Annotated in this window: 55 protein-coding genes (1 of these 55 only partly in view); 22 read left to right on the forward strand and 33 right to left on the reverse strand. The window is 65.9% G+C overall.

What is annotated here, in order from left to right; genetic code table 11:
- From IB243_RS08705 to IB243_RS08745, 9 genes are all read right to left on the reverse strand, one after another.
- A partial coding sequence (locus IB243_RS08705) for a GTP-binding protein (RefSeq protein WP_255509277.1) occupies positions 1–160 on the reverse strand: 160 nt, incomplete at its 3' end.
- Positions 161–381: 221 nt separating this feature from the next.
- Complete coding sequence (gene fusA / locus IB243_RS08710) at positions 382–2,484, reverse strand: elongation factor G (RefSeq protein ID WP_010467140.1); 2,103 nt, start codon at positions 2,482–2,484, stop codon at positions 382–384.
- 150 nt (positions 2,485–2,634) lie between these two features.
- Positions 2,635–3,108 (reverse strand): 30S ribosomal protein S7, encoded by a 474-nt coding sequence (gene rpsG / locus IB243_RS08715; RefSeq protein WP_005798541.1) that lies wholly within the window; start codon positions 3,106–3,108, stop codon positions 2,635–2,637.
- A gap of 164 nt (positions 3,109–3,272) precedes the next feature.
- A complete protein-coding gene (rpsL, locus tag IB243_RS08720; RefSeq protein ID WP_007851137.1) occupies positions 3,273–3,650 on the reverse strand; it encodes a 30S ribosomal protein S12 in 378 nt (125 codons plus the stop codon).
- A gap of 293 nt (positions 3,651–3,943) precedes the next feature.
- The gene (locus IB243_RS08725; protein WP_057228433.1) at positions 3,944–5,113 is read right to left on the reverse strand and encodes a D-alanyl-D-alanine carboxypeptidase family protein; all 1,170 of its coding nucleotides are present in this window, start codon (positions 5,111–5,113) and stop codon (positions 3,944–3,946) included.
- 104 nt (positions 5,114–5,217) lie between these two features.
- The gene (locus IB243_RS08730) at positions 5,218–5,871 is read right to left on the reverse strand and encodes an alpha/beta fold hydrolase (protein ID WP_192426385.1); all 654 of its coding nucleotides are present in this window, start codon (positions 5,869–5,871) and stop codon (positions 5,218–5,220) included.
- Positions 5,872–5,969: 98 nt separating this feature from the next.
- Positions 5,970–6,329, reverse strand: a complete 360-nt coding sequence (locus tag IB243_RS08735) for a ferredoxin (protein ID WP_010467130.1) — start codon at positions 6,327–6,329, stop codon at positions 5,970–5,972.
- A gap of 44 nt (positions 6,330–6,373) precedes the next feature.
- Positions 6,374–7,471 carry a VanZ family protein gene (locus IB243_RS08740; RefSeq protein WP_192426387.1) on the reverse strand — a complete coding sequence of 366 codons (1,098 nt, stop codon included), beginning with the start codon at positions 7,469–7,471 and terminating at the stop codon, positions 6,374–6,376.
- A 189-nt stretch (positions 7,472–7,660) separates the two neighbouring features.
- The gene (locus IB243_RS08745) at positions 7,661–8,089 is read right to left on the reverse strand and encodes a CopD family protein (RefSeq protein ID WP_010467126.1); all 429 of its coding nucleotides are present in this window, start codon (positions 8,087–8,089) and stop codon (positions 7,661–7,663) included.
- Between the two features lie 288 nt (positions 8,090–8,377).
- Here IB243_RS08745 and hemB point away from each other — a divergent pair, with 288 nt between their 5' ends.
- Entirely contained in the window at positions 8,378–9,385 is a 1,008-nt protein-coding gene (gene hemB, locus IB243_RS08750) for a porphobilinogen synthase (RefSeq protein WP_192426389.1), read from the forward strand.
- Positions 9,386–9,446: 61 nt separating this feature from the next.
- On the forward strand, positions 9,447–10,580 hold the full coding sequence (locus tag IB243_RS08755; RefSeq protein WP_192426390.1) for a magnesium transporter CorA family protein: 1,134 nt from the start codon (positions 9,447–9,449) through the stop codon (positions 10,578–10,580).
- Positions 10,581–10,768: 188 nt separating this feature from the next.
- On the opposite strand, the gene IB243_RS08760 is transcribed toward IB243_RS08755, so the two are convergent.
- The 3 genes from IB243_RS08760 to IB243_RS08770 all read right to left on the reverse strand — a co-directional run bounded on the left by IB243_RS08760 (position 10,769) and on the right by IB243_RS08770 (position 13,302).
- Positions 10,769–11,389: a chalcone isomerase family protein gene (locus IB243_RS08760; RefSeq protein ID WP_192426391.1), complete on the reverse strand. Its 621-nt coding sequence runs from the start codon at positions 11,387–11,389 to the stop codon at positions 10,769–10,771.
- A gap of 135 nt (positions 11,390–11,524) precedes the next feature.
- Positions 11,525–12,376: an amidohydrolase family protein gene (locus tag IB243_RS08765; protein ID WP_192427364.1), complete on the reverse strand. Its 852-nt coding sequence runs from the start codon at positions 12,374–12,376 to the stop codon at positions 11,525–11,527.
- A gap of 233 nt (positions 12,377–12,609) precedes the next feature.
- A complete protein-coding gene (locus IB243_RS08770; RefSeq protein WP_010467112.1) occupies positions 12,610–13,302 on the reverse strand; it encodes a dienelactone hydrolase family protein in 693 nt (230 codons plus the stop codon).
- Positions 13,303–13,520: 218 nt separating this feature from the next.
- Here IB243_RS08770 and IB243_RS08775 point away from each other — a divergent pair, with 218 nt between their 5' ends.
- From IB243_RS08775 to creC, 3 genes are all read left to right on the forward strand, one after another.
- Positions 13,521–14,156, forward strand: coding sequence for a MarC family protein (locus IB243_RS08775; protein ID WP_010467109.1), 636 nt, complete (start codon positions 13,521–13,523; stop codon positions 14,154–14,156).
- A 98-nt stretch (positions 14,157–14,254) separates the two neighbouring features.
- Positions 14,255–14,947: a winged helix-turn-helix domain-containing protein gene (locus IB243_RS08780; protein WP_010467108.1), complete on the forward strand. Its 693-nt coding sequence runs from the start codon at positions 14,255–14,257 to the stop codon at positions 14,945–14,947.
- Between the two features lie 145 nt (positions 14,948–15,092).
- On the forward strand, positions 15,093–16,571 hold the full coding sequence (gene creC, locus IB243_RS08785; protein ID WP_192426392.1) for a two-component system sensor histidine kinase CreC: 1,479 nt from the start codon (positions 15,093–15,095) through the stop codon (positions 16,569–16,571).
- Here creC and IB243_RS08790 read toward each other — a convergent pair.
- Positions 16,568–17,038 carry a phosphopantetheine adenylyltransferase gene (locus tag IB243_RS08790; protein WP_225584857.1) on the reverse strand — a complete coding sequence of 157 codons (471 nt, stop codon included), beginning with the start codon at positions 17,036–17,038 and terminating at the stop codon, positions 16,568–16,570. The two genes, creC and IB243_RS08790, sit on opposite strands and share 4 nt — an antisense overlap.
- 85 nt (positions 17,039–17,123) lie before the next feature.
- Between IB243_RS08790 and creD the strand changes: the two genes are divergently transcribed.
- Complete coding sequence (creD, locus tag IB243_RS08795; protein WP_192426393.1) at positions 17,124–18,572, forward strand: cell envelope integrity protein CreD; 1,449 nt, start codon at positions 17,124–17,126, stop codon at positions 18,570–18,572.
- On the forward strand, positions 18,569–18,889 hold the full coding sequence (locus IB243_RS08800; protein WP_225584858.1) for a hypothetical protein: 321 nt from the start codon (positions 18,569–18,571) through the stop codon (positions 18,887–18,889). Before creD ends, IB243_RS08800 begins: the two co-directional genes overlap by 4 nt.
- 101 nt (positions 18,890–18,990) lie before the next feature.
- Here the strand turns inward: IB243_RS08800 and IB243_RS08805 are convergent, their stop codons facing one another.
- The 4 genes from IB243_RS08805 to IB243_RS08820 all read right to left on the reverse strand — a co-directional run bounded on the left by IB243_RS08805 (position 18,991) and on the right by IB243_RS08820 (position 21,845).
- Complete coding sequence (locus IB243_RS08805) at positions 18,991–20,037, reverse strand: sensor domain-containing diguanylate cyclase (protein ID WP_192426394.1); 1,047 nt, start codon at positions 20,035–20,037, stop codon at positions 18,991–18,993.
- Between the two features lie 170 nt (positions 20,038–20,207).
- The gene (locus IB243_RS08810; protein WP_192426395.1) at positions 20,208–20,723 is read right to left on the reverse strand and encodes a hemerythrin domain-containing protein; all 516 of its coding nucleotides are present in this window, start codon (positions 20,721–20,723) and stop codon (positions 20,208–20,210) included.
- A 198-nt stretch (positions 20,724–20,921) separates the two neighbouring features.
- Positions 20,922–21,503 carry a hypothetical protein gene (locus tag IB243_RS08815; RefSeq protein ID WP_192426396.1) on the reverse strand — a complete coding sequence of 194 codons (582 nt, stop codon included), beginning with the start codon at positions 21,501–21,503 and terminating at the stop codon, positions 20,922–20,924.
- A 123-nt stretch (positions 21,504–21,626) separates the two neighbouring features.
- Positions 21,627–21,845 (reverse strand): CsbD family protein, encoded by a 219-nt coding sequence (locus IB243_RS08820; RefSeq protein ID WP_010467098.1) that lies wholly within the window; start codon positions 21,843–21,845, stop codon positions 21,627–21,629.
- A gap of 423 nt (positions 21,846–22,268) precedes the next feature.
- Here IB243_RS08820 and IB243_RS08825 point away from each other — a divergent pair, with 423 nt between their 5' ends.
- From IB243_RS08825 to IB243_RS08835, 3 genes are all read left to right on the forward strand, one after another.
- Positions 22,269–24,293: a DUF1800 family protein gene (locus tag IB243_RS08825; RefSeq protein WP_192426397.1), complete on the forward strand. Its 2,025-nt coding sequence runs from the start codon at positions 22,269–22,271 to the stop codon at positions 24,291–24,293.
- A gap of 11 nt (positions 24,294–24,304) precedes the next feature.
- Entirely contained in the window at positions 24,305–25,750 is a 1,446-nt protein-coding gene (locus IB243_RS08830) for a DUF1501 domain-containing protein (protein ID WP_010467095.1), read from the forward strand.
- 118 nt (positions 25,751–25,868) lie between these two features.
- Entirely contained in the window at positions 25,869–27,272 is a 1,404-nt protein-coding gene (locus tag IB243_RS08835; RefSeq protein ID WP_192426399.1) for an NAD(P)/FAD-dependent oxidoreductase, read from the forward strand.
- Positions 27,273–27,348: 76 nt separating this feature from the next.
- Here IB243_RS08835 and IB243_RS08840 read toward each other — a convergent pair whose 3' ends face one another.
- The 5 genes from IB243_RS08840 to IB243_RS08860 all read right to left on the reverse strand — a co-directional run bounded on the left by IB243_RS08840 (position 27,349) and on the right by IB243_RS08860 (position 32,188).
- Positions 27,349–28,131 (reverse strand): hypothetical protein, encoded by a 783-nt coding sequence (locus IB243_RS08840; protein ID WP_192426400.1) that lies wholly within the window; start codon positions 28,129–28,131, stop codon positions 27,349–27,351.
- 254 nt (positions 28,132–28,385) lie between these two features.
- Positions 28,386–29,093 (reverse strand): ABC-type transport auxiliary lipoprotein family protein, encoded by a 708-nt coding sequence (locus tag IB243_RS08845; RefSeq protein WP_192426401.1) that lies wholly within the window; start codon positions 29,091–29,093, stop codon positions 28,386–28,388.
- A gap of 9 nt (positions 29,094–29,102) precedes the next feature.
- Positions 29,103–30,068 carry an MlaD family protein gene (locus IB243_RS08850; protein WP_192426402.1) on the reverse strand — a complete coding sequence of 322 codons (966 nt, stop codon included), beginning with the start codon at positions 30,066–30,068 and terminating at the stop codon, positions 29,103–29,105.
- Positions 30,068–30,943, reverse strand: a complete 876-nt coding sequence (locus IB243_RS08855) for an ABC transporter ATP-binding protein (RefSeq protein ID WP_192426403.1) — start codon at positions 30,941–30,943, stop codon at positions 30,068–30,070. The genes IB243_RS08850 and IB243_RS08855 overlap by 1 nt, the downstream gene beginning before the upstream one ends.
- A gap of 120 nt (positions 30,944–31,063) precedes the next feature.
- Positions 31,064–32,188: an ABC transporter permease gene (locus IB243_RS08860; RefSeq protein WP_192426404.1), complete on the reverse strand. Its 1,125-nt coding sequence runs from the start codon at positions 32,186–32,188 to the stop codon at positions 31,064–31,066.
- Positions 32,189–32,633: 445 nt separating this feature from the next.
- On the opposite strand from IB243_RS08860, the gene IB243_RS08865 reads away from it, so the two are divergent.
- On the forward strand, positions 32,634–34,313 hold the full coding sequence (locus IB243_RS08865) for a GMC family oxidoreductase (protein ID WP_192426405.1): 1,680 nt from the start codon (positions 32,634–32,636) through the stop codon (positions 34,311–34,313).
- A 20-nt stretch (positions 34,314–34,333) separates the two neighbouring features.
- The gene (locus IB243_RS08870; protein ID WP_010467079.1) at positions 34,334–34,684 is read left to right on the forward strand and encodes an antibiotic biosynthesis monooxygenase; all 351 of its coding nucleotides are present in this window, start codon (positions 34,334–34,336) and stop codon (positions 34,682–34,684) included.
- Between the two features lie 46 nt (positions 34,685–34,730).
- On the opposite strand, the gene IB243_RS08875 is transcribed toward IB243_RS08870, so the two are convergent.
- Both IB243_RS08875 and IB243_RS08880 read right to left on the reverse strand, forming a co-directional pair.
- Positions 34,731–35,066, reverse strand: coding sequence for a hypothetical protein (locus IB243_RS08875; protein WP_192426406.1), 336 nt, complete (start codon positions 35,064–35,066; stop codon positions 34,731–34,733).
- A gap of 171 nt (positions 35,067–35,237) precedes the next feature.
- Entirely contained in the window at positions 35,238–36,605 is a 1,368-nt protein-coding gene (locus tag IB243_RS08880; protein WP_192426407.1) for an ammonium transporter, read from the reverse strand.
- A 366-nt stretch (positions 36,606–36,971) separates the two neighbouring features.
- On the opposite strand from IB243_RS08880, the gene IB243_RS08885 reads away from it, so the two are divergent.
- From IB243_RS08885 to IB243_RS08905, 5 genes are all read left to right on the forward strand, one after another.
- Entirely contained in the window at positions 36,972–37,730 is a 759-nt protein-coding gene (locus IB243_RS08885) for a TSUP family transporter (protein ID WP_010467075.1), read from the forward strand.
- Between the two features lie 255 nt (positions 37,731–37,985).
- A complete protein-coding gene (locus IB243_RS08890) occupies positions 37,986–38,750 on the forward strand; it encodes an ABC transporter substrate-binding protein (protein WP_010467071.1) in 765 nt (254 codons plus the stop codon).
- 124 nt (positions 38,751–38,874) lie between these two features.
- Entirely contained in the window at positions 38,875–39,657 is a 783-nt protein-coding gene (locus IB243_RS08895; protein ID WP_057271017.1) for an amino acid ABC transporter permease, read from the forward strand.
- Positions 39,654–40,406 carry an amino acid ABC transporter ATP-binding protein gene (locus tag IB243_RS08900; RefSeq protein WP_192426409.1) on the forward strand — a complete coding sequence of 251 codons (753 nt, stop codon included), beginning with the start codon at positions 39,654–39,656 and terminating at the stop codon, positions 40,404–40,406. Before IB243_RS08895 ends, IB243_RS08900 begins: the two co-directional genes overlap by 4 nt.
- Before the next feature lie 83 nt (positions 40,407–40,489).
- Positions 40,490–41,386: a DMT family transporter gene (locus tag IB243_RS08905; RefSeq protein WP_192426411.1), complete on the forward strand. Its 897-nt coding sequence runs from the start codon at positions 40,490–40,492 to the stop codon at positions 41,384–41,386.
- Positions 41,387–41,487: 101 nt separating this feature from the next.
- On the opposite strand, the gene mrdA is transcribed toward IB243_RS08905, so the two are convergent.
- From mrdA to IB243_RS08925, 4 genes are all read right to left on the reverse strand, one after another.
- Positions 41,488–43,428 carry a penicillin-binding protein 2 gene (gene mrdA, locus IB243_RS08910; protein WP_192426413.1) on the reverse strand — a complete coding sequence of 647 codons (1,941 nt, stop codon included), beginning with the start codon at positions 43,426–43,428 and terminating at the stop codon, positions 41,488–41,490.
- Between the two features lie 98 nt (positions 43,429–43,526).
- The gene (gene mreD / locus IB243_RS08915; protein WP_192426415.1) at positions 43,527–44,045 is read right to left on the reverse strand and encodes a rod shape-determining protein MreD; all 519 of its coding nucleotides are present in this window, start codon (positions 44,043–44,045) and stop codon (positions 43,527–43,529) included.
- Between the two features lie 76 nt (positions 44,046–44,121).
- Positions 44,122–45,045, reverse strand: coding sequence for a rod shape-determining protein MreC (gene mreC, locus IB243_RS08920; RefSeq protein ID WP_010467059.1), 924 nt, complete (start codon positions 45,043–45,045; stop codon positions 44,122–44,124).
- Between the two features lie 129 nt (positions 45,046–45,174).
- Entirely contained in the window at positions 45,175–46,218 is a 1,044-nt protein-coding gene (locus IB243_RS08925; protein ID WP_010467056.1) for a rod shape-determining protein, read from the reverse strand.
- A gap of 217 nt (positions 46,219–46,435) precedes the next feature.
- Here IB243_RS08925 and gatC point away from each other — a divergent pair, with 217 nt between their 5' ends.
- From gatC to gatB, 3 genes are read left to right on the forward strand one after another with little or no spacing between them, the layout of a single operon-like run.
- The gene (gatC, locus tag IB243_RS08930) at positions 46,436–46,735 is read left to right on the forward strand and encodes an Asp-tRNA(Asn)/Glu-tRNA(Gln) amidotransferase subunit GatC (RefSeq protein WP_010467054.1); all 300 of its coding nucleotides are present in this window, start codon (positions 46,436–46,438) and stop codon (positions 46,733–46,735) included.
- 7 nt (positions 46,736–46,742) lie between these two features.
- Positions 46,743–48,245: an Asp-tRNA(Asn)/Glu-tRNA(Gln) amidotransferase subunit GatA gene (gene gatA / locus IB243_RS08935; protein WP_192426417.1), complete on the forward strand. Its 1,503-nt coding sequence runs from the start codon at positions 46,743–46,745 to the stop codon at positions 48,243–48,245.
- 1 nt (position 48,246) lies between these two features.
- Positions 48,247–49,701 (forward strand): Asp-tRNA(Asn)/Glu-tRNA(Gln) amidotransferase subunit GatB, encoded by a 1,455-nt coding sequence (gene gatB, locus IB243_RS08940; protein WP_192426418.1) that lies wholly within the window; start codon positions 48,247–48,249, stop codon positions 49,699–49,701.
- Positions 49,702–49,835: 134 nt separating this feature from the next.
- On the opposite strand, the gene IB243_RS08945 is transcribed toward gatB, so the two are convergent.
- Positions 49,836–50,543, reverse strand: coding sequence for a DUF4124 domain-containing protein (locus IB243_RS08945; protein WP_192426420.1), 708 nt, complete (start codon positions 50,541–50,543; stop codon positions 49,836–49,838).
- 5 nt (positions 50,544–50,548) lie between these two features.
- Positions 50,549–51,247, reverse strand: a complete 699-nt coding sequence (gene pyrE, locus IB243_RS08950) for an orotate phosphoribosyltransferase (RefSeq protein ID WP_010467047.1) — start codon at positions 51,245–51,247, stop codon at positions 50,549–50,551.
- A 10-nt stretch (positions 51,248–51,257) separates the two neighbouring features.
- Between pyrE and IB243_RS08955 the strand changes: the two genes are divergently transcribed.
- Together IB243_RS08955 and IB243_RS08960 are read left to right on the forward strand one after the other, a co-directional pair.
- Positions 51,258–52,061 carry an exodeoxyribonuclease III gene (locus IB243_RS08955; protein WP_192426422.1) on the forward strand — a complete coding sequence of 268 codons (804 nt, stop codon included), beginning with the start codon at positions 51,258–51,260 and terminating at the stop codon, positions 52,059–52,061.
- A gap of 22 nt (positions 52,062–52,083) precedes the next feature.
- Positions 52,084–53,991, forward strand: a complete 1,908-nt coding sequence (locus tag IB243_RS08960) for a GspE/PulE family protein (protein WP_192426424.1) — start codon at positions 52,084–52,086, stop codon at positions 53,989–53,991.
- 144 nt (positions 53,992–54,135) lie between these two features.
- Here IB243_RS08960 and IB243_RS08965 read toward each other — a convergent pair whose 3' ends face one another.
- The 3 genes in view from IB243_RS08965 to gstA are tightly spaced (at most 36 nt apart) and all read right to left on the reverse strand, a layout consistent with a single transcriptional unit that may run on beyond the window.
- Positions 54,136–54,513, reverse strand: coding sequence for a nuclear transport factor 2 family protein (locus IB243_RS08965; protein WP_192426426.1), 378 nt, complete (start codon positions 54,511–54,513; stop codon positions 54,136–54,138).
- Positions 54,510–54,737, reverse strand: coding sequence for a 4-oxalocrotonate tautomerase family protein (locus IB243_RS08970; RefSeq protein WP_192426428.1), 228 nt, complete (start codon positions 54,735–54,737; stop codon positions 54,510–54,512). The genes IB243_RS08965 and IB243_RS08970 overlap by 4 nt, the downstream gene beginning before the upstream one ends.
- Positions 54,738–54,773: 36 nt before the next feature.
- Positions 54,774–55,263, reverse strand: partial view of a glutathione transferase GstA gene (gene gstA, locus IB243_RS08975; RefSeq protein WP_057271026.1) — the 3' portion only. It continues 119 nt past the right edge of the window; the window shows 490 of its 609 coding nt (coding positions 120–609); its start codon lies beyond the right edge, outside the window; the stop codon is at positions 54,774–54,776.

A 55,263-nucleotide genomic window follows, 5' to 3' on the forward strand; every position in this document is an offset into this window, starting at 1 on the left:
GCGCTGCATCGATCTGGTCGTATGCCTTGGCTTCGCCGCCGAACTTGGAGGACAGCACGGTAGCAATCGCTGCCGTCAGCGTGGTCTTGCCGTGGTCCACGTGGCCGATCGTGCCCACGTTGACGTGGGGCTTGGTCCGTTCGAATTTACCTTTTGCCATTTTGAATCTCCAAAGAGCAATGCCTGTGTTGGGGTTTAACGTCTGCACCCGATTGCTGGTTCGTCCCGCACAGGGCAACAGGACGGCACCGGGTCGCAGATTGCAAGAATATTGCTACTGTTTTAATAGCTATTTGTGCTTGACAGGCAAGCGCCAACGGCTATTTTTAATCAAAAATCAAGGATGAAGGCCTGCCAGGGCAGGCCTTCATCCAAAGCACATCACTTGGCGCGTGCAGCCATGATGGCTTCCGACACGTTGCGAGGCGCTTCGCTGTAGTGCTTGAATTCCATCGAGTACGTGGCGCGACCTTGCGTTGCGGAACGCAGCGTGGTCGAGTAGCCGAACATTTCCGACAGAGGCACTTCGGCGCGGATGGCCTTGCCACCGCCAGGAATGTCTTCCATGCCTTGCACCATGCCGCGGCGCGAGGACAGGTCGCCCATCACGTTGCCGGCGTAGTCTTCAGGCGTTTCCACTTCCACGGCCATCATGGGTTCCAGAATGACCGGGCCAGCCTTGCGGCAGCCTTCCTTGAAGCCGAAGATGGCAGCCATCTTGAACGCCAGTTCGTTCGAGTCCACATCGTGGTACGAACCGAAGTGCAGCGTGACCTTGACGTCCACCACGGGGTAGCCAGCCAGCACGCCTTGCGTGACGGCTTCGTTGATGCCCTTTTCGACCGCGGGGATGAATTCACGAGGAACCACACCACCCTTGATCGCGTCGACGAACTCGATGCCCTTGCCGGCTTCGTTGGGTTCGATCTTGAGCACGACATGACCGTACTGGCCCTTACCGCCAGACTGGCGCACGAACTTGCCTTCGGCTTCTTCCACCGTCTTGCGGATGGTTTCGCGGTAGGCGACCTGGGGCTTGCCCACGTTGGCTTCCACGCCGAATTCACGCTTCATGCGATCGACGATGATTTCCAGATGCAGCTCGCCCATACCGGCGATCAGCGTCTGGCCCGATTCTTCATCGGTCTTCACGCGGAAGGATGGATCTTCAGCGGCCAGGCGTTGCAGGGCGATGCCCATCTTTTCTTGGTCGGCCTTGGTCTTGGGCTCCACAGCCTGCGTGATCACAGGCTCAGGGAACACCATGCGCTCCAGAATGATCTGGGAGTCGATGTCGCTCAGTGTTTCGCCAGTCGTCACGTCCTTCAGGCCCACGCAGGCAGCGATGTCGCCAGCGCGAATTTCTTCGACTTCCTGGCGCTCATTCGCGTGCATCTGCACGATACGGCCAATGCGCTCCTTCTTGCCCTTGATGGGGTTGTAGACGGTGTCGCCCTTGGTCAGCACGCCCGAGTACACGCGCACGAAGGTCAGCTGACCCACGAACGGGTCGGTCATCAGCTTGAACGCCAGTGCCGAGAACTTTTCGCCGTCGTCCGCCTTGCGGGTCACGGGGTTTTCGTCTTCATCCGTACCCGTCACATCCGCGATGTCCGTGGGTGCTGGCAGGTAGTCGATGACGGCGTCCAGCATGCGCTGCACACCCTTGTTCTTGAACGCAGTGCCGCACAGCATCGGGTGGATTTCCGTGGCGATGGTGCGGGTACGCAGACCGAACTTGATCTCGTCTTCGGAGAGGTCACCCTCTTCGAGGTACTTGTTCATCAGCTCTTCAGAGGCTTCAGCAGCAGCTTCCACCATCTTTTCGCGCCATTCCTTGGCCGATTCGAGCAGCTCAGCAGGAATTTCTTCGTAGCTGAACTTCATGCCCTGGGATGCTTCGTCCCAGATGATGGCCTTCATCTTCAGCAGATCGACCACGCCGGTGAACTTGTCTTCCGCGCCAATCGGGATCACCACGGGCACGGGGTTGGCCTTCAGGCGCAGCTTCATCTGGTCATAGACCTTGAAGAAGTTGGCACCCGTACGGTCCATCTTGTTCACGAATGCCAGACGTGGCACCTTGTATTTGTTGGCTTGGCGCCAGACGGTTTCCGACTGGGGCTGCACGCCGCCCACGGCGCAGTACACCATGCAGGCGCCGTCGAGCACGCGCATGGAACGCTCCACTTCAATCGTGAAGTCCACGTGGCCGGGGGTGTCGATGATGTTGAAACGGTGCTCAGGGTAGGAGTTGTCCATACCCTTCCAGAAGCAGGTCGTGGCAGCCGAGGTGATCGTGATGCCGCGCTCTTGCTCTTGCTCCATCCAGTCCATGGTGGCAGCGCCATCGTGCACTTCACCAATCTTATGGCTCACGCCCGTGTAGAACAGGATACGTTCGGTGGTCGTGGTCTTGCCAGCGTCAATGTGGGCCGAGATACCGATATTGCGGTAGCGCTCGATGGGAGTCTTGCGAGCCATGGTGGATCCTTGGATGGGTCGTGTTATTCGGGGGACGGGGCCGCCATTGTGGCGCTGCAGCCCGTCAATTTTGTGACCGCCTCAATCGCCACAAGGCTGCAGGCAAAAATGCCGGCAGCCTTGCGCTTGACGACGAAGCGATGCGTCGATTTAGAAGCGGAAGTGGCTGAATGCCTTGTTGGCTTCGGCCATGCGGTGAACTTCGTCACGCTTCTTCATGGCACCACCACGGCCTTCGGTCGCTTCGAGCAGCTCGTTGGCCAGGCGTTGGGCCATCGACTTCTCGCCACGCTTGCGGGCCGCTTCCTTAATCCAGCGCATGGACAGGGCCAGACGACGGACAGGACGCACTTCCACGGGCACCTGGTAGTTGGCACCGCCCACACGGCGGGACTTCACTTCGACCATGGGCTTCACGTTGTTGATGGCAACGGTGAAGGCTTCCAGCGGGTCCTTGTCAGGGTGCTTCTTCTCGATCAGTTCCAGGGCACCGTAAATGATGCGCTCTGCAACAGCTTTCTTGCCGCCTTCCATGATCACGTTCATGAATTTGGACAGCTCTACATTGCCGAACTTAGGATCCGGCAGGATTTCACGTTTGGGGACTTCGCGACGACGTGGCATTTTTTCACCTCATATTGCTTCAGTTGGCATCTTTTCAGACACCGCGAGATTCATTCAGAACCCCACTTACTCGACCCACACGGAACACACCGCGCTTGGGGTCACTTCGTTTGACTGCGCCTGCCTGGCGAATCAAACACCGATGGAGACACAACCGCCAGGGCTTATTTGGCCTTTGGCTTCTTGGCACCGTACTTGGAGCGCGATTGCTTGCGGTCTTTCACGCCTTGCAAATCGAGCGAACCGCGCACGATGTGGTAACGCACACCGGGCAAGTCCTTGACACGACCGCCGCGAACCAGCACGACGCTGTGTTCTTGCAGGTTGTGGCCTTCGCCGCCGATGTAGGAAATGACTTCGAAACCGTTGGTCAGGCGAACCTTGGCGACCTTCCGCAGAGCGGAGTTAGGCTTCTTAGGCGTCGTGGTGTACACACGTGTGCACACACCGCGGCGCTGGGGAGAGTTTTCCATCGCAGGGCTCTTGGACTTGATCTTTTCGACCTCGCGCCCCTGACGGACTAGTTGATTGATGGTTGGCATGAATACGTCCCTAAACGTAAAAAACGAAAACGTGAAACCCTTCGGAATTTCCGAAAAGCCTTCTAATGTAGCAGCAAGGGTGTAAAGAGGCAAGCCGCAGCGGCTTTCTCAAAAAACCACGCCACACGGATGGCCTGAACCTGCCATTGCCGACGGCCGTCGAAAGCGCGCGGCAAATGTGAGGGCAGCCGTGCAAGGGCCGCCCCGCCGCACTGGCTGCGTCCCCCTTCCCGAATGGTGCAGCCATTCGAGAGGAGGGGTGAAGGCGCGAAAGCGCCTCAGGGGGTTGCACCCTATTTAATCCAAAGCCGGATCGCGTCCCAGGCACGCCCCAGGATGCCCGCCTGCTCCACACCTTCCAGCGCCACCAGGGGCACTTCGGCCAGAGCCTGCTCGCCCAGGACCACCTTCAGGGTGCCCACGGACTGGCCCTTGGTGAATGGAGCGACCAGCGGATCAGGGCGCGCGATCTGGGTGGTGATCTTGCCGGCGCTGCCCGCAGGCACCGCCACCACGATGGCATCCTCGCGCCCGATCTTGAGGGTGTTTTCCGTGCCCTTCCAGACGGCGGGCGTGGCCACGGGTTTGCCGGCGTCGAACAGCTTGACGGCTTCAAACGCGGTATAGCCCCAGTTCAGCAGCTTCTGGCTTTCGTTCGCGCGCGCGTTTTCGCTGGCGGCGCCGAGCACGATGGACAACAGGCGGCGCTGGCCCACGCCCGGGAACTCACGCTTGGACGTGGCCACCAGGCAGTAGCCGGCGGCCGCAGTGTGGCCGGTCTTGAGGCCATCCACCGTCGGGTCGCGGAACAGCAGCGAGTTGCGGTTGCTGCCGTTCGACGCGGGGGTGCCCGGGTAGCTGTACTGCTTGGTGGAGTAGTAGTGCATGTACTCCGGGAAGTCCTTCATCAGGCGCACGGCCAGCACGGAGAGGTCGCGCGCCGTGGTGGTGTGGCCGGGTTCGGTCAGGCCTTCGGGGTTCTTGTAGCTCGTGCCTTTCATGCCCAGGGCCTGGGCCTGGTCGTTCATGAGCTTGACGAAGTTCTCGGCCGTGCCGCCCACGCCTTCGGCCAGGGCCATGGTCGCGTCGTTGCCCGACTGGACGATCATGCCCTTGATGAGGTCTTCCACGGGGACTTGCATCTTGGGGTCGATGAACATGCGCGAACCGGGCATCTTCCAGGCGCGCACGCTCACGGGCAGCTTCTGGTCCAGCGCGATTTTCTTGGCGCGCAGGGCGTCGAACACCAGGTAGCCCGTCATGAGCTTAGTCAGCGAGGCCTGCTCCACGGGGGCGTCGATGTCCTTGGCTGCCAGCACCTGATTGGCCGTGACGTCCACCAGCAGATACGTGCGCGCAGCAATTTCAGGGGGCTGGGGCGCCTGGGCAAGGGCTCCGAAGGCGGCTGGCGCCACGGCAGCAAAGACGGCCAGGGATCGCAGCGCGGACAAGATTCGTTTCATGGGCAATAAGGGGCTGGAGAGGCTCAAAAAAGGGAGGAAGAGAGGGAGGGGACGGGCCCTGCGCACGGCGCGAGCGGCCGGCGAACCGGCATGGACCGGGGCGCTCAGCTCCTCGATTGCAGGTGGCGCACCACCAGATTTTTCAAAAGCGGCAATTGTCCGTGAAAGAAATGTCCCCCTGCGGGAATGACTGTGACAGGCAGTATCTGGGGCCGCGCCCAGTCCATCACGGCGGCCAGCGGCACGGTGTCGTCGTGCTCGCCGTGCACAACCAGGGTGCGCAGATGCGCGTCGGGCGGCACGGGGGCAACGGTGAAACGGCTGGCGGCCGTGCCCACCAGCACTGCGTGGTCTACGCGGCCCTGCGGCCAGAGGGTGGCCAGCGCGTGGCTGGTGACAAACGCGCCAAACGAGAATCCCGCCAGCGCAATGCGCTGGCCTGCGGCGGCGGGCGCCACCTGCTCCACCACGGCCAGCAGGTCCTGCAACTCGCCCTGGCCTTCGTCGTGTACACCTTCGGTGCCACCCACACCGCGGAAATTGAAGCGCACGGCCGTCCAGCCACATTGCACAAAGGCGCGCGCCAGCGTCTGCACGACCTTGTTGTCCATGGTGCCGCCAAACAGCGGGTGGGGGTGCGCAATGATGGCCACGCCACGGGGCGCAGCAGCACCATCAGCCAGCGTGGCAGCGTCACGCACGGCCTCGATGGCGCCTGCGGGGCCGGACAGGGTCAGGCGTTCGGTCTGGGCATTCACGGATTTACTACCAAATTGATAGCTGCTTGCGCTTGATAGATAAGCGCTAGCAGCCAAAATCATTCAAAAATGGATCGACGAGACGGATGGAGGCGCATTCAGCGGCCAAGTTCCGCCGGCGTGACCAGGCGCTCCACCACCTGGCCGTTCTTGAGGTGCGATTCGACGATCTCGTCGATGTCGGCGGTATCCACATAGGTGTACCAGGTGCCCTCGGGGTAGACCACCGCGACAGGGCCAGCCGCGCACCGGTCCAGGCAACCGGCCTTGTTCACGCGCACCTTGCCGGCCCCCGCCAGGCCTGCCGCCTTGACCTGGGCCTTGCAGCGGTCGAAACCCGCCTGGGCGTTGTGGTGGGCGCAGCTGTCCTCACCGTTGGTGCGTTCGTTCAGGCAGAAGAAGATGTGGCGCTGGTAGTAGCCGGGCGCTGCGGCCGGTGCGGGGGTGGTGTCGCTCATCCCTGCATTTTACGAACCCACGCCGCGAGAGAGGGGAAGGCGGCTCAGGGAGCGCCCTCTCTCCTCGACACACGCAGCAGCACATAAAGCAGCGTGGCATAGGGCCACAGCCACCCCAGCCACTGGCCCAGGCCGTAAAAGCGGATGAACCGGCCCTGCTCCCAGATCTGCAGCGTCTGCGCAAAATAGGCGCTGGTGGGCGCCTGGTTGAGCAGCGCCAGATGCCAGACCAGGGCCACCAGCAGCACGGCGGCGCAGGCGCGCCGGGGCAGGGCCAGCAGCAGCACCGCCAGCGCCAGCGCGCCCCACACGCCCACACGTGTGGGCAGGCCCATCCATTCCCAGGCATGCACGGGGCCCCAGCTCAGGGCCGCCGACAGCGCAGTGAGCGTGACCCCCACGGCGACGACACCCAGGGCAAACAGCGCGCGCCGGCCCACGGAGCGGATCACGCAGTAGCCCAGCAGGCACGGGGCCAGCAGGCCCAGCGTCACGCACAGCAGCTCTCCGCTGGGGGAAAGGGGGTCGAACACGGCCTCGCGCAGCGGCAGCCAGTCCAGAAAAGGAGTGTCTTCCAGCACCTCGATGAGCGCTGCCTCCAGCCGTTCCAGCACCTGCCCCAGCCCGAACGGCACGGCCGCCGGGAACAGCAGCGCCAGGGGCCACAGGGCCAGCAGCACGATGGCGCCGCTTGCGTCCTGCACAAACCAGCGCCCTCTGAAATCGCTCCAGCGGTCGATGGCGCCCAGACGCTCCAGCAGCGCGGCGCTCAGCGCCCCCGCCAGGGTGCCCGCCGCGTTGAGCAGCAAGTCCAGATTGGAGGGCACGCGCCGGGGCAGGTAGATCTGCAGGAACTCCATGGCCAGCGACAGCAGCATGCCCACCAGCGCGGCCAGCAGCACGGCGCCACGCCCCCAGCCCGAGCGCAACATGGCCAGCACCAGCAAAAAACCCAGCGGCGCATAACCCACGACATTGGTGGCGATGTCAAAGCCCGTCCAGTACGGCGGGGGCAACGGTGCCAACAGGAACACCAGGGGGTCAATGCCCTGGGCGCGCCAGCCGTCAAACGGAAACAGACTGGCAAAGACGATAAGCGCCGTGTAGATCAGCGCCAGGGGCCAGGCGGAGGTCTTGGGCACCGACACCGCTTTCAGGCTATGGGTTGTTCAGTGCGCACTGCGGCCCGCAGCGCATGCAACGGGCGCAGCACAAGCGCAGGACGCCAAGCAAGGGCCGCCCCGCAGCGAGGGCGTCGTCCCCCCTGCCCGCAGTGCGCAGCGCGGCGAGAGCGGGGGGAAGGCGCACAGCGCCTCAGGGGGCGTTCCATGTCAGAACGGCTTGACCACCACCAGCACCACCGCAACCAGCAGCAGCACCACGGGCACCTCGTTGAACCAGCGGAACCACGCATGGCTCCTGCGGCTGGTGCCGTTGGCCAGCTTGCGCAGCAGCACGCCGCAGGCGTGGTGGTAGCCGATCACCAGCAGCACCACCGCCAGCTTGGCGTGCATCCAGCCATTGCCAGGGCCCCGGCCGATGCCATAGCCCATCCACAGCCACGCGCCCAGCGCCAGCGCAGGCACAGCCAGCAGCGTGGTAAAGCGCAGAAGCTTCCTGGCCATGAGCAGCAGGCGGTCACGCTCGGCGGCCGAGCCCGGCGCCACCATCGCCAGGTTGACGAAGATGCGCGGCAGGTAGAAAAGGCCAGCAAACCAGCTGGCCACGAAGACGATGTGAAAGGCTTTGACCCAGAGCATGGAGGCAGTTTAAGGGCCCGTGCAGGCCGCCCAGGGCCGCGCCAAAAAAAAGCCCGGCAAATCCGCCGGGCCGGGAAAGCCTGTTTTGCATCGCTGCAACCCGAGGCCCCGCTCAGGGAGGGAAAGCGGGGGGCGGCAAGCCGCCCGGCGCCAATTTAGCACCGGGCAAGGGGTGTTACAAGCGGCATTTTCAATGCACGGCACCGGCGTTTGCCAACTGGCGCTCAGCCATGCCGAAGCCCCTTCGGCGGAAGGCAGGCAGCGCCACAGGGGATTCATAATCTCGCGATGCATCTCCAAAGCCCTGCCCCCTTCCCCCAGAACCGCCCGCGCCGCCTGCGCCGCGATGCGTTTACCCGCAACCTGGTGCGCGAAAACGCCGTCACGCCACACGACCTGATCTACCCCGTGTTCGTGCACGAGGGCCAAGGCCGCAGCGAGGCCGTGACCTCCATGCCCGGCGTGGACCGCCTGAGCCTGGATCTGCTGCTGGCGGTGGCCGAGGACTGCGTGAAGCTGGGCATTCCGGTGCTGGCGCTGTTCCCGGCGATTGACCCGTCGCTCAAGACGCCCAACGGCAAGGAGGCGCTGAACCCCGACGGCCTGATCCCGCGCGTGGTGCGGGCGCTCAAGAAGGAATTCCCCGCCCTGGGCGTGATGACCGATGTGGCGCTCGACCCTTACACCAGCCACGGCCAGGACGGCGTGCTGGATGAGACCGGCTACATCATCAATGACGAGACGGTGGAGATCCTCACCGGCCAGGCACTCACGCATGCCGAGGCGGGCGTGGACATCGTCGCGCCCAGCGACATGATGGATGGCCGCATTGGCGCGATCCGCGAGGCGCTGGAGGTGCAGGGCCATATCCACACCCGCATCATGGCCTACAGCGCCAAGTACGCGAGCGCCTTCTACGGCCCCTTCCGCGACGCCGTGGGCACGCGCGGCGCCCTAGGCAAGGCCGACAAGAACGTCTACCAGATGGACCCCGGCAACAGCGACGAGGCCCTGCGCGAGGTGGCCATCGACATCGCCGAAGGTGCCGACATGGTGATGGTCAAGCCCGGCATGCCCTACCTGGACATCGTGCGCCGCGTGAAGGACGAGTTCCACGTGCCCACGTTCGCCTACCAGGTCAGCGGCGAGTACGCCATGATCAAGGCCGCTGCGGCCAACGGCTGGCTCGATCACGACGCCGTGATGATGGAAAGCCTGCTGGCTTTCAAGCGCGCAGGCGCCGATGGTGTGCTGACCTACTTTGCGCGCGATGCTGCGCGTTTGCTCCGAAAATAATAGCAATTAGCGCTTTATAGACAAGCGCTAGAGGCATTTTTTATTGCCAAACCGGGGGCACATGCGTATTTTTCACATCCACAGCGGCGGCGTGCAGGAGCTCACCGAGCTGCCCACGCAGATGCCCGCCCAGGGTTTTGTCTGGATCGCCTGCGCGCGCCCGGCCTTCCAGGCTCGGCTGGCCGAGATCCAGGCGAGCCTGCAGACCCTGGTGGGGCTGCAGCTGGTGGACCTGCACGTGTCCGACCTGCTCAACGCACAACTGCCCTCGCACTACGACTACACCTCGCAATACGACCTGCTGGTGTTCCGCCGCCTGGCCACCTTGAACGGCGACGCCCCGGACGCCCCCGGCGCGGCGGGCGCCGGTGCGCCCCCAACGCTCAAACGCAGCGGCCCGCCTGTGCTGCGCCGCATCGACACCAGCCCGGTGGGTTTTGCCGTGTTCGACCAGCTGCTGCTGACCGTGCACCCCGCAGACTGCGCGGTGCGCGACGCCTATGCAACACGCCTGCTGGCCTCGCTGCCCACCAGTCCCAGCGAGGGCCGCAGCAGCCCTGTGCCCGGCGCCCGCGTGCCCACCAGCCCGGCCGACCTGATGCTGCGCGTGGTCAACCTGATGGTGGATGGCTACCTGGACCTGCGCCGCGAACTCACGCGCCAGCTCGACCACTGGCAAAACGAACTGCTCAAGCCCCGCGCACGCTACGTGAACTGGACATCGCTGCTCGAAGCCCGCCTGTCGCTGCACATGCTGGACGAGATCTGCGAAGACCAGCGCACCGCCGTGCAGGACTGGATCGACGCGCTGGAAACCTGGGCCCTGCCCGAGACCCCGCTCGGCCTGCGCGAGCTGGACCTGCTCAAGGTGCGCAGCCGCGATGTGCTGGAGCACATCGAACGTGTGGTGCACCACGTGCGCCGGCTGGAGCAAAGCACCGAAACCGCCGTGCAGATGCACTTCAGCGTGCAGAGCAACCGCACCAACGACATCATGCGCACGCTGACCGCACTGACGGCGGTGTTCCTGCCGCTCAACCTGATTGCGGGCATCTTCGGCATGAACTTCGAGTTTCTGCCCCTCATCCACAAGGCCGACGGCTTCTGGTGGGCGTTGGGCTCGATGGTCTTCATCGCCCTGGCCCTGGTGGCCCTGTTCTGGCGCAAACGCTACCTGGCGCGCACGGGCACCTGAGCACAGGCGGCCTCTCCGGCGCCCGCTCAGAGGCTGAGAGTTTTTGAGCCGAGCCCGAAAGGCGCGCGAAAACGCCTCGGATCTAGGCGCAAAGCACAGCCATAGCTCGGGCTATGGCGAGCATTTGCAACGACGAGCCGGGGCTTTTTGGCGTGCAAGGCGGGCATGGATAAAAGACTCTCAGCCTCTCAGGTCGGGCCGGACGCCAGCAGCGCTTCCTTGAGAGACGCGTCCACCGGCGACGGGCCCAGCCAGATGCGCAGCACCATGCCGAAATACTCGGCATCGCCCACCGGCGCGCCCTGCGGCTGGCCCTGGATGAAGAATGTGGTGCCCTTGCCCGGCACATACTCCATCGCAAAGGTGTCGCCCGACGCCAGCTTGGCACGGCCCGAGAATATCTCGACCAGGCGGTTGCTCGACGGGGTATGGCGCCGGATCTGGTCCGGCGTGGCGTTGCTGGACAGGCCCTTGATGAACGACAGCCCCAGGTCTGTGCCCGGAATGTCGCGTTGCGCCACAAACTGCAGGCGCATGGGGCCCGTGGTGGCCAGCACCTCCTCGGCCGTGCGGACCTTGCGCGGCAGGTACAGCGCCATGTCATAGACCTTGAACACAGCGCGGTAGCGGGTGCCCGAGCCCTGCAGCACCAGCGGCGTGCCTTGCACGGTTTGCGCGGGTTCGAACGGGGTGGCGGCACCGGCTGGCGCCACGAACCCCAGGCTGGCGGCGGCCAAAGCCCATGAACAGGCCACGCGCGCTGCAGGGCGATGGCGACGGGGGAAAGAAAAGGTGGTGGTGGTTTTCAAGGGCTTGTTTCCGGACTGCGGGGTGGCAAGCAAGAGCCCCCAGGCCGCCCTTCCCGCCCGGAAATCATAGGGCCTGGCCCCACGCGGCGACGGACGTGTTGGCGTCAGCGCCGCTACCGGGCCACCATAGCGCCGCTATCTGCGCGGTGCCGGCACCCCAAACAGCGCGGCCCCGTTGTCCCAGGCAATCCGCCGCGCCACATCGACGGGCAAACCGCCGAGCCACTGCCGGTAGCCTTGCATGAGGCCCTCATAGTGCTGCCAGCGCTGGTTCACCCAGGTGTCCGAACCCACCACAAACCGCGCGGGGTACTTGAGCAGCAGCGCGCGCCACGCGGGGCACAGCTGGTTGTCGTCGCACACCAGGCCCGGCCGGTACGACAGCTCGCCCACCAGCCCGGGGTAGCGCCCCATCAGTGCATCCACGCGCTCTACCGACGCACCGCCAATGCCTGTGTGCGCCCAGATCAAGCGCAGCTTGCGGCCCTGGGACGGCGTATTGGCCATCAGCAGGTCGATGGCCGCGTCGTCCACATGGGCCAGCACCACCAGGTCGCGCTCCTCGGCCAGCACCATGAGCTTTTTGGCCACCGGGCCATCGGCGTTGGCACTGTCGTACAGGTGGAACTCGCCAATGCCCCGGTACGGCCCGGCCGCCGTGCCGCGCGCCAGCTCGGCCTGCACCATGGTGTAGATGCTCTCGTCCGCGAACCAGCCTGAATAGTCCGCACGGTTGCGGTACAGCCGCACAAACGGCACCACGGTGACGCCTGCCTTGCGCGTCTGTGGCAACTCCGCCAGCGTGAGCGAGCCGGTGTTCGGCCGCGAATTGGCCACGATGGCGCGCACGCCGCTGGCCTTCATGCGCGCCAGCACATCGGCGGGCGGATGGGGGCCGGTTTTTCCATCCCAGGCTTCCTCGTTGTAGTGCAGGTGGGCGTCGAACAGCGGGCCGGTGTAGTCGGCGGCGCGGGCCTGAAAACCCAACGCTATCAAAACAATAGCTGTCAGCGATTTACAGGCAAGCGGTAGCAGCAAAAATCGCTTCAAAACCTGGATACGCGTCGTACTCGCCATGCCAACCTCCAAACATTGAGCAGTCATCGCGACACCCGGCGCCCGCGGAGGGCGCGGTCAGGCGAGTGACGCCAAGCAAGGGCCGCCCCGCAGCGAGGGCGTCGTCCCCCGGGGGGAGGGCGCCGCAGGCGACTCCGGGGGGCTCAAGCAATCAGATGCTTGTCAAAGAACGCCAGCGTGCGGTCCCGCGCCGTCATCGCCGAGGGCTCGTCGTAGCTGCCACGCTGGTCGCAGTTGAAGCCGTGGTCGGCTTCATAGATGTGCACTTCGACGTCGGGGTGGGCCCGGGCAAAGGCCTGCACGCCATCCAGCGGGATGTAGTGGTCGCGCTGGCCGAAGTGCGCCAGCACCGGCACCTGCGGATGGCGCGCTGCCTCCTCGGGCGTGGTCATGCCGCCACCGTAGTACGGCACAGCGGCCGACAGGCCCTGCAGCTGGCAGGCCGCGCGCCACGTCAGCAGGCCGCCCCAGCAAAAGCCCACGATGCCCACCTTGCGGCCACTTTGCGCCGCCGCATGGTCAATGGCGGCCTGGATGTCGGGCATCACGCCCGGCGCGGGCAGCGCCTCCACGGCGGCCTTGAGCGCCATGCCGGCCTTCATGTCGTCGCCCGAATAGCCCATGTCCACGTCCTGCTGGACGCGGTGAAAGGTCGACGGCGCCACGGCCAGGTAGCCACGTGCCGCGAAGCGGTCGGCCACGGCGCGGATGTGCGAGTTCACGCCAAAGATCTCCTGCAGCACCACCACGGCGCCACGGGGCGCCCCATCAGGCTGCGCCACCCAGGCCGGAAACGTAAAACCATCGCTTGATTTCAGATCGACAAACTGACCCATGCTGCTGCTCCTTGAAGGGGTGTTGCAAGACGGCGCCCAGCGCACTCGCAAAAGGGACTGGGATGCCTGGAACCTGTTCCAATGCTGCATTCTTGCAGGAGACCGCATTTCATGGACAAGATTGCGTTATTCACGGGCCCCCGCCCAGGCCTTGGCGCCGCCACGGCCGCCGCACACTCCACCACCCTGTCGCTGCCTGGCGAATCCGGAGGCCATTGATGGATCTCAAACCCCTCATCACCCTGCTGGCCATCGTGAATCCGCTGGCCATCGTCCCCTTCTTCATCCACTACACGCAGGGGTTTTCGTACCCGCAGCGGCGCCGCACCATCCAGGTGGCCAGCTTCAGCGTGTTCTGCGTGATTGCAGCCTGCGCGCTGCTGGGCCTGCAGATCCTCGATTTCTTCAACATCTCGCTGCAGAGCTTCCAGGTAGGCGGCGGCATGCTGCTGCTTATCAGCGCGATGAACATGCTCAACGCCCAGCCCGCCGAGGCCAAGCCCAGCACCAACGAATATGAGGAAGGGGCCGAGAAAGCCGCCGCTGGCAGCAGCATTGCCGTGGTGCCGCTCACCATCCCGCTGCTCACGGGCCCAGCCAGCATGTCCACGGTGGTGATTTACGCCGACCGCGCCCAGGGCATCTGGCAAACCCTGGCGCTGGTGGGCTACGGCGTCGTCATCGCCCTGGCCACCGCCGTGTGTTTCGCCCTGGCCGACCCGATTGCGCGCGTGCTGGGCAAGACCGGCATCAATGTGATGACCCGGCTGATGGGTCTGATCCTGGCGGCGCTGGCGGTGGAAGTGATGGCCGATGGACTCGGCAAGCTCTTCCCCATCCTGATTGCTCGGTGACATGTTTCCCCCTGAGTCGCCTTTGGCGGCGTCCCTCGCCTGGGCCGTGCCAGTTTCAGGCGTTGCGGATGGCGCGCAGCACAACGGATGACTGAGACATGTCCGCACGGCTTTTGCTTCTGGAAGACGACCCCGCCATCGCCCGCACCGTGGCCTATGCACTGGAGCGCGACGGACTGCTGGTGACGCACAGCCTGCTGGTGCACGATGCGCGCCAGCAGATGCTTTCGCACCGCTTTGACCTCCTGGTGCTGGACGTGGGCCTGCCCGATGGCAGCGGGCTCGATTTGCTGCGCGATGTGCGCAATGCTGCGCAGACCGCAGCCATCCCCGTGCTGATGCTCAGTGCCCACGGCGAGGAGATCGACCGCGTGCTGGGCCTGGAGCTGGGCGCCGATGACTACCTGACCAAACCCTTCAGCCCGCGCGAACTGGCGGCGCGTGTGAAGGCGCTGCTGCGCCGGGCGGGCAACGGCCACACGGCAGCACCCGCCGCTTCGGCCGCCACGCTCTTCCATGACGACGAGGCAGGACAACGCATCAGCCTGCGCGGCCAGCCCCTGCCGCTGACCCGGCGCGAATACCGCCTGCTGGCCCACCTGCTGCGCGGCGCAGGCCGCATCCACTCGCGCGACGCGCTGCTGGCCGCTGCCTGGGGCGACGACAGCGAGAGCACCGACCGCACGGTGGACACCCACATCAAGACCCTGCGCGCCAAGCTGCGCGAGGTGGACCCGGCGCGCGACTACATCAGCACGCACCGTGGCATGGGCTACTGCCTTGATGTGTGATGCCGATGTCTGAAGCCCCCCTGAGTCGCTGCGCGCCTTCCCCCGGAGGGGGACGCCACCCGTGGCCCGGCGGAGCCGGTTCCACGGTGGCGCTGGCTTGCGCCGCGCCTGTTTCGGCGCGTGTGAGCGTGGCAAAGGGCTAGCTATGCGCCTGGGGATTCGGCTGCTGTTCGCGTTCTTTTTGATCAACGGCATCGCCGCATTCTTCGTGCTGCGCGTTTTCATGGCCGAGATCAAGCCCAGCGTGCGCGAGGTGATGGAGGACATGATGGTGGACACGGCCAACATCCTGGCCGAGCTGGCCAGCGACGACCTGGCGGCCGGGCGCCTGGCGACGGGGGCCGACAACAGCAGCCACAGCCCGTTTGCGCAGCATGTGCGCCGCTATGCCACGCGGCCCATCGACGCAGCGATCTGGGGGTTTTCCAAGCAGTCGCTGGACTACCGCATCTACGTGACCGACACCACGGGGCGTGTGCTGTTCGACTCCGAAAACCGCGCCATCGGCGCCGACTACTCGCAGTGGCGCGATGTGGCCCGCACGCTGCGGGGCGAGTACGGCGCGCGCTCCACGCGCGATGTGGAGGACGACGACACCAGCGGCGTGATGCATGTGGCCGCCCCCATCTATGTGCAGGCGCCCGAGGGCCGCAAGATCGCCGGTGTGTTGACCGTGGCCAAACCCACGCGCACCGTGCAGCGCTTCATCGACCGCGCCGAGCAAAAGGTGTTCATGGGCGGGCTGCTGCTGCTGGCCCTCTCGGCAGCCGTGGGCGTGGCGGTGACGCTGTGGATGGTGTGGAACGTGCGCCGCCTGCGCGACTACGCCCTGAGCGTGCAAGGCCCGGCCGATGGCGAGCGCCATGATCCCGGCACCCCGCCCACCACGGCGCTGGCCGTGCCCGAGGTGCCGGGCGAACTGGGCGACCTGGCCCGCGCCATGGACCGCATGCGCGCCCGGCTGGAAGGGCGCGACTACATCGAAGGCTATGTGCGCGCCCTCACGCACGAACTCAAAAGCCCCGTGGCCGCCATCCGCGGCGCGGGCGAGCTGCTGCAGGACGACCTGCCCGCCGCCGACCGCGCCGAATTCGCGACCCAGGTGGTGCAGCAAAGCGAGCGCCTGCAGCGCATCATCGACCGCCTGCTGGAGCTGTCCAAACTGGAGCAGCGCCACCACGCCGAGGGCCGCGCGCCCGTGGCCCTGCAGGCCTGCGCCGAGGCCGCCATCGGCCAGACGCGCGCGCGCGCTGCGCAACGCGGCATCACCCTGGCCCTGATGGGCGCGGGCCGCAGCGGCCCGTGGGAAGCCGAGCTGGTGACCATGGCGCTGACCAATTTGCTCGACAACGCCATCGACTTTGCGCCCGCAGGCAGTACGGTGCAGGTGGAACTGGACAGCGCCACCGTGGCCGTGCGGGACAGTGGCCCGGGCGTGCCCGACTACGCGCTGCCCCGGCTGGGCGAACGCTTCTTCACCACGGCACGGCCGGGCGGCGAGCGCAGCGGATCGGGCCTGGGGCTGGCTATCGTCAAGCGCGTGATGGCGCTGCACGGGGGACAGATGGTGGTGCGCAACACAGTGCCCGGACTGTGGGTGGCACTGGAGTTTCCCGCCAGCTAATGCGAGCGGCGCAGGTGCACAGCCAGGGCCACCACCAGCAAGGCCAGCGCCACCCCATCCACCCGCACGACCATCACCAGTGGAGCGCTGAGGCCGCTGCCCCGCTGCAGCCACGACAGCAGCAGAAAAGACACCACGCTCACCTGCCCCGCCACCAAGGCCAGCCGATGGAGTTCGGCTCGCGTGGCGGCATACCCCATGAAGGCGGCCAGCAGCCCGAAAAGGACGGCCCGGTGCCGCAGCAGCAACTCCACGCCTGCATCCTGCACCGGGGTGCCGTACAGCTGCGCCAGCTTGCCCGCCCCCAGCACGCCCACCAGCGGCAGGGCATGGACCACTGCCACCAAGACCAGAACCACCGGAACCACATGACGCATGCCGAAACCCCTCGTTGCAATGCGCCGTTTGTAGGCGCAAGGGGCGCGGCCGTCGATGACCTGGCAGGTCATGGCGATACGGGCAGCCACGACTTCACACTGGCCTCACAAACTTCATAGCGCCCTCACACCGGGCCACAACACTGCCCCCACAACATCATTTGTGGAGGATCTCTTGTTCAAACACCCCCTGTTCACCAAACTGGCCGCGCTGGCCGCCATCACCGTGCTGCTGCTCTTTGGCCTCGGCATGATCGAAGACGTGGTGCGCGACCGGCTGCGCTACCGCAGCATCACCGCGCAGAGCGTGGCCGAAAGCCTGGCCGGGCCGCAGACGCTGATGGGCCCGATGATCCACAGCGCCTGTGTGGAGAGCTGGGAGGTAGAGACCGGCAAGGGCGACGAGCGCCGCATGGTGGAGCAGCGCCGCGAGTTCCTGCTGACCGCCATGCCCGAGCAGCTCAAGCTCACCACCGGCGCCGCGATGGAAGAACGTGCGCGCGGGCTGCACAAGGTGAACACCTTCAACCTCAAGGCCCACGTGACGGCGCAATGGGGGTCACTGGCAAGCCTGGTACCGCAGAGCAGCATGAAAAACTCGCGCATGCATTGCGGCGCCCCCATCGTCATGATGGCCGTGGGGGATGCGCGCGGCATCCGCACCGCGCAGTTCACCATGGACTCGCATGCATTGGCCCTCAAGCCCGGCACCTTCCACCCCACTTACAGCCGGGGCCTGCACGCCGTGTTGCCTGAAGCGGTGCGCGGCAAGGCCGACGGGCTGACCGCCACGCTGGACCTGGAACTGGTGGGCACCGAGCGCCTGGCCTTCGTGCCGCTGGGCGGCAACACCGAAGTGCATATGACCAGTGGCTGGCCCCACCCTTCGTTTGGGGGCCGCTTTCTGCCAGCGGAGCGCGAGGTCAAGAAGACCGGTTTTTCGGCCCAGTGGCGCTTGTCGTCGCTGGCCACCACGGCGCAGGCCGATATCGCCAACGGCAAGCGCATCTGCCTGGGGGGTTCGGACGACGGCAACCGCAGCGACTACGTGCCCGGCGAAGCCACCCCCGGCGACTGCGCCGACAGCTTCAGCGTGGCCTTCATCGACCCTGTGAACCCCTATTCGCTGTCTGACCGCGCCACCAAGTACGGCGTGCTGTTCATTGCCCTGACCTTCGTGGCCGTGGGCCTGTTCGAGCTGATGAAGAAGCTGCGCGTGCACCCGGTGCAGTACCTGCTGGTGGGCAGCGCGTTGTGCAGCTTCTTCCTGCTGCTAGTGAGCTTGTCGGAGCACCTGCCGTTTGGCATCTCGTACGCCGTCGCCGCCAGCGCCTGCGTGCTGCTGCTCGCCTACTACGCAAGCCACATGCTGGGCAGCCTGGCGCGAGGCATTCCGCTGGGCGGGGGCATCGCGGTGCTGTATGGGCTGCTGTACGTGCTGCTGCAGCTGGAGCAGACGGCCCTGGCGGTGGGTGCGATTGCGCTGTTCCTGGTGCTGGCGGCCGTGATGGTGGCGACCCGCAAGGTGAACTGGTACGGGCTGTCGCAGGGCACCACCCCGCCACGCCGCCCCACGGCCCCACCCGTTGCGCACCCCACCACGCCCCCAGCGAGCGCCGCATGACAACACACACCACGCCCCGGTCTTGGGCGCAGCACCTGGCCGGCCCGGCGGCAGGCGCCGGAGCGCACCCACCTACCTTGACACTGGCAGAGGCCGAGCGCGTGCAGCGCCACCGCGACCAGCTGATGGCCGCCCTGCGGGCACAAGACCGGGTGGCGCTGGTCAGCGCCAAGCAGCAGGTGCTGGAGGCCGCGTTTTGCCCGCGCAGCGATCCCAGCCCTGTGGGTGTGCAGGATTCACCCGCCATGCGCCGGGCCCTGCGGGATCTGTCCTGGTGCATGGCGGCCCTGCTGCTGCCCCGCAGCCCGGGGCACTGAGACACTGAGGCAATGCTGGGATTTTGATGAAAATTGGCTCCAGCGCTTTAGAGAAAAGCGCTATTAGCTATCAAAATGGAAGCAAATCGCTGCACAGGGCCCTACACCACCACCGTGCGGTTGCGGCCTTCACGCTTGGCGGCGTAGAGCGCCGAATCCAGCGCGCGCAGGGTAATGTCGAGCGGGCGCAGGGGATCAAAGTTGGACAGCCCCATGCTCACCGTCAGCACCAGCGGTGGCTCCACGCCAGGCACCGGGTGGGCGGCCAGCGCGGCATGCACGCGCTGCGCCACCGCCTGGGCCTGGTCGACCCGGGTGGCGGGCAACAGGGCCAGAAACTCCTCGCCACCCCATCGGCTCACCACATCGGCCGCGCGGAACACGTCGCGGCAGAGCGTGGCCACAAGCTGCAAGGCCTGGTCACCCACATGGTGGCCGTGCACGTCGTTGACACGCTTGAAGTGGTCGATGTCCATCATCAGCAGGCAGGCGGGTTCGCCGTCGCGCTGCAAAAGGGCCTGCTCCTGCACAAGGCGCGCGGTGAACGAGCGGCGGTTGGCTAGGCTGGTGAGCACGTCGGTATGGGCCAGCACGGCCATCTGGCGGCGCGCTTCTTCCAGCTCCACCAGCATCTGGCCCTGGCGGTCGTTGGCGCGCTTGAGCTCCAGCAGGCGGATCACCTGGCGCGCCAGCGCGGACAACATGTCCTGCGCTTTCTGGGACAGCTGGCGCGGCCGGTGGTCCAGCACGCAGAGCGTGCCCAGGGCATAACCATCGGGCGTGACCAGAGGCGCCCCGGCATAAAAACGCAAGGGGTTTTCCTGGGTCACGATGCTGAAGTGGGCAAAACGCGCATCCTGCGCGAGGTCGGGCACGATGAACACACCGGGCTGCCGCACTGCGTAGCGGCACACGGACTGGTCCAGCGGGGTTTCCCGCAGCGGGAGCCCCACCGATGCCTTGAACCACTGGCGGTGGCTGTCCAGCAGGCTGACCAGGGCCACCGGGGCTTCGCACACATGGGCCGCAATCTCGGCCAACTCGTCGTAGGCAGGCTCCATCGGCGTGTCGAGAATGCCGTAGCGCTGCAGGGCCTGCAGGCTTGCGGCGTCGTCGTACAGCGCCACCGTGGAAGAGATTTCGGCCATGGAGCAAAGCGGTCATGCCGCCCACCTTTGCCTAGAGACTTGGCAGCATGCCACACCGGCGCAGCCCACGCACGGGTGAAAGCACGCTTGCGCCGCGCCATGGCTGGCCGCGTGGGCGGACCGGCAGGCAGCGGCGCTGTGCGCCCGGCTCTCAAAACGTGTTCACGAGCTCAGGCCATCGCTGCGGGTTCAGCGGCGGCAACACCGGCCGAGGTATCGGAGCAGGTCGATCCACCACAACCCTGGATCAGTTCGCCCGGCAGCGCGTGCGGCGCATGCACCACGCCCGAGACCGGGTCAAACCCCACGCGGCACAGGTGCAGGGCCAGCGCAGCGTCCATGCTCTGGGCGTGCTGCGGAAACCACAGCGCCAGCTCGCTGGCCATCACCCGCAGAACCTGGAGGTCGCCCTGCTCGGCCCGCACCACCCCTTCGCGCATGACCTGCAGCACCACCCTGTGCTGCATGCTGTGGCAGTTGCCCGAGGCAAAGCGGGTGGACGCCATCCAGCCGTCCTCCTGCGCAAAATGGTGGTCGGTGTGCTCCACCAGTGCGTGCCAGGCGGAGAGCAACTGCCCATCCTCGGCCCGGTGCACGGCGGCCAGCAAATCCACGAATTCGCGGTGGGTGTCGTCCATCAGGGGCAGGTCCAGGGCCAGCGCGTCCGACCATTCGAGTTGTGCCATGGGAATCCCTTTGCAGCGAGACAAAAACAGGGCACGAGCTTAGGCCGCCAGCCACCAGGGCGTGTTGATGCAGGTCAGCTCAGCGCCAACCGCGCAGCACCATCCGGACCCCACAACAAAAAATACCCCGCACGGGGCGGGGCATTTCTAAGACTGCCAGCGGCTGGGAGTACCGGCCACTGTGCGGTCCACAGGGGATCAGCTCTTGCCGTACATGCGCTTCATGTCGTCCACACACTTGGACTTTGCATCACCCGACAGCGCATCGCAGCGCTCCTTGGCGGCCTTGTAGTTGGCGTCGTTCTTTTCTGCGTTGGCATCCTTGCGGGCCTCGGCCACGGCAGCGCCCTTTTCGGCAGCATTGTCCGCGGGCTTGGCCTGCACCGCGGCGACCTTGGCATCTTGCTTGCCCTTCACATGGGCAGCCTTGGCGTCCTTTTCACAGACATCCTTTTCATTGCCCTTCAGGTCATCGCATTTTTCCTTGGCGACGGAGTAGGCTGCGTCAGCACGCGCTTCGGCGACCTTCTGGGTGGCTTTGGCGCTGGGCTTGTACTGGGCTTCGAGCTCGGCCTTGGCCACGTCTTCCTTGCCCTTGGCTTCCTTCACACAGATGTCCTTGGCGTTGGCCGACAGGGCATCACACTTTTGCTTGTCGGCCTTGTATGCGGCCGAGATCTGGTCCTTGGCGGCCTTGTGTTCAGGGGCTGTCATGGCGAAGGCAGAGGTTGCCAGCAGGCCAGCAGCCACGGAAGCGATCAGAGTTCGTGCGAATTTCATGGGTTTCTCCTCGAATTGGATAGGTAGGGGATAGGGAGCAGGCCGGTGCGAAGGTGCGCCGGCCGCCTGCTGGTTGCCCGTGCGGCTCAGGCGCAGGGGGCTGGCCCCGGCACCAGACCCCGGTCAGTCGTTGAAGCGAAAGTCAGGGTGGCGGTCCTGCCACTCCTTGAGCTGCTTTTCGGCGGCGTCGCGGGCAATGCCCTGGCGCTCTTGCAGCTTGCCCAGGAACTGCTCGCGCTTGCCGTCGATGACGTCGAAGTCATCGTTCGTGAGCTTGCCCCACTGTTCAATCATCTTGCCCTTGAACTGCTTCCAGTTGCCCTTGACGGTGTCTTCATTCATGGTCTTCATCCTTGAGAGTGGCTCGCTGCGGCCATGCCACCGATATGGCGGTAAACGGTGCCGGACAGCGATGAGCCCACTGTAGAAACACTGCAGTGCGCCGCGCGTAGGCTCCCGGTGGCAGCGAACGTCGGCCTCTGGACTACACCGCTGCCGGACAAGCCGCCGCAGGGTGCCCAGCAAGTTCCGGCGTGAACACGCCCTAGTCGAAACCAGCCTCTTTGCGTAAACCGTTGCATTTGGTGACTGTTGTAGTCATTCATAACGATTTAGCCCAACAGGCTCTCAGTTGCAAATCCATACACTTGGACCAGGCCTTGGCATCCATGGCAGAGCTACCGAAGCGCACCGTCCATGCATGCAGGGCGCCTGAGAGCTCTGCGTGTGGTGTTGCTCCCGCTACCAACAACTAGCAGACCCACCATGACACTGATGAAAGAGGAACCTCGCGCAGCGGCGCCTGCCGAAGTTGCAGAGGGAATCGACACCGCGCAGGCGGCTCCACGCCCGGCCCCGTTGCCCAAGGAAGCCACGCTCGCCGCCCTGATGGCCAGCGTGGCGCTGGCAGCCTGCGGTGGCGGCGACGCAGCCGATGACACCGTGAGCCCGCCCGCGACGCCCGCTCCAGGCACCACACCGACACCCACGCCAGGCCCGGCACCTACCCCCGGCCCGGCCCCTACACCCAGCCCCACGACGCCCCCCTCCCCCGGGCCCGCACCGGCGCCCGGTCCCACGCCCGCGCCGGGGCCATCGACTCCACCGCCCCCGCCGCCTCCACCGGCCCCGGGTGCGGGCTCCTACACGTACACAAAGGCCGGCACCGATTCGGAGGCGGCCCGCTTCCTGCTGCAAGCGCAGTTCTCGGCCTCGACGGGCGAGATTGCCACCCTGCGCGCCAGCACCTACGACGGCTGGATCAACAACCAGTTCAGTCTGCCCGTTGGCACCAAGGGGTGGGACTGGCTGAACCAGCGTGGCTACAACACGGTGGACAACACCACGTCGTACTACGACAACACCTACCCGGGCGACTGCATGATCTGGCAGCAGCTCATGACGTCCACCGACGGGCTGCGCAAACGCGTGGCCCTCGCGCTGTCCGAAATCTGCGTGGTATCGCTCTCGGGCCTGGACTTCAGCTGGCGCAGCCACGCCATCGCCCACTATTGGGACCAGCTCGTGGCCAATGCCTTCGGCAACTTCCGCCAGCTGCTGGAGGACGTGACCCTCAACCCCGCGATGGGCTACTACCTCAACACGCGCGGCAACCAGAAGGAAAACCCCTCCACGGGCCGCCAGCCCGACGAGAACTATGCCCGCGAGATCCTCCAGCTGATGTCCATCGGGCTCGTGGACCTCAACCAGGACGGCACGGCCAAGCGCGATGGCTCGGGCCAAGTGGTCGACAGCTATACCCAAAGCGACATCACCAACCTGGCACGCGTGTTCACGGGCTACGACTACGACCAGTCGCAAAACGTGCAGACCACCGTGCCGGGTACCACACGCACCGTGCCCAGCACCCATTTCACGCGGCTGCCCATGGCACTCACCGAGTCGCGGCACTCCACGCTGGCCGCCACCTTCCTGGGCACCACCGTTGCCGCCGGCACCCCCGGCGCGGCGGCACTCAAGACCGCGCTGGACACCATCTTCAACCACCCCAACGTGGGGCCGTTCATCGGCAAGCAGCTGGTCCAGCGCCTGGTCACCAGCAACCCATCGCCGGGCTACGTGAGCCGCGTGGCCGCCGCCTTCAACAACAACGGTGTCGGCGTGCGCGGCGACATGCGCGCCGTGGTCAAGGCGGTTTTGCTGGACAACGAGGCACGCGGGCCCGCCGGGCTCACGGACGCCATGTTCGGCCGGCTGCGCGAACCCATGTTGCGCTTCGTGCAGTGGGGCCGCACGTTCGGCATCGCTTCGCAATATGGCAGCTGGAAGATCGGCGACCTCAGCTCGGCGGGTTCGCGCCTGGCGCAGAGCCCGCTGCGCTCGCCGTCGGTGTTCAACTTCTTCCGGCCGGGCTATGTGCCGCCCTCGACCGCCCTGGCCACGGCGGGCGCCGTGGCGCCGGAGTTCCAGCTCGTCAACGAAAGCAGCGTGGGCGGCTACCTCAACTACATGCAGGGCGTGATCCGCAACGGCATCTTCGTGAACGCGCCAGACCTGCCCAACAACGGTAGCACCAGCAACAACGGCGTCGACATCAAGGCGGCCTACACCAACGAACTGGCCATCGTGGCCGATGCCGACGCGCTGGTCGACCGGGTCAACCTGCTCATGACAGGCGGCCAACTGTCTGCGGCCACCATCAAGCTCATCGCGGATGCCCTCAAGACCACGGCCGTCACGGCCGCGAGCGCGGACAACGCCAAGCGCGACCGCGTGGCGGCCGCGATTTTCCTCGTCATGGCCTCGGCCGAATACCTGATCCAGAAATAAGGCGCGCCGCCATGCATCTCCTCCAACCCGAACTCCACTCCCGCCGCGCTTTCCTGCGCCGCTCGGCCCAGCTGGGCATGGCGGGCACGGCCCTGCCCTTTGCGCTCAATCTCGCGGCCGTTGGCGAGGCCGCAGCCTTCACGGCCACGGACTACAAGGCGCTGGTCTGCGTCTTCCTGTACGGCGGCAATGACTACGGCAACACCGTCATCACCTACGACGACGACAGCTACAACAAGTACAACGCCATCCGTGGCGGCGGGGCCGGCCAGACGGCCGGTGGTATTGCCCTGGCCAAGTCCGCGCTCACGCCCACGCTGCTCACCCCCACCACGCCGCTGGCCGGGGGGCGGCAGTACGCACTGCACCCCGCCATGACCGGGCTGACGAACCTGTTCAACACCGGCAAGGCCGCCGTGCAGCTGAACGTGGGTCCCCTGGTGGTGCCACTCACCCGTGCGCAGTACAGCAGCAGCAACCGCACGCTGTACCCGCTGCCCCCCAAGCTGTTCTCGCACAACGACCAGCAGTCGGTCTGGCAGTCGTCTTCGCCCGAAGGCTCCACCGTGGGCTGGGGCGGCAACATCGGCGACCTGGCGCTGTCCTCCAACGGCAGTTCGCTGTTCACCTGCATCTCCGTCACGGGCAATGCGGTGTTCCTCTCGGGTGACTCCGCGCTGCAGTACCAGGTCAGCACCAACGGCGCGATCGCGATCAACGGCGTCAAGAACAACGTCTATGGCTCCACGGCCGTGCGCGCGGCACTCAGCTCGCTGATCCAGCAAAACAGCGGCCAGACGCTGGAAAACGAATACAACCGCGTCACCGCGCGGGCCGTGGGCGCAGAAGCCTCCATCACCTCGGGGCTGGCCGGGGTCAACCTGGCCACGGCCTTCCCCTCCAGCAATTCGCTCGCCGACCAGCTCAAGATGGTCGCCCGCCTCATCGGCGCGCGCACCACATTGGGCAGCAAACGGCAGGTCTTCATGGTGTCGCTCGGCGGCTTCGACCTGCACGACAACCTGATCTCGCAGCAGCCCACGCTCATGCAGCGCGTGAGCGAAGCCATGACCGCGTTCTACAACGCCACCGTCGAACTGGGCGTGGCCGACAAGGTGACGGCGTTCACGGCCTCGGACTTCGGCCGCACGCTCAGCTCCAACGGCGACGGCTCGGACCACGGCTGGGGCAGCCACCATCTCATGGTGGGTGGCGCGGTCAAGGGCAAGGCCTTCTACGGCAAGGCGCCACCGGTCAGCATCACCAACACCGCCGATGCCAACGACCAATGGCATGTGGGCCAGGGTCGCCTGCTGCCCAGCACCTCGGTGGACCAATACGCGGCCACGCTGGCCAGCTGGTTCGGCGTGAGCAACAGCGAACTGCCGGGTGTGCTGCCCAACCTGAGCCACTTCGGCGGGGCCGACTACCCGACCAACCTGGGCTTTATGGCTTGATGTGGAACATCCCCCGAGCGGCTGCGCCGCTCGGGGCGGGCCTTGGCTTGCTGCCCTTGCCCAAGGCGGCGCCAGTTTCACTGGCCGCCCGGAAGCTGCGAGCCCCAATAATGGGGGCATGACCACTTCCTCCGCTCCCTCGCCCCGTCCCCGTGTTGTCATCATCGGCTGCGGCTTCGGCGGCCTTGAAGCCGCCCGTGCGCTGCGTGGTGCCGCACTGGACGTGACGCTCATCGACAAGACCAACCACCACCTCTTCCAGCCCCTGCTCTACCAGGTCGCCACCGCCGGGCTGTCGGCCCCGGCCATCGCGGCGCCCATCCGCCACCTGTTTCGCCAGCAGCCCAACGTCACGACCTTGCTGGGCGAGGTCACGCACATCGATGTGGCGGCACGCACCGTACACCTGAAGGGCGGACCCCATCCCTCCACACCCCTGCATTACGACCACCTCATCGTCGCGGCCGGTGCCACGCACAGCTATTTTGGCCAGGACGCCTGGGCCACCCACGCGCCCGGGCTCAAGACGCTGGACGATGCCTTCGAGATCCGCCGCCGCATCCTGCTGGCCTTCGAGGCCGCCGAAAAAGAGACGGACCCTGTGCGCCGCGCCGACTGGCTCAACTTTGTGGTCGTCGGCGCCGGCCCCACGGGCGTGGAGATGGCGGGCACCCTGGCCGAGATCGCACGCCACACGCTGCCGGGCGAGTTCCGGCACATCGACCCGGCCAGTGCAAAAATCATCCTGCTCGAAGGCGGCGCCCGCGTGCTCCAGTCCATGCCGGAGACGCTGAGCCAGCGCGCCAGGGAGCAGCTGGAAAAGCTGGGGGTGGAAGTGCGCATCAACGCCCGCGTTACCGCCATTGACGCCGAGGGACTGATGGTCGAATCGCCATCCAGCGCTGATTCATCAAGCGCAAATAGCTATCAAATAAAGAGCAAATGCATTGTCTGGGCTGCGGGCGTGGCCGCTTCTGCGCTGGGCCGCCAGCTGGCCGAGGCCACCGGGTGCACCACCGACCGCGCTGGCCGCGTGGTCGTGGCGCCCGACCTCACGCTGCCCGGCCACCCCGAGATCAGCGTGATCGGCGACCTGGCTGCGGCCAAGAGCCACGCGCCCGGCCAGGAGCCGACGCCTGTCCCCGGTGTATCCCCCGGCGCCAAGCAGATGGGCCGGGCCGCCGCCGCCAACATCCTGCGCCGGCTCAGCGGCCAGCCCACGCAGCCGTTCCGCTACAGCAACTACGGCAACCTGGCCACCATCGGCCGCAACTCCGCCGTGGTGGACCTCACCTCGCCCGCCGGGCCGGTGCGGTTCTCAGGCTACTTTGCGTGGCTGTTCTGGCTCTTTGCGCACGTGTACTTTTTGATCGGCTTTCGCAACCGCCTGGTGGTGCTGCTGGACTGGGCCTGGGCGTACTGGAGCTTTGCGCGCTATGCGCGGGTGGTGACGGGGATCGAGGGGCAGCCTTCGGTGGCCGCTGCGCCTGTGTCGAAGCCCCCCCAAAAACCCCAGCCGTAGGCCGCGGTCACCGCAGCACCGCAGCGAGAGTACGCCGTCTCGCCCCGCCTGCGTACCGACGTTCCAAGGACCTGATTCAGCCGCGCGCCCCGGCGGCGCCCTGCGGGCCCCAGATGTGCGCGATCAGTTCCGCCAGCTTGAGCTTGCTGGCCATCTTGTGCCGCAAGGCCTTGAGCTCTGCCATCACGGTCTGCAACTCGCCGGGTGTGGGCTGCAGGGGCCGCAGGCACTGGGCGAGCACCGGCACTACCTCGCGCCGCATGAACCGCCCGCCCGCCAGCACCATCTGCACGATCACGAGCAGCACGCCCAGGGCCATGAACACCAGCACCGCCAGGTCGGACGAGTCGGGAGACAGCTTGTGCACGATGGCGGGCCCTGCAATCATCAGGCCCAGCGCGACGAGGGCGGAGATGCCGACCTCCTTGTCGAAATGGGTGGATGCAAAACGCTTTTCGACCTTGGGCGACAGCAGCAGAAATGGGCTGCGGATTAGCGCCTTGCGGTCATCGGCGTGCAGGGCGCGCGGGTCCGCGCGCAATTGCCGCTCCAGGTCCAACCGCTCCTTCCAGGCCTGCTCCAGGTTCGGAAAGGTCTGCCGCGCCAACTCGGGCAAAGGCGCGGGCTTGGGTGCCACTGCAGCGTAATGGGTGGGCTCGGCATTGAACGAGGTGTCGCAACGCACGCAGGTGCGCTCGTAGCCCACCAGTTCTCCCTGGCTCACAGTGATGTAGTACACGTGCCCCGCTGAACCCAGGCGTTGCAGCACGAAGGCGCGTGGTTTGCGGCAGATGGGACAAAAATCGGCCACATGGCCGAGTTTTCGATAGACGAGTTTCTTCCCCCAGACGATGAACATGGCGTCCCTCTCGATGTGTTGTGTGATTTTTGGATGCGGGAAGCGACATGGTACGCACTGCGGCGGCCGTTGGAAATGTGCCCGTGCCCACGCCAGCACACCACCCAGACATGCGCGATGCGCTGGACTTCGGTCCAGCGATTGGGGGACTCCCCCCAAGGAAACACCCGCTCCATGGCCTGCGCCCCGCCGCGCTCCTTGGGGCAAGTCTGTGCAGCGTCTTGCGGCTCAGCCCGGCGGGCTGCCCCGCCGCGTCATTGGCGGACGTCGCCCACCTGTTCCACCCACGCGGCCAGTTCCTGCGCCACCTGGGTGGACGCCTCGGCCAGTGCGGCCACGCCGCCCGCTGCGTCGGCACTGCGCGCGGGGGTGCGCGCGATGAACACGCGCTGGCCGCGCAGCACTTCACCAGACAGCGTCAGGTCCACCACCGTGGCGCGCAGGCGCACCACGCCCGCACTCTCGGTCGGCTGGACGAAGATGTGGCTGAACTCCTCCAGCTCCACGCGCAGCACCGAAGGCAGCCGGTTGCCCTGGGCCGTGTCGCGTGCCTGGGCCGCAGCATCGTCGGCCTTGAGCACCGCACGCCGCTGGCCCAGGTGTTCACGCAGGCGCTGCTGCAGCAACTGCGCAGGCGGCTGGCTCCAGCGGGCCTGGCTGTACGGGCGCAGCTGCTGGGTGTCGGAATAGGCCAGGCGGTAGAGCACGGCATTGCTCCCTTCGGGCAGGCCGGGGGCCTCCACATCGGCCAGCGCCAGGGGTGGCAGGGGCGCGCGGCGGTCGGTGGGCACCGGGGCAAGTGCGCCGGGGCCAAAGTCATACAGTGCGGGGCGCGATGGCGGGCTGGGCAGCGCCGAACAGCCTGCGATGCCGAGCACCACCACAGAAAAAATAGAGGCAAACAGGCCTCCAGCGCTTGACTGATATGCGTTAGCAGCTATGTTTTTAATAGTATTGGTCATAAACGCTCCTCACGGTGCGGCAAAGCCCTGTTCACCCGGGCCGGGCGGGATGCGGCCAGACCCATAGATGAACAGCTGCGGGTTGTCGGTGACGCCGCCCGCTGTGCGGCTGAGCTGGCGCGCCGCGCGCGAGGTGTCGTCGGCGGCACGGTTCAGGCGCGGCAGCGTGGTGGTGCTGAACTGGTCGGCCGCGCGGGCGAGGGACTGCGTGCCGATGGTGATCTGGTCGATGGGGCCACCCTCGGCCCCCAGGCGCTGCGTGGTCTTGCTGACGTCGGCCGCCAGCACCGACACGCTGGCGCCGGCCTGCTGCAGCGACTGCAGGGTCTTGCGGGCATCGCTGGCCAGCGGGGGCAGCGATGCCAGGGCCGGGTCCAGGCGCTGGGCCACGGTGGCATCGAGCCGCTGGGTCAAGGTGTTCACGCTGCCTGCCGCCTGGGCAATGTTGCCCAGGGCCTCCGTCAGCTTCTGCTGGTTGGTGTCGCCCAGCAGCTGGTTGATGCGGCGCGTGGCTTCGTCCACCTGGGCGAGGATGGCGGGTGCCTGCTCGGCGAGCTTGCCAAACGGCGACGGCTTGATGGGCAGGCGCGGCAGGCCGCTCGGGCCTGGGGGCAGCTCGGGGTAGGGCTTGTCTGCATCGTCCAGCAGGACGTGGGCCAGGCCCGTCACGCCCTGGTAGCCCAGCACGGCGAAGGTGGTGGGGCTGATGGGCGCCTGCTCGTTGACCGCAATGCGGATGAGCACGTTGCCCGTCACCTGCGGGTCGAAGCCGATGCGCGTGACCTTGCCCACGGCCACGCCCTTGTAGCGCACGGCGGCCTGGGGCTGCAGCCCGCTCACGCCGTCCTTGGTGGACAGCTCGTACTGCTCGTAGTTGGCGCTGTCGCGCGTGAGCCAGATGGCCAGGCCCGCCAGCATGGCGGCCACCACCAGCACAAAGATGCCTGCGGCGAGGGCGTGGGATTTGTTTTCCATCAGGTGGGTTCCTTGTCGGGCGTGGGCGCGGCGGCGGTCTGTGCCACGGCGTGCTCCACGGATTGCACCGGGGCCATGGCGCGCTGGCCACGTTCACCCAGGAAGAAGTGTTCGATGAACGGGTGCTGGAAATGCGCCACCTCGTGCGGCGGTCCGGTGACGATGACCTTTTTATCGGCCAACACGGCCACCCGGGTGCTCAGCGCAAACAGCGTATCGAGGTCGTGCGTGACCATGACCACCGTGAGCCCCAGTGCAGCCCGCAGCTCGCGCAGCAGCGCACAGAAGTCGTCGGAGCTGCTCGGGTCCAGCCCCGCCGTGGGTTCGTCGAGCAGCAGCAGCGGCGGGTCCATGATGAGCGCGCGCGCCAATGCCACGCGCTTGACCATGCCGCCCGACAGGTCCGCCGGCATGCGCGTGGCGTGCTCGGGCTGAAGGCCCACCATCTGCAGCTTGACCAGCGCGGCATCGCGCACCAGGTCGTCGGGCAGGGTGCCCTGCTCGCGCAGCGCAAACGCCACGTTGTCGAGCACGTTGAAGGCCGAGAACAGCGCGCCGTGCTGGAACAGCATGCCCACGCGGCTGGCCGCGCCCTCGCGCCCCATTTCAGACGCCGGGCGCCCCAGCACCGTGACCTGGCCCCGCGCCGGCCGGGCCAGGCCCAGGATCTGGCGCAGCAGCACCGTCTTGCCCGTGCCCGAGCCCCCTACCAGCGACAGCATCTCACCGCGCTGCACGGTGAAGTTCAGGTCCTGGTGCACGGTAAAGGCTTCGTCGCCCTTGCCGAACACCGTCCACAGGCCTTGCACGTCCACGATGGGCGGCTCGCCGGGCGCGACGGCGATGTGTTCGGGCTTGGCGATGCGCTCAGTCATGGCCTCGCTCCCGTTGACACTGGCGCGTCCCCATGCCAGTGCCACCGTGGAGCTGGCTTTGCCAGGCCACGGGTGGCGTCCCCCCTTGGGGGGATGACGAGAAGCGGCTCAGGGGACTAGTCATATGCCTATGTTTTTGAAAGCCACCGCAAACAAAGCGTCCACGATGATGACCATGGTGATCGACGTGACCACCGAGGCCGTGGTGCCTTCGCCCAGGCTCTGGGTGTTGGGCTTCACGCGCAGGCCCCAGTGACAGCCGATGAGCGCGATGAACGCTCCAAACACCACCGACTTGGCCATGGCCAGGCCCAGGTTGCCGATCTTGACGGCGGCGGGCAGGGCCTGCACGAAGTAGCCGGGCGAGATGTCCATGGCCACGTCGGCCGCCAGCATGCCGCCCGCCAGCGCTGCCAGCGTGGTCCACACGCTGATGAGCGGCATGGCCAGTGCCAGCGCAATGGTGCGCGGCATCACCAGCCGAAAGCCGTGGGGAATGCCCATGACACGCATGGCATCGAGCTCTTCGGTTACACGCATCACGCCGATCTGTGCGGTGATCGACGAGCCCGAGCGCCCTGCCACCAGAATGGCGGCCAGCATCGGCCCCAGCTCGCGGATGAGCGAGATGCCCAGGATGTTGACGATGAACGACTCGGCGCCAAACTGCCGCAGCTGCAGGCTCATCAGGTAGGCCAGCACCACACCGATGAGGAAGCCCACCAGCGCCGTGATGGGCAGGGCCGTGGCCCCCATGCGGTACAGGTGGCCAGAGACGTCGCGCCACGGCCCCCGGCGCGGGGCACGCGCCAGGCGGCCCAGATCCAGTACCAGCCGGCCGACCATTTCGAGCATGTGGCGGGCATGGTCCACGCCGTGCAGCACCAGCACCCCGAGGTGGTCCACCTGCTCACCCAGCCGCCAGGGCTCGGGCGGCGGCGCGGTGCAGGTGAACTGCGCCACGCGCGCAAGCATGTCGCGCTGTGCGTCGGTGCAGGCCAGGCGTTCGGGCCAGGCATGCTGCCAGTGGTTCCACAGCAACTGGGCGCCCACGTGGTCCAGCCACTGCAGTTGCGTCAGGTCCCAGCCCAGCGTGGGTGCGGCCGGGTGGCTGCGCAGCTGGCCCGACACGGCCTCCCAGTGCGCCCCGGTTCCCAGCTCGGCCGCGCCCCAGCGCCCATGCAGCTGCGCACAAGGCCCCTGGGGCGTATCGGCGCTAACAATGCGAGGAGCGGGGTCGGTCATGAACTGGGCAGCGCGGGCCGCCAAGAATGCAAGGGAGGGTGCATGGTAGCGGAGCCAGCCGCAGGCGGCACGTAGGATTGATGCCCGCCAGGGATCCTCTGCACGAATCGAGCGGAAAGTGTGCGCTGCGGATCGGGATGGACTGCAAGGCGCAAAACGCAGCAATAGCCGTAGCTATTGCGAGGTTTTGCAACGCCGCAGACCGCCCGAGACCGCAGATGCACGCGGCGCGGCGATTCGTGCAGAGGAACCCCAGGGCCGGGCGCCAAGCACAGGCGGACCAGGAATGCATGAAATTAATATCAAACAGGCCACCAGCGCTTTACCACCATGCGCTGATAGCTATATATTTAATAGCAATAGGCACTGACCCTCTCGACACACCCGGCGCCGTCCGCACAATGGCCCTCCGTCTCCTTCCACACATTGCCACCGCCCCCTGCCCATGAGCGACCACACCACGTTTGACACCATCATCATTGGCGGCGGCACGGCCGGCGCCCTGCTTGCCAACCGCCTGAGCGCCGACGGCCGCTACCGGGTGCTGTTGATCGAAGCCGGCCGCAAGGACGACTACCACTGGATCCACATTCCCGTGGGCTATCTGTACTGCATCGGCAACCCGCGCACCGACTGGCTCTACAACACCGAACCCGACGCAGGCCTGAACGGCCGCACGCTGCGCTACCCGCGCGGCAAGACGCTGGGCGGCTGCAGCAGCATCAACGGCATGATCTACATGCGCGGCCAGGCGCGCGACTACGACCAGTGGGCCGAGCTGACCGGCGACGCCAGCTGGCGCTGGGACAACGCCCTGCCCTACTTCCGCCGCCACGAGGACCACTGGCGCCTGGACCAGCCCGGCGGCGTGAATGAAAATTTCAAACGCCTGCACGGCAACAAGGCCACCGGCAGCACCGGCGAGTGGCGCGTGGAGAAGCAACGCCTGCGCTGGGATGTGCTGGACGCGTTTTCCCAGGCAGCGCAGCAGGCCGGCATACCCGCCACCGACGACTTCAACGGCGGCAGCAACGAGGGTGTGGGCTACTTCGAGGTCAACCAGAAGAGCGGCTGGCGCTGGAACACGGCCAAGGCCTTTTTGCGGCCCACCTGCTACGGCCGCCCCAACTTCGAGATGTGGACCAGCGCGCAGGCCGCCAAGCTCGTCGTCGAGACGCAGCCCGACGGCAGCAAGCGCTGCACCGGCGTGTTGGTGTGGGACGGCCAGGAGATGGTCACGGCCCGCGCAACGGGCGAGGTCATTCTGAGCGCGGGCGCGGTCAACTCACCGCAGCTGCTGCAGCTTTCGGGCATCGGCCCCGCCGCGCTGCTGCGCCAGCACGGCATTGACATGGTGCACGACCTGCCCGGCGTGGGCGCCAACCTGCAGGACCATCTGCAGATCCGCGCGGTGTTCAAGGTGGGCGGCGTGGCCACGCTCAACACCATGGCCAGCTCGCTCTGGGGCAAGGCCAAGATCGGGCTCGAATACGCGACCAAACGCAGCGGCCCCATGAGCATGGCGCCCTCGCAGCTGGGGGCCTTCACGCGCAGCAGCGCGGACCAGCCCTGGCCCAACATCGAGTACCACGTGCAGCCGCTGTCGCTTGACGCGTTTGGCGAGCCGCTGCACAGCTTTCCGGCCTTCACGGCCAGCGTGTGCAACCTCAACCCCACAAGCCGGGGCACGGTGAATATCAAGAACGCCGACTTCAAGGCCGCCCCCGCCATTGCGCCCAACTACCTGAGCACCGCCGAAGACCGCCAGGTGGCCGCCGACAGCCTGCGTGTCACGCGCCGCATCGTGGCCCAGCCCGCACTGGCCAAGTACCAGCCCGAGGAGTGGAAGCCCGGCGTGCAGTTTGAAAGCGACGAAGACCTGGCGCGCCTGGCCGGTGACATTGCCACCACGATCTTCCACCCCGTGGGCACGACGAAGATGGGGCGGGATGAAGACCCGATGGCGGTGTTGGACTCCCAACTGCGCGTGCGCGGCATTGCGGGCCTGCGGGTGGTGGATGCAGGGGCCATGCCCACCATCACCAGCGGCAACACCAATTCGCCCACCCTGATGCTGGCCGAGAAGGCTGCGGAATGGATCATCCAGGCGCGGCGCACGGCATAAGCGTGGGTACCATCGCGCCCATGTACTCCTCCACCTTCATCTTTGCCACCAAACAGTTCGACGACGCCTTCCACCGCCTGGACGAGGCGATTGCCACCGCAGCCCGCTCCATCGACGGCTACCTGGGCGAGGAATCGTGGGAGGACACGGGCAAGGGCCTCGTGTCCAACGTGTATTACTGGCAATCGCTCGAGGCCCTGCAGGCCCTGATGCAACACCCCGCCCACCTGAAGGCCAAGGCGGCGCAAGCGCAGTGGCTCAACGGCTACCAGGTCGTCATCTCGCAGGTGATGCGCACCTATGGCGACGACAAGCTGGTCGGGCTGCTGCCCACGGCGGGCCTGTTCGTGCAGGGCGCGGCAGCGCACTGATCCCGCCCAGCCCCAGTCATACCCCGGCCACACGGCCGCGGCGCGGTCAGCGGATTCCCCCCACATACCGAGGCACTTCGGGCGCTGGCTCGGGTGCGGGCGGCGCCGCCATGCGCTGGCGCACGGCCTGCGTGGCCACATCCAGCAAGGGACGGCGCGGCGCAGCGGGTGGGGCGGCATGGATGGCCAGGTCCAGGCGGTCGGCCCACTCGACCAGCTCTGGAACGTTGTCCTCCTGGGCACGCCGGCGTGCGAAACGCACGATCTCCAGCGCATATTCGGCGTTGGCCGCCATCCATTCGGTGTCGGTCACGCGCCCCGTCTTGCGGCGCAGCAGCACATGCAGGTGGGCGGCAATGGCGAGCTTGTCGGAATCGGGCATGGTCGGCTCCTTATGGCATTTCAGTCATCCATGGCGCTGACCGGCGCGGCCCAAGCGCGGGCAGCCGCGCAAGGGCCGCCCCGCCGCGCTGGCTGCGTCCCCCTGCCCGCATTGCGCAGCAATGCGAGAGCGGGGGGAAGGCCCGCAGGGCCTCAGGAGGGGTGGACTTCATTAACTCCCCAGGCGCTCACGGTGCTGTGCGATGTCAAGCCCGGTCTGCTCGCTCTGCTCATCCACCCGCAGGCCCACGGCGAAATTGGTGATCCACAGCAGCACGGCGGTCGCAACAAGGCTGTAGGCCATCACCGCCCCCACGCCAATGGCCTGGGTGAGCAGGCTGCCGGAGACACCCCCCACGGTGCGGCTGGCCAGCACGCCGGTGAGCAGCGAGCCCACGATGCCGCCGATGCCATGCACCCCAAACACATCGAGCGAATCGTCGGCGCGCAGCAGGCGCTTGAGCCCCGTGGCGCCCCAGTAGCATGCCAGCCCGGCCACCAGGCCAATCGCCACCGCCGAGCGCAGCGTGACAAACCCCGCCGCCGGCGTGATGGCCACCAGCCCCGCCACCAGGCCAGAGCACAGCCCCAGCAGGGATGGCCGCCCGCGCACCACCCATTCGCCCAACATCCACGACAAGGCCCCGGCCGCTGCGGCCAGGTGCGTCACCGCCATCGCCAGCCCGGCGCGCCCGTCGGCGGCCACGGCAGAGCCCGCGTTGAAGCCGAACCAGCCCACCCACAGCAGGCCCGCACCGGCCATGGTGAGCCCCAGGTTGTAGGGCTCGAACGGCTCACGCCCGTAGCCAGTGCGCCGCCCGAGGAACCACGCACACACCAGCCCGGCCACGCCCGCATTCACGTGCACCACCGAGCCCCCGGCAAAGTCCAGCGCGCCCATCTGGGCCAGCCAGCCCCCTGGCTCCCACACCCAATGCGCCACCGGGGCGTAGACCAGCAGGGTCCACAGGCCGATGAAGATCAGCATGGCGGAAAACCGCATGCGCTCGACAAACGCCCCTACCAGCAGCGCGGCGGTGATGATGGCAAACGTGAGCTGGAACATGGCGTACACCGACTCGGGGATGTGCGGTGCCACATGGCTCACCGCCAGCTTGCCGCCAGCGAGCTGAAAGTCCAGGCCCGCAAAGCCGATGCGCTCCCATCCCCCCAACCAAGGGCTGCCCGGGGTGAAGGCCAGCGAGTAGCCCGCCCCAAACCACAGCAGGCTGACCAGCGCCGCAATGGCGACCACACAGGCCATGGTGTTGAGCACGTTCTTCTTGCGCACCATGCCCGCGTAGAACAGGGCAATGCCCGGCAGCGTCATCAGCAGGACCAGCGCCGTGGAGGTCATCATCCACGCGGTATCTGCCGCGCTGATGGTGGTCTGCGCCACCAGCCCGGGGCGGGTCAGGGGCGGGGACGGCACTGCCGCCACCGCACCCGCTGCATCGAGCGCCGTCTGGGCCAATGCGCTGGCGCACAGGCCCAGACACAACGACACGACCACAAATAACCGGTGGTTGACTGCCCGCATGGCGGCTCCCTTTCGCAAATTGTTACAAGCGCAATTGCACGAGCCGTGCCAACCCAAACACCCTGTTTTCGCCCCCTGCGGCGCGTTCACCGCCCCACAACGGGGGCGGGAAACCCCCAATGCACCAGCGAAGTGCAGTCGTTACAGTTGCGGCACTCGAAAGCGCGCTTCGGTGTGCCAAGCGAGGGGCCCGAGGAGACATCCTTTCTACCAATAATCAAATTTCAAGCACCCAACGAGGTGCGGTTTTTTTCCAGGCGCTGGCGATCCCAGCGCCTTTTTCTTGCCTGTTCCACGCTGGCCTCCCTTTCGCCACTGCCTTGGGAGGTCCTGAATCCATAGCAGACAAGCTGCGAAAATCCTGCGATGGAATGGATTTTTATTACCCTGGCCTCGCTGCTGGCAGGTTTTGTGGATGCGATCGTGGGTGGGGGCGGGCTGGTGATGGTGCCGGCGCTGTTTGCGGCTTTTCCCGGGGCCCCCCCGGCCACGCTGCTGGGCACCAACAAGGCCGCCTCGGTGTGGGGCACGGCCATGGCCACCTGGCAGTACAGCCGTCGCGTGCAGGTCCGCTGGTCGGCCATGCTGCCTGCCGCCGCTGCGGGTTTTGCGGGTTCGTTTGCCGGCGCCTGGGCTGTCACGGTGATGTCGGCCGATTTCCTCCGCAAGCTGCTGCCCCTGGTGCTGCTGGGGGTGCTGGTCTACACACTGGCCAAGAAGGAGTTGGGGCGGCACCACACCCCACGTTTTGCGGGCGGCACCGAAGTGCTGGTGGCCAGCCTGATCGGCGTGCTCATCGGCTTTTATGACGGCTTCTTCGGCCCGGGCACCGGCAGCTTTTTTGTCTTCCTGTTCGTGCGGCTGCTGGGCTATGACTTCCTCAACGCCTCGGCCTCGGCCAAGCTGCTCAACTGCGCCACGAACGTCGCCGCCATTGCGCTGTTTGCCGCCAAGGGCCATGTGTGGTGGCACTTTGCGGTGACATTGGCCATCGCCAATGTGGTGGGCAGCCTGCTGGGCACGCACCTGGCGCTCAAGCACGGCACGGGTTTCGTGCGTGGCATCTTCATCGTGGTGGTGAGCACGCTGATCCTCAAGACGGGTTACGACGCGTTCCTGCGCTAGCGGAGGCCCGAAGGGGCTCGTGCCCCCGGATGGCATCATGCTTGCTAAGCTGGGCAGGCCTACCACCAGGGCGCCCCGAGGTCATCGGGGTTGCCCTGCATGGCCCGAATGCGAACGCCCGTCCTATAATTTCTGCGCATTTCCGTTTGATGACGAGGCCCATCGCTGTTGGCGATGCCTGCATTCACCCGCTCCGGCCTGCCTACCCGCATGCCGGATTTTTTGTACCTGAACCACCCCCACAGGAACCCTGCCATGAAGTTTTTCAAGTCTGCCGTTGTCACCGCCGTGGCGCTGTGCGCCGCCCTCGCCGTCCAGGCCCGCACGCTGGATGAAATCAAGAAAGACGGCAAGATCATCGTGGCCACCGAAGGCCAGTTCGCGCCGTTCAACTTCTTTGAAGGCACCAAGCTCACGGGTTTCGAGGTGGAAGTGGCCGAGCTGGTGGTCAAGAAGATGGGCCTGAAGCTCGAATGGAAGACCCTGGGGTTTGACGCGCTGCTGACCGGCCTGGGCCAAAGCCGCTGGGACGCCGTGATCGCATCGCACGGCGTGACCGAAGAGCGCTCCAAGGCTGTCACGTTTGCCAACCCCCACTACTGCTCGGGCGGCATCATCGTGGCGATGGACGCCAAGATCCGCAACGCCCAGGACCTCTCGGGCAAGGTGGTGGCCGTGCAGACCGGCACCAGCTACCTCGAGCAAGTGAAAAAGGTCAGCGGCGTGAAGGAAGTGAAGAACTTTCCGCAGGACACCGACGCCCAGCGCGCCCTGATCTCCAAGCGCGTGGACGCGTGGGTCAGCGACAAGTTCGTGGCCAAGGAAGCCGCCGCCAAGAACGCCAAGGCCGGTTTCAAGCTGGGCGACATGCTGTTCATCGAACGCATCGCCCCCGCAATGGCCAAGGGCAACACCGACCTGGCCGATGCCTGGAACAAGGCGTTTGCCGAAGTGCTGGCCGACGGCAGCTACGCCACGGTCTCCAAGAAGTACTTCAAAGAAGACGTGCGCTGCAACTGAGTTAAAAATACGTGATGGGGTGCGCAGGGCCTGGCCCTTGGCGCACCCTTTGCTGTTTCTAGCGGCGTCACCCTGGTCCTGCCGCTGGCCCGATTCCAACCAAGACCTTCCGGTCGTCTGATCCATGCTTCTCGCTCTTTGGCCACAAGGCTGGTCCCGACAGCAGCGCAGCAATGCCACGCTGGTCGCTGCACTGGTGGTGATGGTGCTGGCCCTCTCGTTGCTGGGCCAATTGCTGTCGTTCTTCCCCGACCCCATCGGCCCCAACGCCCAGGCGTTTTCCGAAGGCGCGCGCACCACGCTGTGGCTCACGCTGGTCAGCGGTGCCGTGGGCCTGGTGCTGGGCACGGCGGCGGCGCTCGCCCGCACGGCCCGCTGGACGCCCGTGCGCTGGGTTGCTGGCGTGTACATCTGGGCCATCCGCGGCACGCCGCTCTTGGTGCAGATCCTGTTTGTGTACTTTGCCCTTCCGGTGCTGGTGCCGGGGCTGAATTTGCCCGACTTTGCCGCGGCCGTGGTGGCCCTGGGGCTGAACGTGGGCGCCTACAACGCCGAAGCACTGCGCGCAGGCCTGCTGGCCGTGCCCCGCGGGCAGACCGAGGCGGCCAGGGCGCTGGGCCTGGGGAGGGTGCATGTATTTCTGGACGTAGTGTTTCCACAGGCGTTCAAGATTTCGCTGCCGCCGCTGGTGAGCAACTTTGTGGCGCTGCTCAAGGATTCATCGCTGGCCTATGCGATTGGCGTGGTGGAGCTGACCAACGTGGGCAACCGCATCCAGTCGGCCACTTTCCAGCCCATTGCCACGCTGACCACGGTGGCCGTCACCTACCTGCTGCTGACCACGCTGGTCACGCAGATCTCCAACGCTGTGGAATACCGCTTTGACGTGGAAGGGCGCAACCAATGACCGCGACCCACCAGCCCAAGCCCTACATCGTGGCCGAACGGGTGTGCAAGTCGTTTGGCGCGCACCAGGTGCTCAAGGATGTCTCCACCGTGTTCCACACCGGCGAGGTGACGGTCATCATCGGCGCGTCCGGTTCGGGCAAGAGCACGCTGCTGCGCGCCATCAACCGGCTGGAGCCCCACGACAGCGGGCGCATCACCATCGACGGCGTGGAGGTCTGCGACGACCTCGGCACGCTGCAGCGCCAGCGCTGCGAGGTTGGTATGGTGTTCCAGCAGTTCAACCTGTTCGGCCACATGAGCGTGCTGGACAACGTGACGCTGGCCCCCCGCCGCATTCGCCACACGCCGCGCGCCCAGGCTAACGAGGAAGCCATGCAACTGCTGGGCCGCGTGGGCATGCAGGACCACGCACACAAGTACCCCTGGCAACTGTCGGGCGGGCAGCAGCAGCGCGTGGCCATTGCGCGGGCGCTGGCCATGCAACCCAAAGTAATGTTGTTTGACGAGCCCACGTCGGCGCTCGACCCCGAGATGGTCAAGGAAGTGCTGGACGTGATGCGGGGCCTCGCGCGTGGTGGCATGACCATGATTGTGGTCACCCACGAAATGGGCTTTGCCCGCGAGGTGGCCGACCGGGTGATGTTCTTCGACCAGGGCCGCATCGCGCACGACGCGCCGCCGCAGGAGTTCTTCGGCAACCCGGCCAACGACCGCATCCGCGCCTTTCTGGGCCAGGTCAGCCACTGACCCGCGTCCGAGCCGCTCTGCAGCGCAGAGGCCGCCGGGCAACCGGCGGCCCTTTTTTCTTTTGGTTTTGGGGAATTCTTCCGATGCGTACTGAACGTTGGGGCCTGATGGCCCTGCTGGTTGTCACGGTGGTGTGGGGCACCACCTTCCCGGCGATGAAACTGCTCTCGGCGCAGCTCGATGCGCTGCAGATCATCTGGCTGCGTTTTGTGATCGCGCTGGTGGTGCTGGCGCCGCTGTGGCGCGGCATGCTGCGGCACGAACGGCGCTGGGGTTGCGCCCTGGGCCTGCTGCTGTTCCTGGCGTTCTGGCTGCAGATCGAAGGGCTGGCGCGCACCAGCAGCAACCGCAACGCGTTTGTCACCGGGCTCAACGTGCTGGTGGTGCCCCTGATCGCCATGGCCTTCCTGGGCCGGCGCTATGGCTGGCGGCTGTGGGCGGCGTGCGCCCTGGCGTGTGCAGGCATGGCGCTGATGTTCCATGAGAACGAGCCCTGGAACCTGGGCGATACGCTGACGCTGGCCAGCACCGTGTTCTACGCGCTGTACATCCTGGCGCTGGAGGAATGCGCGCGCCGCACGGCGGCGCAGCCGCTGCGGGCCACGCGCATGGCCGCCGCACAAGCCACGGTGATGGCCCTGGCCTCCACCGCGCTGCTGCTGGCGCAGGGCGGTGGCATGGACTGGCTGCGTTCCGCGGCAGACCTGCCTGTGGATGCCTTGCTGGCCCTGCTGTATCTGGGCCTGCTCGCCAGCGTGGTGGTGGTGACGCTGCAGGCCTGGGGCCAGCAGCGCGTGGACGCCATGCGCAGCGCCATCGTGTTCGGGCTGGAACCGGTGTTCGCCGCGCTGACGGCCTGGGCGCTGCTGGGCGAAAGGCTGGGCTGGGCGGGGCTCGGTGGTGCCGCGCTGATCGTGGCAGCCCTGGTGTTCAGCCAGATCCAGCCCGCTGGGCGGGCCGGCACCGTGCAACGGGCCTGACGGAGCGGGACGGAGACCGGTTGGAAACGAAAATCTTACTAAAAACAGGCCCTGGCGCTTATCTGTATTGCGCTACCAGCTATCTTTTTTGAACCAATGGCTTAGGGAGCGATCATCTGCACTTCGCTCGCCTTGCGTGGCTTGCCAATCGGCGCGGAGGCCAGGCCTTTCTGCACGGCTACCAAGTCTTCCTCGTTGGGGTATTCGCCCAGCAGCCAGTAGTCAAACACCCGGCGCGCGATGGGGGCGGCGTGGGCTGCGCCGAAACCGGCGTTTTCCACAATCGCTGCCAGCACGATGCTGGGGTTTTCGGCCGGGGCAAAGGCGGTAAACAGCGAATGGTCGCGTTGGTGTTCTTCGAGGGACTTCGCGTTGTATTTCACGTTCTGCCCCATGGTCACCGCCTGGGCGGTGCCGGTCTTGCCCCCAGCCGTGTACGGCGCCCCGGCAAACACGCGCGTGCCAGTGCCGCCCTTGTTCACGGCGACCATGGCGTTGCGCACGATGTCCACGTTCCTGGGCAGAAAGCCCAGGTCTTCGCCGGGGGGCTGGTGGATCTCGGTGATGGCCCCCGTAACCGCATTCTTCACGGCCTTGGCCATGTGCGGCCGGTAACGGATGCCGCCGTTGGACAGCGTGGCCTGCGCCAGCGCCAGCTGCAGCATGGTGAAGTTGTTGTAGCCCTGGCCAATGCCCAGCGACACGGTTTCGCCAGGAAACCAGCGCTTCATTTCGGGACGCTTGTAGGCATTGCGCTTCCACTCGGTGCTGGGCAAGGTGCCCCGCACCTCGCCATTGAGGTCGATGCCCGTGGCCTGCCCAAGGCCCAGCGGCTTCATGAAGTCATGGATGGCATCCACACCCATCTCCACCGCCAGCGAGTAGAAGTAGGTGTTGCTCGATTGCTGGATGGCGCGGTGCATGTCCACCCCGCCCAGCCCACCTTCATGGCTGCGGAAGGTGTGGCCGCCGAAGGTGTAGAAGCCCGGATCGTTGACCACCAGGCTGGGCGAGCGCTTGCCCAGCTGCAGCGCCGCCAGCGCCATGAAGGGCTTGTAGGTGGAGCCTGGCGGGTAGGTGCCGCGCATGGCGCGGTTGAGCAGAGGCTTGTCGATGGATTCGTTGAGCGCCGTCCAGTTCTCCACGTCAATCCCCTCGACAAAAAGATTGGGGTCGAACGTGGGCTTACTGACCAAAGCCAGGATCTCGCCGTTGCGCGGGTCGATGGCCACCAGCGCACCCCGGCGGTTGCCGTACATGTCTTCAATGAGCTTTTGCAGCTTGATGTCGATGGACAGCATCACGCTGTCACCAGGCGTGGCCGCGTGGCTGGACAGCTTGCGCACCGCCCGCCCGCCCGCCGACGTTTCCATCTGCTCGACCCCGGTGGCGCCATGCAGGGCGGACTCGAAACTCTGCTCGATGCCCAGCTTGCCGATGTATTCCGTACCCCGGTAGTTGGCTTCGTCCTCGGAATCCTGGATGCGCGCCTTCTCGGTCTGGTTGATGCGGCCGATGTAGCCGATGGCATGGCTGGCCACATCGCCCATGGGATAGTTGCGGAACAGGCGCGCCTTGATGTCTACACCCGGGAAGCGGTAGCGCTGGGCGGTAAAACGCGCAACCTCCTGGTCGGTCAGGCGCGTGCGGATGGGCAGGGACTCGAAGTTGCGCGACTCTTCCATGAGCCGCTTGAAGCGGCGGCGGTCACGGCTCTGGATCTCCACCACCTTGGACAGCTCATCGATGGTCTCGTCCAGCACCCCTGCGCGCGAAGGCGTGATCTCCAGTGTGTAGGCCGAATAGTTGGTGGCCAGCACCACGCCGTTGCGGTCCAGGATGAGCCCCCGGTTGGGCACGATGGGCACTACGGCCGTGCGGTTGCTCTCCGCTTGCGCCGCCAGGTCTTCGTGCCGGACCACCTGCAGATACACCAGCCGGGCAGCGATGAGGCAAAACGCAAAAAACACCAGGGCGCCGATGACCAGCGCCCGCATCCGAAAGCGCGAAGCATCGGCTTCGCTGCTGCGCACCTCGGTCACGCCCTACCCCCCATTCGGGCACACGCAGTCCCGTGCTTACCGACCACGGGCAAATACGGACCGTTGGCAAAACGCGCTGGCATCAAGGAAGGCATGGGCTACAGAGGCCGGTTCTGGTCGCGGTCGGGCGGGCGTCGCTGCGGGGCCAGCAGCACCCAGCTGGCCAGAGGCCACAGCAGGGCCTCCAGCACTGGCGCGAGAAAACTCCACAGTCCCGGGAATATGCCCCCGGACGCCATCCGCAGCAAGAGCTCAATGGCGTGGGCAAGGGCAAACAGGGGCAACACCTGCAAGGCCTGCGACGGCACACTGAACCACAGCAGGCGGCGGTGGATGGCAATCGCGCCAAACGACAGCACGGTGTAGGACAGCGCATGCTGGCCCAGCAGCGCCGACTGGCTCACATCCATGCACAGGCCCAGCAGGAACGCCACGCCCATGCCGATGCGCAGTGGCTGGTGCACGCCCCAGAAGACCAGCAGCACCATCAGCACATCGGGCGTCCAGACGATGCGGCCCAGTGGCAGCATGTTGATGGCCAGCCCCACAGCCAGGCTGGCGACAATAAATATCGGGTTGACCGGAAGCAGCAGCGGCTCGCCGCGCGGCATGATCATCGCGCGCTCCCTTTCGAAAGGGGTTCACCCTTTCGCAGGCCGTGATCCAGCCACCGCCTTCTTGACACGTACTTCGTCATCCCCGGCGCCCTCCGCGTTTCGCGGGCGCGGGGTGCGCGGGCTCCGGCCGCGGCAGCGCGTTCTCGGCCAAGGGCTGGAGGACCACCACGTGGCGTGCCCCCTGCACCTGGGCCAGGGGCGTGCAGTAGACCCTGGCGAAGGCGGAGTCGGCCCGGCGCTCCACCCGCAGCACCCGTGCCACGGGCAGGCCCGAGGGGTACAAACCGTCCACGCCGCTGGTCGTCAGCAGGTCATCCTCGCGCACGTCGGCATTCGCAGGCATGAAGCGCAGCTCCATGCCGCCGCCGTGTCCGGCCACGGGATCGCCATAGGCCACCCCGCGCGCGCCCGTGCGAACGTTCAGCACGGGAATGGCCTGGTCGCGGTCCACCAGCAAAGTGACTTCGCTCACGAGCGGAAAAACCCGCGTGACCTGTCCCAGCACGCCCGCCTCGTCCATCACCGGGGCACCCAACATCACGCCGCCCATCTGCCCGCGGTCGATCACCACGCGGCGCGTATAGGGGTCGGCCGTGTCATAGATCACCTCTGCGGCCTGCGCCGGGGTTTCCAGGCGGTCGCGCAGCGCCAAGAGCTGTCGCAGCCGCCCGTTTTCCAGGGCCAGTTGTTCCGCCTGGTTGGCGCGCTGGCCCATCAGGGTCATCTTCTGGCGCGCGGCATCCAGCCCTTCCTGGGCGGTCTGCAGCGACTGGAAATAGTCCGCACCGTGGCTCGCAAACTCCACGGGCTTGAGCATCAGCCATTGCACCGGATAGAGCACGGTGGCCACCGCCTGCCGAAAAGGCCCGGTGAGCTGAAAGCGCGCATCGGCCACCATGAGAAACAGCGCCAGCGCGCTGTAGACGGCCAAACGCGACAGGGCCGAAGGGCCCTGTTTGAAGAAAGGGGGAGCGCTGCGCTCAAGAGTACCCAGTGGCATCGTGCGAAGCGGTCAGGATTTGCCGCATGGAGGCAACTCCACGGGCATGTGCTCAGACAGAAGCAATGGAGCAGGTGCGGTCATGCAGTTCAGAGCGAAAAAGTGCCTGCAGCATACAGGCCCGCAGGCTTACTCGCTCGTGAAAATGCTACCCAGGCGGTCCATGCGCTCCAGCGCAATGCCGCAGCCGCGCACCACGCAGGTCAGCGGGTCTTCCGCCACCAGCACCGGCAGACCGGTTTCTTCGGCCAGCAGGCGATCCAGGTCACGCAACAGCGCGCCACCACCGGTCAGCATCATGCCGCGGTCGGCGATGTCGGCGCCCAGCTCGGGCGGGGTCTGCTCCAGCGCGTTCTTCACGGCGGAGACGATCTGGTTAAGCGGGTCGGTCAGCGCCTCCAGCACTTCGTTGCTGGAAATGGTGAAGCTGCGCGGTACGCCTTCGGACAGGTTGCGGCCCTTGACCTCCATCTCGCGCACTTCCGAACCAGGGAAGGCCGAGCCAATGCTCTTCTTGATGGCCTCGGCCGTAGGTTCGCCGATCAGCATGCCGTAGTTGCGGCGGATGTAGCTGATGATGGCTTCGTCAAACTTGTCGCCACCGACGCGGACGCTGCCCTTGTAGACCATGCCGCCCAGCGAAATCACCCCGACTTCGGTGGTGCCGCCGCCGATGTCCACGACCATGGAGCCCGAGGCTTCGGACACCGGAAGGCCCGCACCGATACCGGCAGCCATGGGTTCTTCGATCAAATAGACAGCAGTAGCGCCAGCGGCTTCTGCAGCGTCCTTGATGGCGCGGCGCTCGACCTGGGTGGAGCCGCAGGGAACGCAGATGATGATGCGCGGGCTGGGGGTGAACAGCGTGCGCGGGTGCACCATCTTGATGAACTGCTTGATCATCTGTTCGGTGATCACGAAGTCAGCAATCACGCCGTCCTTCATGGGCCGGATGGCCTCGATATTGCCGGGCACCTTGCCCAGCATGGCTTTCGCCTCGCGGCCTACCGCCTGAATGACTTTCTTGCCGTGCGGCCCGCCTTCGTGGCGGATGGCGACGACGGAAGGTTCGTCAAGCACAATGCCCTTGTCGCGGGCGAAAATGAGGGTGTTGGCGGTGCCAAGGTCAATGGCAAGGTCGGTGGAGAAATACCGACGGAAAGCTCCGAACATTCAAAAATCCTCTCAGGCACGGCATGCACGTCGGCCTGCCATCGCCAGGTGTGTCAGGGTGTGGGTGGGGGTCAAAAATCGCTTTTTTCGCACAAAAACCGGCAGTGAAGGGGGTATTGCGGCAAAGCCGGGATAATACCCCATCCCCTGTGAATAACTCCCTCCGGCGCGGCCCGGATCACAGCTTTACTTCTGGTTTCTCTAGATTCTCCTCCCTATGGCACTGACCCCCCAGGACATCGGCCGCATCGCCAATTTGGCACGGCTTGAGCTGACACCCTCCGAAAGTGAGCGCATGCTGACTCAGCTCAATGGCTTCTTTGACATCGTGGAACAGATGCGGGCTGTGGATACCTCGGGCATCACGCCCCTGGCGCACCCCGTCGCTGCCATCCAGGACGTGGCTTTGCGGCTGCGCGAGGACGTGGCCAGCGAGCCCAACCAGCGTGAAGCCAACCAGAAGAGCGCACCCGCTGTAGAGCGCGGCCTGTTCCTCGTCCCCAAAGTGATCGAGTGAGACGCGCATGAGCACAACAACGACCAAAGCCCTGCACGACCTGGGCGTTTCCGAGCTGGCCACCGGCCTGCGCAACAAGCAATTTTCTGCCGTCGAAGCCGCCCAGCATTTCCTGGCCCGCGCCAAAGCGCACCAGAACCTGGGCGCCTATGTGGCCCTGAACGAAGACGCCACCCTGGCCCAGGCCCAGGCCGCCGATGCGCGCCTTGCCGCTGGCACGGCGGGCGCACTGGAAGGTGTGCCGATTGCCCACAAGGACATCTTCGTCACGCGCGACTTCCCCAGCACGGCGGGCTCCAAGATGCTCGCGGGCTACCAGTCGCCCTTTGATGCCACCGTCGTCACCAAGCTGGCCGATGCGGGCGCTGTGACGCTGGGCAAGCTCAACTGCGACGAGTTCGCCATGGGTTCGTCCAACGAAAACTCCGCAGTTGCCCCTGTGGGCTTTGACGCCCCGGCCCCCGTGCGCAACCCCTGGGACACCAGCCGCATTCCCGGCGGCTCGTCGGGTGGCAGCGCCGTGGCCGTGGCCGCGCGCCTGGCCCCGGCCGTCACCGGCACCGACACCGGCGGCTCCATCCGCCAGCCCGCATCGTTTTGTGGCATCACCGGCATCAAGCCCACCTATGGCCGCGCCAGCCGCTACGGCATGATCGCCTTTGCGTCCAGCCTCGACCAGGCCGGCCCCATGGCCCGCTCGGCCGAAGACTGCGCGCTGCTGCTGTCTGCCATGTGCGGCCCCGACCCGGACCGCGACTCCACGTCGCTCGACGTGCCTGCCGAGAACTTCAGCGCGAAGCTCAACGACAGCATTGACGGCCTGCGCATCGGCATCCCCGCCGAGTTCTTTGACGAAGGCCTGGCGCCCGATGTGCGCGCCGCCGTGGACGCCGCCCTGAAGGAATACGAAAAGCTCGGCGCCAAGCTCGTACCCATCAGCCTGCCGCGCACCGAGCTGTCCATCCCCGTGTACTACATCATTGCCCCCGCCGAAGCCTCGTCCAACCTCAGCCGCTTCGACGGCGTGAAGTTCGGCCACCGCGCCAAGGACTACGCCGACCTGGTGGACATGTACAAGAAAACCCGCGCCGAAGGCTTTGGCGACGAGGTCAAGCGCCGCATCATGATCGGCGCCTATGTGCTGAGTCACGGCTACTACGACGCCTATTACCTGCAGGCGCAGAAGATCCGCCGCATGATCGCCGACGACTTCCAGAACGCGTTCAAGAGCTGCGACCTCATCGCCGGCCCCGTGGCCCCCACCGTGGCCTGGAAGCTGGGCGAGCATGGCAACGACCCACTGGCCGACTACCTGGCCGACATCTTCACGCTGCCCGGCTCGCTGGCCGGCCTGCCCGGCATGAGCGTGCCTGCAGGTTTTGGTGAAGGGGGTTTGCCCGTGGGGCTGCAGCTGATTGGCAACTACTTCCAGGAAGCCCGCCTTCTGAACGCTGCGCACCGCCTGCAGCAGGCCACCGATTTCCACCTCCGCCAACCCGGAGGTCTGTGACATGATGACGACCAGCAAATTGATCCACGGTTATGAAGTCGTTATCGGCTTCGAAACCCACACCCAGCTTGCCACGCAGAGCAAGATCTTCAGCCGCGCGCCCACCGCCTTCGGCGCCGAGCCCAACACCCAGGCCTGCGCGGTGGACCTGGCCCTGCCCGGCACGCTCCCCGTGATGAACCGCGAAGCAGTGGCCTGCGCTATCAAATTAGGACTGGCTCTGGGCTCCCACATTGCGCCAGTGAGTATTTTTGCCCGTAAAAACTACTTCTACCCCGACCTGCCCAAGGGCTACCAGATCAGCCAGTTCGAGATCCCGGTGGTACAGGGCGGCGAGGTGGAGTTTTTCCTCGGCGACGAAAAGAAAACCGTGCGCCTGGTCCGCGCCCATCTGGAAGAGGATGCGGGCAAGTCCCTGCACGAAGACTTCATCGGCCAAAGCGGCATTGACCTGAACCGCGCCGGCACGCCATTGCTGGAGATCGTGACCGAGCCCGACATGCGCTCGTCCGACGAAGCCGTGGCCTATGCGAAAGAGCTGCACAAGATCGTGACCTGGATCGGCATCTGCGACGGCAACATGCAGGAAGGCAGCTTCCGCTGTGACGCCAATGTGTCCGTCCGCAAGCCTGGCGGCCCGCTGGGCACACGCCGCGAGATCAAGAACCTGAACTCGTTCAAGTTCATGCAGCAGGCCATCGACTACGAGATCCGCTGGCAGATCGACCAGATCGAGGACGGCCACGCCATCCAGCAGGCCACCGTGCTTTTCGACCCGGATACGGGCGAAACACGCGCCATGCGGACCAAGGAAGACGCGGCGGATTACCGCTACTTCCCTGATCCGGATCTGCCTCCGCTACACATTTCTGAGCAATGGGTGCAGGAACAACGTGCGCTGATGGCCGAATTGCCCCGCACCATGGCTGCGCGTTTTGTGGCGGACTACGGCCTGCCCGAATACGACGCCACCACACTTACACAGAGCAAGGCGATGGCGGCCTATTTCGAGGCAGCAGCCAAGGCCTGCGGTCAGCCCAAGCTGGCCAGCAATTGGATCATGGGCGAAGTGTCACGGCGCATGAACCTGGGAGAGATCGGCATCGAGAAAGCGCCGGTCACTTCGGTGCAACTGGCTGCGCTGATTGGCCGGATCGCCGATGGCACGATTTCCAACAATGCAGCGAAGCAGGTGTTTGATGCATTGTGGGAAGGTGAAGCTGCAGACGTGGATACCCTCATTGAGTCCAAAGGCCTCAAGCAGATGAACGACTCCGGCGCGCTGGAGAAAATCATCGACGAGGTGATTGCCGCCAACCCCGACAACGTGGCCCAGTTCCGCGCGGGCAAGGACAAGGCGTTCAATGCACTGGTGGGCCAGGCGATGAAGGCCAGCAAGGGCAAGGCGAACCCGCAACAGGTCAATGACCTGCTGCGTGCCAAGCTGGCGGGCTGACTGCAACACCTGTAAACACAGGCGCAAAGAACAAAGGGGTCCGCGAGGCCCCTTTGTTTTTTTGTATCCTGAAGTCGGGGCGTTAAGTGATTTTCGCGGCGCGGGCTCTGGGCAGGTCAGCCCCCCAACCTCGTCTATCGCGCTCCCGACGCAGGAGGCACCGCGCTGGCAGAGGGTTTCGCAGCCGCCGCTGCGGGGGACACGCGCTGAGGGTCCCACAGCTTGCGCAGCTGGGCCAGTTCAGCGTCAAAGCGCTGGTGCACGCGGCGCTTTTCCTGGTCCTGTCCCGTGATGAAGCGCTGCTGCTCGGCAAGGCTATCGTCAATCTCAGCGATCTTGCGGCGCAGCGTCATGGGCGCCTTGTTGGGGTCCTTCTTGTAGAACTCCATCTCCACATCGAGCTTCTTGCGCTCCGCCTTCAGCTCGGTGATTCGCTTTTCTGCTGTAGCCGTCACGTCATCCACCATCTGGATGGCCGCCGTGCGCTCCACATCGTGGGACGCCTTGTCGGGGTAGCGCGCGACGAGAACGCGTTCACGCCGGCGCTCTTCGACAATGCGGGCGCGCTCCTCCGCATCCTTGCGGTTCTGGGCGTCCTGGGCGGCACGCTCCAGCTCCGTGAGCGAGGGTCCGATCTGGCGGCGTGTGATGCCGGACGGGCTGAGTTCGCGCTGCTCCCGGTCCAGGCATTCCGGAATAGGCCGGTCGGCCGTCAGCCGGCGCCCGTTGCGGTCCACACACGTGTAGATGCCGCCAGACGCTTCCTGAGGCTGCGCCGAGGCCAGCTCCACGCCCAGGGTGAGCAGCACCAACCCGCCCATGATCCACGCCGACTTGCTCAAATCATCTACCCTTCGTTGACGCCGTACCGCTGGCGGTAGGCCAGCACTTTTTCGTGATGCGAGCGCATCCCCTCTTCCCCGTTTTGCGAGAGATACAGCAATAAGTCTGCCAGCCGGGCGATGGCACACACCTGCATGCCCAGTTGATCGCGCACGTACTGCACCGCGCTGTGGTCCACGTCCTGGCCATTCTCTGTGGCTTTTTCCTGGCGGTCCAGCGCAATTGCAACCGCATGCGGCGTGGCACCGGCGGCACGGATGATCGCAATGGATTCGCGGGCAGCGGTCCCTGCCGACATGACGTCATCCACGATCAGCACCCGGCCTTTCAAGGGGGCACCCACCAGCGTGCCGCCCTCGCCATGGTCCTTGGCCTCCTTGCGGTTGTAGGCAAAAGGCACGTTGCGCCCCAGCCGGGCCAGCTCCACCGCGACCGTGGCCGCCAGGGGAATGCCCTTGTAGGCCGGGCCAAACACCATGTCGAATTCGATGCCGCTGGCCAGCAGGGCTTTTGCATAGAATTCCGCCAGCCGTCCCATCTTGCGGCCGTCGTCGAACAACCCTGCATTGAAGAAGTAGGGGCTCAGGCGCCCCGCCTTGGTCTTGAATTCACCGAACCGCAGCACGCCCGATTCGACGGCAAAACGTACAAAATCCTGCGCCAGCTGGCCCTGTCCAGAGGTTTGCGCGCCAACATCCACCATGGGGAATTCCTTGTTCAAGTTAACCAGCCTCAATCTCAATGGCATCCGCTCGGCCACCAGCAAAGGCGTGGAAAGCTGGATGGCAGCCACGCGGCCGGATTGTATTTGTGTGCAGGAAGTGAAGGCCCAGGCGGCCGACATGGCCAACCGCTTCGAGCGGATGGCCGGCCTGCAAGGCCACTTCCACTATGCCCAGAAAAAAGGCTATTCCGGCGTGGGCGTCTACACGCGGCACGAGCCTTCGGATGTAGTCATTGGCTATGGCTCTGAAGAGTTCGATACAGAAGGCCGCTATGTGGAGCTGCGTTTCGACACGCCGGCCCGCAAGCTGTCGATCATCAGCGCGTACTTTCCGAGCGGCTCGTCGAGCGAGGAGCGCCAGCAGGCCAAGTTCCGGTTTCTGGCCGAGTTCCATCCCCATCTGATGAAAGTCAAGGGGGAACGCGACTTCATCCTGTGCGGCGACATCAACATTGCGCACCAGCAAATTGACCTCAAAAACTGGCGCAGCAACCAGAAAAACAGTGGTTTTTTGCCCGAAGAGCGGGCCTGGATGACAAAGTTGTTGCACACAACTGATGAAGGCGGCGGCATCATAGACGTTTACCGCCAGTTACAACCTACCGCCACGGACACCGCCTACACATGGTGGAGCAACCGGGGGCAGGCGTATGCCAACAACGTGGGGTGGCGGCTGGACTACCACCTGGCCACCCCCGCGCTCGCAGCGCTGGCACGTGCTGAATCCATCTACAAAAGTGAAAAGTTCTCGGACCACGCGCCCATCACGGTGGACTATGACTTCAGCCTTTGACGATGCCCGCCTCTGACCATTGATGCCCGACACCGCAGCCTCCACCGCCCCCCCGCCCCACGGTTTCCGCCCCGCCAACGCGGAATCCTTGTGGAGACAGCTCTCCACCCCCCACCCCACCGTCGGCAAGGCACGCCACCTGGGGGAGGCGCTGGTCCATGCGGGCATGCTGTCCCCCTCGGCCCTGGAAGACGGCCTCAAGAAGCAGTTGCAGGAGCGCGGCGCCGGGCAACACCGGCTGATCGGGCAGATCCTGGTGGAAGGCGGCGTCCTCACCCAGGAACAGCTGCGCCAGGTCATTGCCGCGTGGCTGGGCGAGTACACCGTGCACCCGGGCGACATTGCGCCAGAAGCGACGGCCCTGGCCCTGGTGCCACGCGCAGTGGCAGAGCGTGAATCCGTGCTGCCGCTGATCGCCCGCGAAGACGCGCTGGTGTTGCTCATGGCCGATCCCTGTGACCGCGTGCTGCTGGACGAACTGCGGTTTCTCACACAGCGCCGGCTCCTTCCGCTGCAGGCCGCACCGGGCACGCTGATGCCCGCCATCCACCGCGCCTACCGCACCCAGCCCGGTGGCGGCGCCGACGCGGCCACCGCCGCACGCGCCACCTCCCGCGAGCTGGCGGCAAACCTCGGCAGCACGGCCCCGGACGCGGATTCCGAACAGGCCGACGTGATCAGCGAGTCGGACAACACCCTGGTACGGCTCATCAACTCGGTGATCGACGAAGCCATCCACCACCGCGCCTCCGATATCCACATTGAGACCGAGCCCGCTCCGCAGAACGTGCGCATCCGCCTGCGCATCGACGGCGACCTCACGCCCTACCTGGAGCTGCCGGCACGCTACCGCTTCGCGATGGTGGCGCGCATCAAGATCATGGCGGGCATGGACATCTCGGAGCACCGCAAGCCCCAGGACGGCAAGATCGACTTCGCCCGCTTCGGCGGCCCGCCGGTGGAGCTGCGCGTGGTCACCGTGCCCACCTCGCGCGGGCTGGAAGACGTGGTGCTGCGCCTGCTGGCCGGCGCCAAGCCGCTGCCGCTGGAGAACATCGGCCTGAGCCCGCCCAACCTGCTGGCGCTGCGCTCCGTGGTGCAAAAGAGTTATGGCCTGGTGCTGGTGTGCGGCCCTACGGGCTGCGGCAAGACGACCACGCTGCACTCGGTGGTGCGCGACATCAACACCGCAGGCCGCAAGATCTGGACGGCCGAAGACCCCATCGAGATCACGCAGGAGGGCCTGCGCCAGGTGCAGGTGAACCCGCGCATCGGCTGGACCTTTGCCGCCGCCATGCGCACCTTTTTGCGCGCCGACCCCGACGTGATCATGATCGGCGAGATGCGCGACGAGGAAACCGCGCGCATCGCCATCGAGGCCTCGCTGACGGGGCACCTGGTGCTGTCCACCCTGCATACCAACTCGGCGCCCGAGAGCATTGCGCGGCTGCTGGAGATTGGCCTGGACCCGTTCAACTTCTCGGACTCGCTGCTCGCCATCCTGGCCCAGCGCTTGGTGCGCCGCCTGTGCACAGCCTGCCGCGAGCCGCGTGTGGCCGACCACGACACGCTGCTGGGCCTGGCATCGCAGTACCTGGACAGCGGCACCAACAACTCCCCCGAGGCCCGCGAGGCACAGGTGGCGCGCTGGCGCCAGCAGCACGGCGGCGCACAGGGCGAGCTGCGCCTGTGGCGCCATGTGGGCTGCACGAAGTGCGAAGGCCATGGCTACCACGGCCGGCTGGGCATCCATGAGCTGATGATGAGCGACGAGACCATTCGCCAGCACATCCGCCACCGCGCCCCCGCCTCGGACATCCGCCACTCGGCACTGGCCGCCGGCATGCTGACCCTGCGCCAGGACGGCATCGAGAAGGTGCTGCAGGGGCTGACCGACATGTCGGAAGTGGTCGCGGCAACCAACCTGTGAGGCGAGCCCACCGCCGGTGATGCCTGCCGCCGGTTTTTTAGCCAAATTGGGCTCTAGCGCTTATCTGGCAAGCGCTAGCAGCTATCAATCAATGAGTCCTTCCGAGAAGAGGAAGTCGCCCCCCCGCTTGCGCGCACCGCCGCCTCAGCGATCCAGCTCGTAGTGAAACACCTTGGCAATGATCTGCCAGCGCCCATCCACATGGATCAGGGTCAGCAGGTCGATGAAGTGCTTGGGCAGGATGGCGCATTCGACCTTGGCCAGGGCGGTCACCGGCCCGGCAAATTCAATCGACAGGATGCGCTCCTGCACTGTCTCGCCCCGGCTCGCGGGCGAGGGGCGCTGGTCCACGATGGGGAAATACTCCTCCATGCGCAGGATCACCGCAGGCTCGGCCGTGGCGCAGGCATAGACCGCCTGGGGGTGGAACACGCGGCGCAGGCGCTGGGTATCGCTGTGGCACAGGCCGTCGAAATATTCCTGCAGCACGGCGGCGACTGCGTCGAAGCGCGGGTCACTCATGGCGCATTCCCTCCGGCGACTGCCCGGGCACGTTCGCGCCGCACGGTCACCGTCTCACCGGCCACCCCCCAGTTGTCGGTCTCAACCTCGTCGATCACGACAAAGGTGGTGGCGGGCTCCTTGTTCAGAACGCGCACCAGCAAATCGGTCGCCCCCTGGATCAGTGCGGCCTTTTGCGCACTGCTGACACCTTCGCGCGTCACTTTGATGTTGATGTAAGGCATGGCGTGTTCCTTGTGGATGGATGAATGAACGGCGTCTCAGCCCAGCAACCCTTCGGCCCGCATCGCGGCCTGTACCGCGGGGCGCGCGGCCACACGGCGCATGAACGCCTGCAGATGGGCCAGGTCGCTGATGTCCAGCTTCACGAACTTGGCCCAGCCCAGCACCACAAAAAGATAGGCGTCGGCCGCCGTGAAGTGCTCGCCCGTCAGGTAGTTGCCGTCCTGCAGTTGCGCGTCCAGCCACTCCATCTTCTTGCGCAGCAGGGCGGCCAGCGCGGCCTTGGCGTTGTCGTCCAGCCCGGCGTGGAACAGGGGCGTGAAGGACTTGTGCAGCTCGGTGCTGACGTAGTTCTGCCACTCCATCACCCGGTAGCGCGCCCGCGTGCCGGCGGCCGGCATCAGTTGCGTGGCCTGGGCCTGGTCGGCGATGTATTGCGCAATGACCGGGCCTTCGGTGAGGCGGGAGCCGTCGTCCAGCTCCAGCACGGGCACCTGGCCTTTGGGGTTGATCGCATAGAAATCCTGC

Source organism: Acidovorax sp. ACV01 (assembly GCF_014851495.1).
GTDB classification, from domain to species: Bacteria; Pseudomonadota; Gammaproteobacteria; order Burkholderiales; family Burkholderiaceae_C; genus Acidovorax; species Acidovorax radicis.

What these genes read in the sequence shown, in the direction of transcription:
- fusA (WP_010467140.1), bottom strand. Translation starts at nt 2,484, where the DNA reads ATGGCTCGCAAGACTCCCATCGAGCGCTACCGCAATATCGGTATCTCG.
- rpsG (WP_005798541.1), bottom strand. Translation starts at nt 3,108, where the DNA reads ATGCCACGTCGTCGCGAAGTCCCCAAACGTGAAATCCTGCCGGATCCT.
- rpsL (WP_007851137.1), bottom strand. Translation starts at nt 3,650, where the DNA reads ATGCCAACCATCAATCAACTAGTCCGTCAGGGGCGCGAGGTCGAAAAG.
- IB243_RS08725 (WP_057228433.1), bottom strand. Translation starts at nt 5,113, where the DNA reads ATGAAACGAATCTTGTCCGCGCTGCGATCCCTGGCCGTCTTTGCTGCC.
- IB243_RS08735 (WP_010467130.1), bottom strand. Translation starts at nt 6,329, where the DNA reads ATGAGCGACACCACCCCCGCACCGGCCGCAGCGCCCGGCTACTACCAG.
- IB243_RS08745 (WP_010467126.1), bottom strand. Translation starts at nt 8,089, where the DNA reads ATGCTCTGGGTCAAAGCCTTTCACATCGTCTTCGTGGCCAGCTGGTTT.
- hemB (WP_192426389.1), top strand. Translation starts at nt 8,378, where the DNA reads ATGCATCTCCAAAGCCCTGCCCCCTTCCCCCAGAACCGCCCGCGCCGC.
- IB243_RS08755 (WP_192426390.1), top strand. Translation starts at nt 9,447, where the DNA reads ATGCGTATTTTTCACATCCACAGCGGCGGCGTGCAGGAGCTCACCGAG.
- IB243_RS08770 (WP_010467112.1), bottom strand. Translation starts at nt 13,302, where the DNA reads ATGGGTCAGTTTGTCGATCTGAAATCAAGCGATGGTTTTACGTTTCCG.
- IB243_RS08775 (WP_010467109.1), top strand. Translation starts at nt 13,521, where the DNA reads ATGGATCTCAAACCCCTCATCACCCTGCTGGCCATCGTGAATCCGCTG.
- IB243_RS08780 (WP_010467108.1), top strand. Translation starts at nt 14,255, where the DNA reads ATGTCCGCACGGCTTTTGCTTCTGGAAGACGACCCCGCCATCGCCCGC.
- creC (WP_192426392.1), top strand. Translation starts at nt 15,093, where the DNA reads ATGCGCCTGGGGATTCGGCTGCTGTTCGCGTTCTTTTTGATCAACGGC.
- IB243_RS08800 (WP_225584858.1), top strand. Translation starts at nt 18,569, where the DNA reads ATGACAACACACACCACGCCCCGGTCTTGGGCGCAGCACCTGGCCGGC.
- IB243_RS08805 (WP_192426394.1), bottom strand. Translation starts at nt 20,037, where the DNA reads ATGGCCGAAATCTCTTCCACGGTGGCGCTGTACGACGACGCCGCAAGC.
- IB243_RS08810 (WP_192426395.1), bottom strand. Translation starts at nt 20,723, where the DNA reads ATGGCACAACTCGAATGGTCGGACGCGCTGGCCCTGGACCTGCCCCTG.
- IB243_RS08815 (WP_192426396.1), bottom strand. Translation starts at nt 21,503, where the DNA reads ATGAAATTCGCACGAACTCTGATCGCTTCCGTGGCTGCTGGCCTGCTG.
- IB243_RS08820 (WP_010467098.1), bottom strand. Translation starts at nt 21,845, where the DNA reads ATGAATGAAGACACCGTCAAGGGCAACTGGAAGCAGTTCAAGGGCAAG.
- IB243_RS08825 (WP_192426397.1), top strand. Translation starts at nt 22,269, where the DNA reads ATGACACTGATGAAAGAGGAACCTCGCGCAGCGGCGCCTGCCGAAGTT.
- IB243_RS08830 (WP_010467095.1), top strand. Translation starts at nt 24,305, where the DNA reads ATGCATCTCCTCCAACCCGAACTCCACTCCCGCCGCGCTTTCCTGCGC.
- IB243_RS08835 (WP_192426399.1), top strand. Translation starts at nt 25,869, where the DNA reads ATGACCACTTCCTCCGCTCCCTCGCCCCGTCCCCGTGTTGTCATCATC.
- IB243_RS08840 (WP_192426400.1), bottom strand. Translation starts at nt 28,131, where the DNA reads ATGTTCATCGTCTGGGGGAAGAAACTCGTCTATCGAAAACTCGGCCAT.
- IB243_RS08845 (WP_192426401.1), bottom strand. Translation starts at nt 29,093, where the DNA reads ATGACCAATACTATTAAAAACATAGCTGCTAACGCATATCAGTCAAGC.
- IB243_RS08850 (WP_192426402.1), bottom strand. Translation starts at nt 30,068, where the DNA reads ATGGAAAACAAATCCCACGCCCTCGCCGCAGGCATCTTTGTGCTGGTG.
- IB243_RS08855 (WP_192426403.1), bottom strand. Translation starts at nt 30,943, where the DNA reads ATGACTGAGCGCATCGCCAAGCCCGAACACATCGCCGTCGCGCCCGGC.
- IB243_RS08860 (WP_192426404.1), bottom strand. Translation starts at nt 32,188, where the DNA reads ATGACCGACCCCGCTCCTCGCATTGTTAGCGCCGATACGCCCCAGGGG.
- IB243_RS08865 (WP_192426405.1), top strand. Translation starts at nt 32,634, where the DNA reads ATGAGCGACCACACCACGTTTGACACCATCATCATTGGCGGCGGCACG.
- IB243_RS08870 (WP_010467079.1), top strand. Translation starts at nt 34,334, where the DNA reads ATGTACTCCTCCACCTTCATCTTTGCCACCAAACAGTTCGACGACGCC.
- IB243_RS08875 (WP_192426406.1), bottom strand. Translation starts at nt 35,066, where the DNA reads ATGCCCGATTCCGACAAGCTCGCCATTGCCGCCCACCTGCATGTGCTG.
- IB243_RS08880 (WP_192426407.1), bottom strand. Translation starts at nt 36,605, where the DNA reads ATGCGGGCAGTCAACCACCGGTTATTTGTGGTCGTGTCGTTGTGTCTG.
- IB243_RS08885 (WP_010467075.1), top strand. Translation starts at nt 36,972, where the DNA reads ATGGAATGGATTTTTATTACCCTGGCCTCGCTGCTGGCAGGTTTTGTG.
- IB243_RS08890 (WP_010467071.1), top strand. Translation starts at nt 37,986, where the DNA reads ATGAAGTTTTTCAAGTCTGCCGTTGTCACCGCCGTGGCGCTGTGCGCC.
- IB243_RS08895 (WP_057271017.1), top strand. Translation starts at nt 38,875, where the DNA reads ATGCTTCTCGCTCTTTGGCCACAAGGCTGGTCCCGACAGCAGCGCAGC.
- IB243_RS08900 (WP_192426409.1), top strand. Translation starts at nt 39,654, where the DNA reads ATGACCGCGACCCACCAGCCCAAGCCCTACATCGTGGCCGAACGGGTG.
- IB243_RS08905 (WP_192426411.1), top strand. Translation starts at nt 40,490, where the DNA reads ATGCGTACTGAACGTTGGGGCCTGATGGCCCTGCTGGTTGTCACGGTG.
- mreD (WP_192426415.1), bottom strand. Translation starts at nt 44,045, where the DNA reads ATGATCATGCCGCGCGGCGAGCCGCTGCTGCTTCCGGTCAACCCGATA.
- mreC (WP_010467059.1), bottom strand. Translation starts at nt 45,045, where the DNA reads ATGCCACTGGGTACTCTTGAGCGCAGCGCTCCCCCTTTCTTCAAACAG.
- IB243_RS08925 (WP_010467056.1), bottom strand. Translation starts at nt 46,218, where the DNA reads ATGTTCGGAGCTTTCCGTCGGTATTTCTCCACCGACCTTGCCATTGAC.
- gatC (WP_010467054.1), top strand. Translation starts at nt 46,436, where the DNA reads ATGGCACTGACCCCCCAGGACATCGGCCGCATCGCCAATTTGGCACGG.
- gatA (WP_192426417.1), top strand. Translation starts at nt 46,743, where the DNA reads ATGAGCACAACAACGACCAAAGCCCTGCACGACCTGGGCGTTTCCGAG.
- gatB (WP_192426418.1), top strand. Translation starts at nt 48,247, where the DNA reads ATGATGACGACCAGCAAATTGATCCACGGTTATGAAGTCGTTATCGGC.
- pyrE (WP_010467047.1), bottom strand. Translation starts at nt 51,247, where the DNA reads ATGGTGGATGTTGGCGCGCAAACCTCTGGACAGGGCCAGCTGGCGCAG.
- IB243_RS08960 (WP_192426424.1), top strand. Translation starts at nt 52,084, where the DNA reads ATGCCCGACACCGCAGCCTCCACCGCCCCCCCGCCCCACGGTTTCCGC.
- IB243_RS08965 (WP_192426426.1), bottom strand. Translation starts at nt 54,513, where the DNA reads ATGAGTGACCCGCGCTTCGACGCAGTCGCCGCCGTGCTGCAGGAATAT.
- IB243_RS08970 (WP_192426428.1), bottom strand. Translation starts at nt 54,737, where the DNA reads ATGCCTTACATCAACATCAAAGTGACGCGCGAAGGTGTCAGCAGTGCG.